General features: G+C 72.5%; 51 protein-coding genes and 2 riboswitches (2 of these 53 cut by a window edge). Of the genes, 18 read left to right on the top strand and 33 right to left on the bottom strand.

Going from position 1 to position 57,057, the window contains the following annotated elements; translation table 11 throughout:
- The 3 genes from ACFO3J_RS02485 to ACFO3J_RS02475 form a co-directional block, all read left to right on the top strand.
- On the top strand, positions 1–159 hold the final stretch of the coding sequence (locus ACFO3J_RS02485; RefSeq protein WP_386425617.1) for a DUF4126 domain-containing protein. 489 nt of this gene lie to the left of the window's left edge; 159 of the gene's 648 nt are visible here — the last part of the coding sequence; its start codon lies beyond the left edge, outside the window; its stop codon occupies positions 157–159.
- Between the two features lie 28 nt (positions 160–187).
- Complete coding sequence (locus ACFO3J_RS02480; protein WP_386425616.1) at positions 188–1,750, top strand: phytoene desaturase family protein; 1,563 nt, start codon at positions 188–190, stop codon at positions 1,748–1,750.
- A 181-nt stretch (positions 1,751–1,931) separates the two neighbouring features.
- On the top strand, positions 1,932–4,208 hold the full coding sequence (locus ACFO3J_RS02475; protein WP_386426020.1) for a terpene synthase family protein: 2,277 nt from the start codon (positions 1,932–1,934) through the stop codon (positions 4,206–4,208).
- Between the two features lie 38 nt (positions 4,209–4,246).
- Here the strand turns inward: ACFO3J_RS02475 and ACFO3J_RS02470 are convergent, their stop codons facing one another.
- The 5 genes from ACFO3J_RS02470 to ACFO3J_RS02450 all read right to left on the bottom strand — a co-directional run bounded on the left by ACFO3J_RS02470 (position 4,247) and on the right by ACFO3J_RS02450 (position 9,284).
- The gene (locus tag ACFO3J_RS02470; RefSeq protein WP_386425613.1) at positions 4,247–5,359 is read right to left on the bottom strand and encodes a hypothetical protein; all 1,113 of its coding nucleotides are present in this window, start codon (positions 5,357–5,359) and stop codon (positions 4,247–4,249) included.
- A 26-nt stretch (positions 5,360–5,385) separates the two neighbouring features.
- Positions 5,386–6,306 (bottom strand): methylenetetrahydrofolate reductase [NAD(P)H], encoded by a 921-nt coding sequence (gene metF, locus ACFO3J_RS02465; RefSeq protein WP_386425610.1) that lies wholly within the window; start codon positions 6,304–6,306, stop codon positions 5,386–5,388.
- A 591-nt stretch (positions 6,307–6,897) separates the two neighbouring features.
- Positions 6,898–7,545 (bottom strand): thiamine phosphate synthase, encoded by a 648-nt coding sequence (gene thiE / locus ACFO3J_RS02460; protein ID WP_386425607.1) that lies wholly within the window; start codon positions 7,543–7,545, stop codon positions 6,898–6,900.
- A 54-nt stretch (positions 7,546–7,599) separates the two neighbouring features.
- Positions 7,600–7,974, bottom strand: coding sequence for an Rv2175c family DNA-binding protein (locus tag ACFO3J_RS02455; RefSeq protein WP_386425604.1), 375 nt, complete (start codon positions 7,972–7,974; stop codon positions 7,600–7,602).
- A 92-nt stretch (positions 7,975–8,066) separates the two neighbouring features.
- Entirely contained in the window at positions 8,067–9,284 is a 1,218-nt protein-coding gene (locus ACFO3J_RS02450) for an NAD(P)/FAD-dependent oxidoreductase (protein WP_386425602.1), read from the bottom strand.
- Between the two features lie 253 nt (positions 9,285–9,537).
- A riboswitch (TPP riboswitch) is annotated at positions 9,538–9,625 on the top strand.
- Positions 9,626–9,632: 7 nt separating this feature from the next.
- Here ACFO3J_RS02450 and thiO point away from each other — a divergent pair.
- From thiO to pknB, 4 genes are all read left to right on the top strand, one after another.
- Positions 9,633–10,838, top strand: a complete 1,206-nt coding sequence (gene thiO / locus ACFO3J_RS02445; protein WP_386425600.1) for a glycine oxidase ThiO — start codon at positions 9,633–9,635, stop codon at positions 10,836–10,838.
- Positions 10,835–11,041, top strand: a complete 207-nt coding sequence (gene thiS, locus ACFO3J_RS02440; protein WP_386425597.1) for a sulfur carrier protein ThiS — start codon at positions 10,835–10,837, stop codon at positions 11,039–11,041. The genes thiO and thiS overlap by 4 nt, the downstream gene beginning before the upstream one ends.
- A 3-nt stretch (positions 11,042–11,044) precedes the next feature.
- Positions 11,045–11,842, top strand: a complete 798-nt coding sequence (locus ACFO3J_RS02435) for a thiazole synthase (protein WP_386425595.1) — start codon at positions 11,045–11,047, stop codon at positions 11,840–11,842.
- Positions 11,843–11,993: 151 nt separating this feature from the next.
- On the top strand, positions 11,994–13,940 hold the full coding sequence (gene pknB / locus ACFO3J_RS02430) for a Stk1 family PASTA domain-containing Ser/Thr kinase (RefSeq protein ID WP_386425592.1): 1,947 nt from the start codon (positions 11,994–11,996) through the stop codon (positions 13,938–13,940).
- Positions 13,941–13,996: 56 nt separating this feature from the next.
- On the opposite strand, the gene ACFO3J_RS02425 is transcribed toward pknB, so the two are convergent.
- Positions 13,997–14,611, bottom strand: a complete 615-nt coding sequence (locus tag ACFO3J_RS02425) for a sulfite oxidase-like oxidoreductase (RefSeq protein WP_386425589.1) — start codon at positions 14,609–14,611, stop codon at positions 13,997–13,999.
- 189 nt (positions 14,612–14,800) lie between these two features.
- On the opposite strand from ACFO3J_RS02425, the gene bfr reads away from it, so the two are divergent.
- Entirely contained in the window at positions 14,801–15,292 is a 492-nt protein-coding gene (bfr, locus tag ACFO3J_RS02420) for a bacterioferritin (protein WP_386425587.1), read from the top strand.
- Positions 15,293–15,320: 28 nt separating this feature from the next.
- Here the strand turns inward: bfr and ACFO3J_RS02415 are convergent, their stop codons facing one another.
- Entirely contained in the window at positions 15,321–15,587 is a 267-nt protein-coding gene (locus tag ACFO3J_RS02415; protein WP_386425585.1) for a (2Fe-2S)-binding protein, read from the bottom strand.
- 151 nt (positions 15,588–15,738) lie between these two features.
- Positions 15,739–17,088 carry a class II 3-deoxy-7-phosphoheptulonate synthase gene (locus tag ACFO3J_RS02410; protein ID WP_386425582.1) on the bottom strand — a complete coding sequence of 450 codons (1,350 nt, stop codon included), beginning with the start codon at positions 17,086–17,088 and terminating at the stop codon, positions 15,739–15,741.
- A 282-nt stretch (positions 17,089–17,370) separates the two neighbouring features.
- Between ACFO3J_RS02410 and ACFO3J_RS02405 the strand changes: the two genes are divergently transcribed.
- Both ACFO3J_RS02405 and ACFO3J_RS02400 read left to right on the top strand, forming a co-directional pair.
- A complete protein-coding gene (locus ACFO3J_RS02405; RefSeq protein WP_386425579.1) occupies positions 17,371–20,181 on the top strand; it encodes an N-acetylmuramoyl-L-alanine amidase in 2,811 nt (936 codons plus the stop codon).
- A 263-nt stretch (positions 20,182–20,444) separates the two neighbouring features.
- A complete protein-coding gene (locus ACFO3J_RS02400; RefSeq protein ID WP_386426018.1) occupies positions 20,445–22,334 on the top strand; it encodes an anthranilate synthase family protein in 1,890 nt (629 codons plus the stop codon).
- 313 nt (positions 22,335–22,647) lie between these two features.
- On the opposite strand, the gene ACFO3J_RS02395 is transcribed toward ACFO3J_RS02400, so the two are convergent.
- The 4 genes from ACFO3J_RS02395 to ACFO3J_RS02380 form a co-directional block, all read right to left on the bottom strand.
- Positions 22,648–23,268 carry a uridine kinase family protein gene (locus tag ACFO3J_RS02395; RefSeq protein ID WP_386425577.1) on the bottom strand — a complete coding sequence of 207 codons (621 nt, stop codon included), beginning with the start codon at positions 23,266–23,268 and terminating at the stop codon, positions 22,648–22,650.
- A 265-nt stretch (positions 23,269–23,533) separates the two neighbouring features.
- Positions 23,534–24,259: a response regulator gene (locus ACFO3J_RS02390; RefSeq protein WP_386425575.1), complete on the bottom strand. Its 726-nt coding sequence runs from the start codon at positions 24,257–24,259 to the stop codon at positions 23,534–23,536.
- The gene (gene macS / locus ACFO3J_RS02385; RefSeq protein WP_386425573.1) at positions 24,256–25,581 is read right to left on the bottom strand and encodes a MacS family sensor histidine kinase; all 1,326 of its coding nucleotides are present in this window, start codon (positions 25,579–25,581) and stop codon (positions 24,256–24,258) included. The genes ACFO3J_RS02390 and macS overlap by 4 nt, the downstream gene beginning before the upstream one ends.
- Positions 25,582–25,606: 25 nt before the next feature.
- The gene (locus tag ACFO3J_RS02380; RefSeq protein ID WP_386425571.1) at positions 25,607–26,518 is read right to left on the bottom strand and encodes a lysophospholipid acyltransferase family protein; all 912 of its coding nucleotides are present in this window, start codon (positions 26,516–26,518) and stop codon (positions 25,607–25,609) included.
- A 219-nt stretch (positions 26,519–26,737) separates the two neighbouring features.
- Between ACFO3J_RS02380 and ACFO3J_RS02375 the strand changes: the two genes are divergently transcribed.
- From ACFO3J_RS02375 to ACFO3J_RS02365, 3 genes are all read left to right on the top strand, one after another.
- Positions 26,738–27,523 carry an alpha/beta hydrolase gene (locus ACFO3J_RS02375; RefSeq protein ID WP_386425568.1) on the top strand — a complete coding sequence of 262 codons (786 nt, stop codon included), beginning with the start codon at positions 26,738–26,740 and terminating at the stop codon, positions 27,521–27,523.
- A complete protein-coding gene (locus ACFO3J_RS02370) occupies positions 27,516–28,049 on the top strand; it encodes a hypothetical protein (protein WP_386425566.1) in 534 nt (177 codons plus the stop codon). Before ACFO3J_RS02375 ends, ACFO3J_RS02370 begins: the two co-directional genes overlap by 8 nt.
- Before the next feature lie 141 nt (positions 28,050–28,190).
- Positions 28,191–28,745 carry a hypothetical protein gene (locus ACFO3J_RS02365; protein WP_386425563.1) on the top strand — a complete coding sequence of 185 codons (555 nt, stop codon included), beginning with the start codon at positions 28,191–28,193 and terminating at the stop codon, positions 28,743–28,745.
- Between the two features lie 42 nt (positions 28,746–28,787).
- Here the strand turns inward: ACFO3J_RS02365 and ACFO3J_RS02360 are convergent, their stop codons facing one another.
- From ACFO3J_RS02360 to ACFO3J_RS02335, 6 genes are all read right to left on the bottom strand, one after another.
- Complete coding sequence (locus tag ACFO3J_RS02360) at positions 28,788–29,534, bottom strand: endonuclease/exonuclease/phosphatase family protein (RefSeq protein WP_386426017.1); 747 nt, start codon at positions 29,532–29,534, stop codon at positions 28,788–28,790.
- 28 nt (positions 29,535–29,562) lie between these two features.
- Positions 29,563–30,504, bottom strand: a complete 942-nt coding sequence (locus ACFO3J_RS02355) for an ROK family glucokinase (protein ID WP_386425560.1) — start codon at positions 30,502–30,504, stop codon at positions 29,563–29,565.
- A gap of 54 nt (positions 30,505–30,558) precedes the next feature.
- Positions 30,559–30,963: a DUF5304 family protein gene (locus ACFO3J_RS02350; RefSeq protein ID WP_386425557.1), complete on the bottom strand. Its 405-nt coding sequence runs from the start codon at positions 30,961–30,963 to the stop codon at positions 30,559–30,561.
- 78 nt (positions 30,964–31,041) lie between these two features.
- Positions 31,042–32,379, bottom strand: coding sequence for an ArsA family ATPase (locus ACFO3J_RS02345; protein WP_386425554.1), 1,338 nt, complete (start codon positions 32,377–32,379; stop codon positions 31,042–31,044).
- A gap of 3 nt (positions 32,380–32,382) precedes the next feature.
- Positions 32,383–32,901 carry an SRPBCC family protein gene (locus tag ACFO3J_RS02340; protein ID WP_386425551.1) on the bottom strand — a complete coding sequence of 173 codons (519 nt, stop codon included), beginning with the start codon at positions 32,899–32,901 and terminating at the stop codon, positions 32,383–32,385.
- A gap of 110 nt (positions 32,902–33,011) precedes the next feature.
- Positions 33,012–33,773 (bottom strand): metallophosphoesterase family protein, encoded by a 762-nt coding sequence (locus tag ACFO3J_RS02335; protein WP_386425548.1) that lies wholly within the window; start codon positions 33,771–33,773, stop codon positions 33,012–33,014.
- A 372-nt stretch (positions 33,774–34,145) separates the two neighbouring features.
- Here ACFO3J_RS02335 and ACFO3J_RS02330 point away from each other — a divergent pair, with 372 nt between their 5' ends.
- Complete coding sequence (locus tag ACFO3J_RS02330; RefSeq protein WP_386425546.1) at positions 34,146–35,945, top strand: AMP-dependent synthetase/ligase; 1,800 nt, start codon at positions 34,146–34,148, stop codon at positions 35,943–35,945.
- Positions 35,946–36,313: 368 nt separating this feature from the next.
- On the opposite strand, the gene ACFO3J_RS02325 is transcribed toward ACFO3J_RS02330, so the two are convergent.
- Positions 36,314–37,444, bottom strand: coding sequence for a glycosyltransferase family 4 protein (locus tag ACFO3J_RS02325; RefSeq protein WP_386425543.1), 1,131 nt, complete (start codon positions 37,442–37,444; stop codon positions 36,314–36,316).
- Positions 37,445–37,552: 108 nt separating this feature from the next.
- On the opposite strand from ACFO3J_RS02325, the gene ACFO3J_RS02320 reads away from it, so the two are divergent.
- Entirely contained in the window at positions 37,553–38,797 is a 1,245-nt protein-coding gene (locus ACFO3J_RS02320; RefSeq protein ID WP_386425540.1) for a glycosyltransferase 87 family protein, read from the top strand.
- A gap of 39 nt (positions 38,798–38,836) precedes the next feature.
- Here ACFO3J_RS02320 and ACFO3J_RS02315 read toward each other — a convergent pair whose 3' ends face one another.
- From ACFO3J_RS02315 to ACFO3J_RS02295, 5 genes are all read right to left on the bottom strand, one after another.
- The gene (locus tag ACFO3J_RS02315; RefSeq protein WP_386425537.1) at positions 38,837–40,036 is read right to left on the bottom strand and encodes a M48 family metalloprotease; all 1,200 of its coding nucleotides are present in this window, start codon (positions 40,034–40,036) and stop codon (positions 38,837–38,839) included.
- The gene (locus ACFO3J_RS02310; RefSeq protein WP_386425534.1) at positions 40,033–41,307 is read right to left on the bottom strand and encodes a hypothetical protein; all 1,275 of its coding nucleotides are present in this window, start codon (positions 41,305–41,307) and stop codon (positions 40,033–40,035) included. Before ACFO3J_RS02310 ends, ACFO3J_RS02315 begins: the two co-directional genes overlap by 4 nt.
- Before the next feature lie 23 nt (positions 41,308–41,330).
- A complete protein-coding gene (locus ACFO3J_RS02305; protein ID WP_386425531.1) occupies positions 41,331–42,392 on the bottom strand; it encodes a C40 family peptidase in 1,062 nt (353 codons plus the stop codon).
- 214 nt (positions 42,393–42,606) lie between these two features.
- Positions 42,607–43,635: a C40 family peptidase gene (locus tag ACFO3J_RS02300; protein WP_386425528.1), complete on the bottom strand. Its 1,029-nt coding sequence runs from the start codon at positions 43,633–43,635 to the stop codon at positions 42,607–42,609.
- 315 nt (positions 43,636–43,950) lie between these two features.
- Entirely contained in the window at positions 43,951–45,327 is a 1,377-nt protein-coding gene (locus ACFO3J_RS02295; RefSeq protein WP_386426016.1) for an NYN domain-containing protein, read from the bottom strand.
- Between the two features lie 253 nt (positions 45,328–45,580).
- On the opposite strand from ACFO3J_RS02295, the gene ACFO3J_RS02290 reads away from it, so the two are divergent.
- Together ACFO3J_RS02290 and ACFO3J_RS02285 are read left to right on the top strand one after the other, a co-directional pair.
- Positions 45,581–46,360, top strand: coding sequence for a rhomboid family intramembrane serine protease (locus ACFO3J_RS02290; protein ID WP_386425526.1), 780 nt, complete (start codon positions 45,581–45,583; stop codon positions 46,358–46,360).
- Positions 46,357–46,638, top strand: a complete 282-nt coding sequence (locus ACFO3J_RS02285) for an Lrp/AsnC family transcriptional regulator (protein ID WP_386425523.1) — start codon at positions 46,357–46,359, stop codon at positions 46,636–46,638. Before ACFO3J_RS02290 ends, ACFO3J_RS02285 begins: the two co-directional genes overlap by 4 nt.
- 89 nt (positions 46,639–46,727) lie before the next feature.
- Here the strand turns inward: ACFO3J_RS02285 and ACFO3J_RS02280 are convergent, their stop codons facing one another.
- The 6 genes from ACFO3J_RS02280 to ctaE form a co-directional block, all read right to left on the bottom strand.
- A complete protein-coding gene (locus ACFO3J_RS02280) occupies positions 46,728–48,107 on the bottom strand; it encodes an aminotransferase class V-fold PLP-dependent enzyme (RefSeq protein ID WP_386425521.1) in 1,380 nt (459 codons plus the stop codon).
- A gap of 13 nt (positions 48,108–48,120) precedes the next feature.
- Positions 48,121–48,238, bottom strand: a riboswitch (SAM riboswitch).
- 105 nt (positions 48,239–48,343) lie between these two features.
- Positions 48,344–49,408 carry an anthranilate phosphoribosyltransferase gene (gene trpD / locus ACFO3J_RS02275; protein ID WP_386425518.1) on the bottom strand — a complete coding sequence of 355 codons (1,065 nt, stop codon included), beginning with the start codon at positions 49,406–49,408 and terminating at the stop codon, positions 48,344–48,346.
- 266 nt (positions 49,409–49,674) lie between these two features.
- The gene (qcrB, locus tag ACFO3J_RS02270; protein WP_386425515.1) at positions 49,675–51,306 is read right to left on the bottom strand and encodes a cytochrome bc1 complex cytochrome b subunit; all 1,632 of its coding nucleotides are present in this window, start codon (positions 51,304–51,306) and stop codon (positions 49,675–49,677) included.
- Positions 51,306–52,364 (bottom strand): cytochrome bc1 complex Rieske iron-sulfur subunit, encoded by a 1,059-nt coding sequence (gene qcrA, locus ACFO3J_RS02265; RefSeq protein WP_386425513.1) that lies wholly within the window; start codon positions 52,362–52,364, stop codon positions 51,306–51,308. Before qcrA ends, qcrB begins: the two co-directional genes overlap by 1 nt.
- Positions 52,361–53,170 carry a cytochrome bc1 complex diheme cytochrome c subunit gene (gene qcrC / locus ACFO3J_RS02260; RefSeq protein WP_386425510.1) on the bottom strand — a complete coding sequence of 270 codons (810 nt, stop codon included), beginning with the start codon at positions 53,168–53,170 and terminating at the stop codon, positions 52,361–52,363. Before qcrC ends, qcrA begins: the two co-directional genes overlap by 4 nt.
- 88 nt (positions 53,171–53,258) lie before the next feature.
- The gene (gene ctaE / locus ACFO3J_RS02255) at positions 53,259–53,879 is read right to left on the bottom strand and encodes an aa3-type cytochrome oxidase subunit III (protein ID WP_386425507.1); all 621 of its coding nucleotides are present in this window, start codon (positions 53,877–53,879) and stop codon (positions 53,259–53,261) included.
- 277 nt (positions 53,880–54,156) lie between these two features.
- Between ctaE and ACFO3J_RS02250 the strand changes: the two genes are divergently transcribed.
- Positions 54,157–54,576, top strand: coding sequence for a hypothetical protein (locus ACFO3J_RS02250; protein WP_386425504.1), 420 nt, complete (start codon positions 54,157–54,159; stop codon positions 54,574–54,576).
- A 47-nt stretch (positions 54,577–54,623) separates the two neighbouring features.
- Here the strand turns inward: ACFO3J_RS02250 and ACFO3J_RS02245 are convergent, their stop codons facing one another.
- From ACFO3J_RS02245 to ctaD, 3 genes are all read right to left on the bottom strand, one after another.
- Entirely contained in the window at positions 54,624–55,907 is a 1,284-nt protein-coding gene (locus ACFO3J_RS02245) for a L,D-transpeptidase (protein ID WP_386425501.1), read from the bottom strand.
- A 157-nt stretch (positions 55,908–56,064) separates the two neighbouring features.
- Positions 56,065–56,463 carry a cytochrome c oxidase subunit 4 gene (locus ACFO3J_RS02240; protein WP_386425498.1) on the bottom strand — a complete coding sequence of 133 codons (399 nt, stop codon included), beginning with the start codon at positions 56,461–56,463 and terminating at the stop codon, positions 56,065–56,067.
- Positions 56,460–57,057: the final stretch of an aa3-type cytochrome oxidase subunit I gene (ctaD, locus tag ACFO3J_RS02235; RefSeq protein WP_386425495.1), read on the bottom strand. The gene runs 1,169 nt beyond the window's last position; 598 of the gene's 1,767 nt are visible here — the last part of the coding sequence; its start codon lies off the right edge, out of view — the gene reads right to left on this strand; it ends in the stop codon at positions 56,460–56,462. The genes ACFO3J_RS02240 and ctaD overlap by 4 nt, the downstream gene beginning before the upstream one ends.

Genomic DNA, 57,057 nt, shown 5'->3' with positions numbered 1-57,057 from the left:
CTGCTGGCCTTCGGCCTGACCCTGGTGACCTTCCTCCTCTCCCGCATCCGCCGCTTCCTGCGCCGCCGCCGGGAGCGGCGGGCCGGCCGGGGTCCCGGCCAGGGGCGGGGCGACGGATGGGGCGACGGGCAGGGCCGGGGCACCCCGGCGGCCACCTGACGGCGGGTCCGCCGCTACAGTCCCTGCCATGGCACGGATTGCGGTGATCGGCGCGGGTATGGCCTCGCTGGCGACGGCGGCCCGACTGGCGACGGGCGGCCACCAGGTGGTGGTCCACGAGCGGGCGGCGACCTACGGCGGCGCGGTCGGCCGGCTGGCCGAGGGCGGCTTCGCCTTCGATACGGGCCCCGGTCTGCTGCTGCTTCCGGCCGTCTACCGCGATCTGTTCGTGAAGACCGGACGGGAGTCCCTGGAGGCGAGCGTCGAGTTGACGCAGGCCGATCCGGCCAGCCGCCACCTCTTCGCCGACGGCACCGATGTGTCGCTGCCGAACGCCTCCCGCTCCGGGGTGATCGAGGCGCTGGACGCGGCCTTCGGGGCCGGCAGCGGCGAGCGCTGGAGCGAGCTGCTCGTGCGGGCCCGCCAGGCGTGGGAGGTCACCCGCCGCCCGCTGCTGGAGGAGGCGCTCACCGACGCCCCCGCGCTGGCCCGCGACCCCTACCCGGCGACCGCGCGGCGCGGCCTGTTCCGGCGCGGCGCCCCCTCGCTCGCCCGGGTCGCCGCCGCCGAGCTGGGCGACCCCCGGCTGGCGGCGCTGCTGGAGAGCCACGCGCTGGCCCACGGCCTCGACCCGCGCTCGGCGCCGGCCTCCGCGGCCGTACTGCCGTATCTGGAGCAGACGTTCGGGGTCTGGTACGTCCGCGGCGGGACGCGGGCGCTGGCCGACGCGGTGTACGAGCGGTGCCTGGCCCGGAAGGTCGAATTCCGCTTCGGGTCGGCGGTGACCGGGCTGCTGGAGAAGGACGGCCGCGCCGCCGGGGTCGAACTGGCCGACGGCAGCCGGTCGGAGGCGGACCTGGTGGTGGCGGGGGCGCCGCTGCCCGCGCTGTACGACGAGCGGGTGCTGCCCCGGGACGGGCAGGACGACCGGCCCGACCGGAGCGGGCCGCGGGGCGAACCGGGCCGCTTCACCGTCCACTTGGCGCTGCGCGGGCCCCGGCCGGCCGGTACCGCCCACCGTACGGTCGTGCACGCGGCGGACCGGGAGGGCGCCCTGGAGTGGGTGTTCGCGGCCCGGGGCGCGGACACTCTCGCGGCGGCCGGCGGCGGGCGCGACGCCGCGCCCGACGGCCGCCTCGCGGTGACCGTCCTGCGGCCGGACGACCCCACGCTGCGGCCGGACGACGGGCACGAGGCCGTGACGCTGATGGCGACCGTGCCCCGGCACGCGCGCGGCGGCGGCCGGGGAGCGGTGGACTGGGACACGCCGGGGGCCGCCGAGGGCTTCGCCGAGCGGCTGGTGGCGGTGGCGGGGGCGGCCGTACCGTCCCTGCGCGAGCGGGAGTCGTGGCGCCGGACGCGCACGCCCGCAGACACCGAGCGGGAGACCGGCGCGCCGGGCGGCTCGGTGCCCGCGCCCGCGCTGGCCGGGGCCGGAGGCGCGCTGCTGCGGCCCGCCAACCGCTCCCCCGTGGCCGGGCTGTACTTCGTCGGGGGCTGGGCCCACCCGGGCGGCGGGCTGCCGCACGCGGGGATGTCCGGCGCGATCGTGGCCGACCTGATCGCGGGCGGCCCGGGCGGCAGCCGCTGAGGCCCGCTCCGGGCGCCGAGGACGCCACCGGGTCCCGAACCCGACTTCAAGATCATTAATCGGCGGACCGCCCGGATTCAACCGATCGGGCGGAATAGCCCGGTGCGCCCTGACACGGCCCCGGTGTCGCCGCCTAGCGTGGGGCCGGCTGATGATCGCCGACCGGAAGGCTCCCACGAACATGCCGCAGCCCTTCGAACTGCCACAGTTCTACGTGCCCTACCCGGCGCGGCTGAACCCCCACCTGGAAGGCGCCCGGGAGCATTCCAAAGCCTGGGCCCGCGACCTGACGATGATCGAGGGATCCGGTATCTGGGAGGAGTCGGACTTCGATTCCCATGACTACGCGCTGCTGTGCGCCTATACCCATCCCGACGCCTCGGGTCCCGAACTCGACCTGGTCACCGACTGGTACGTCTGGGTGTTCTTCTTCGACGACCATTTCCTCGACATCTTCAAACGTACTCAGGACATGTCCGGCGCCAAGCAGTATCTCGACCGGCTGACCGCCTTCATGCCCGTCGACCTGACCCAGCCGGTGCCCGAGCCCACCAACCAGGTGGAGGCCGGCCTCGCCGACCTGTGGGCGCGGACGGTGCCGGCCATGTCGGACGGCTGGCGGCGCCGTTTCCAGGAGAGCACCCACTATCTGCTGGAGGAGTCCCTCTGGGAGCTGGACAACATCAGCGCCGGCCGGATCTCCAACCCCGTCGAGTACATCGAGATGCGCCGCAAGGTGGGCGGCGCCCCCTGGTCCGCCAACCTCATCGAGCACGCGGCCGGCGCCGAGGTGCCGGACGTCATCGCGGCCAGCCGCCCGATGCGGGTACTGCGCGACACCTTCGCCGACGGTGTGCACCTGCGCAACGACCTGTTCTCCTACCAGCGGGAGACCGAGGAGGAGGGCGAGCTGGCCAACGCGGTGCTGGTGCTGGAGCACTTCCTGGGCCTGGACGCCCAGCAGGCCGCCGAGCGGGTCAACGACCTGCTGACCAGCCGGCTCCAGCAGTTCGAGCACACCGCGTTCACCGAGGTCGAGCCGCTCTTCCAGCAGTACGGCCTCGGTCCCCAGGAGCGGGCGGACGTCTTCGCGTACGTCAAGGGCCTCCAGGACTGGCAGTCCGGCGGCCATGAGTGGCACATGCGCTCCAGCCGGTACATGAACGGGGCGAGCGACAGGTCCCGTTCGGCCGGAGTGCTGGCCGGCCCCACCGGGCTCGGTACGTCCGCGGCGCAGATCCTCGGCTCGCTGGCGGCGACGATGCCGCAGCGGGCGCGCTCCTTCACCCATGTCCCGCACCAGCGGGTCGGCTGGGTGGAGAGAGCGGAGATCCACATGCCGTTCCCGACCAGGCTGAGTCCGCATCTGGACACCTCCCGGCAGCACAACAGGGAGTGGTCCCAGCGGATGGGCCTGCTCGGCCCCGAGCCGGGCTTCCCGGTGCCCGGCGGGCTGTGGAACGAGGAGAAGCTCGGTGACTACGACTTCACGCTGTGCGCCGCCGGCATCCATCCGGACGCCACCGTGGACGAGCTCAACCTGACCGCCGACTGGCTGACCTGGGGCACCTACGGCGACGACTACTACCCGATCGTCTTCGGCCGCGCCGGGGACATGTCCGCGGCCCGGATCACCACCGAGCGGTTCAAGCTGTTCATGCCGCTGGACGCGAGCCCGGGATCGGTGCCGCCGCCGCTGACGGCGCTGGAGCGGTCACTGGCCGACCTGTGGCGCCGCACCGCGGGCCCGATGACGCCCGACGCGCGCCGCAAGTTCCGCGCCACCATCGAGGACATGTGCGAGAGCTGGCTGTGGGAGCTGGCCAACCAGAAGCAGAACCGGGTGCCGGACCCGGTGGACTACATCGAGATGCGCCGCAAGACCTTCGGCTCGGATCTGACCATGAGCCTGTCCCGGATCGGCCACGGCGACGCGCTGTCCGAGGAGATCTACCGCTCCCGCCCGGTGCGGAACATGGAGAGCGCGGCGGCCGACTTCGCCTGTCTGATCAACGACGTGTACTCCTACCAGAAGGAGATCGAGTTCGAGGGCGAGATCCACAACGCGGTGCTGGTGGTGCAGAACTTCCTGGACTGCGAACCGCAGGAGGCCATGGATGTGGTCGGGGATCTGATGGCCGCCAGGATGCGCGAGTTCCAGCACATCACCGAAACACAACTGCCCGCGCTCTTCGATGAGTTCGATCTGGACCCGGCCGCGCGCACCGCGCTGGCGGACTACGCCCAGGAACTGCGCGACTGGCTGTCCGGCATCCTCACCTGGCACGACGGCTGCAACCGCTACAAGGAGGAGACGCTGCGACGGCACTTCCCCCATGTCGCGGCGGCGCAGTCCGCCGCCCCCGGTGGGTCCGGCGGGCTGTTGCCGTGGCGCACCCCGAGCGGCATCGGCACCTCGGCGGCGCGGCTGCCCTCGCTGCTGGCGGCCGGAAGGTGAGGGCAGCCCGCTGAGCCGGGCTCAGTAGTCGGTCTCACTCAGTAGCGGTAGGGGTCGTACGGATCCGGGTACTCGGCGGGGTCGGCGGCGTACTGCGACTGGGGCTGGGACTGAGGCAGCGGCGGGGAAGGGGGCTGCGGCTCGAAGGGCGAGTGGTGCTGCTGCTGCGGGATGTACGGCTGCGCCTGCGGGTCGTAGCCGTATCCCGTGGCCGCGTACGGGTCGGCCGGCTGCTGGCCCTGGTACGGGGGCTCCGGATGCTGCGGGTGCGGCTGCGGCGTCCAGTCCCCGGTCCCGGTGGCCTGGGCGCCGTACGCGTCGTAGCCGTCATAGCTGCTGTAGCCGTCGTAAGGGGTGTAGCCGTCGTAGGAGGCCGCGGCGGGCTGCTGCTCCTGGTAGCCGCCGCCCTGGTCGTAGCCGTAACCGGGGCCGCTCTGACCGGCCTGGTCGTCCTGGCTGTGCTGGCTGTGCTGGCCGTCGTGGGCGGCGCCCCAGCCGGAGTGCTGGTCGTAGCCGCCCTGGTAGCCCCCGTCGTAGCCGGCGCCGGCCGCGGCAGGCTGGGGCTGGCCGCTCCAACTCCCGTAGCCCTGGGTGCCGTAGCCCTGGTAGGCATCACCCGCGTACGGGTCCGGCGGGTAGTCGGGGCGGCCGCCGTAGAGCGGGTATTCGCCGCTGTCGTCGTGCATCGGGACGGGCTGGAAGACGGACGGGTCGTCGGCGTCGTCCGCGTCCCCGCCGAACGCGCGCTGGGCGGCGAGCACATCGGCGCCCTCGTCCGGGGCCGCGGCGGCCGGGTGGCCCTCCGGTCCGTCCGGCTCGTCCGCCTCGACCGGGGTGACCTCCAGGACGGGTTCGGCATCGCGCGAACCGCCCCTGCGGCGGCGGCTGGAGCCGGGCCGGCCGCCCAGCGCCCAGCCGGTGGAGAAACCCCGCTTGTAGGACAGAGTGACGAAGGACTGGCCGGCGCCGAAGGCGAGCGCCCCCAGGATGATGACGATCACGTCCCGCAGCGCGACCCCGCCGACCACGCCGAGGAATCCCACGAAGGCGAGCAGCCGCCAGCGCAGCCGGGCCTTGTACTGCAGCAGGACCTCGCCGAGCAGCCACAGCGCGACGATGCCGAACGCGATGTAGAGCACCGAGTAGCCCATGTGCCCACTTCCTCACCTAGGGGGTGTCACGCCGCCCGCTGGTGCAGCCCGAGGTTCTCGTAGATCTCCAGCGAGGCGGTGGAGTGGTTAAGAGTAATGAAGTGGAGCCCGGGAATGTCCTCGGCCAGGAGTCGCCGGCACATCTCGGTGGTGAACTCGATGCCGATCGCCCGGACCGCGGCCGGGTCGTCCGCCACGGCGAGCAGGCGTTCCGCCAGGTCGGGCGGGAAGGGGGCGTTGCCGAGCTGGGCGAAGCGTTCGATCTGCTTGACGTTGGTCACCGGCATCACCTCCGGGATGATCGGGATGGTGCCGCCCGCCGCGTCCACCCGGTCGCGCAGCCGCAGATAGGCGTCGGCGTCGAAGAACATCTGGGTGATGGCGAAGTCGGCGCCGGCCCGGCATTTGTCGATGAAGTGCCGGGTGTCGGTGGCCGGGTCGGTGGACCGCGGGTGCATCTCGGTGAAGGCGGCCACCCCCACGCAGAAGTCGCCCGACTCCTTGATCAGCCGGACCAGATCGGCCGCGTAGCTGAGGCCCTCCGGGTGCGGGATCCAGTCGGCCAGCGGGTCGCCGGGCGGGTCGCCCCGCACGGCGAGGATGTTGCGGATTCCGGCGTCCGCGTACTGGCCGATGATGTTGCGCAGCTCGGCCACGGAGTGGTTCACCGCGGTGAGGTGGGCGCAGGGGGTCAGTGTGGTGTCCGAGACGATCCGGTCGGTCGCGCGGACGGTGCCGTCCCGGGAGGAGCCGCCGGCGCCGTACGTCACCGAGACGAAGGTCGGGCCGACCGCCTCGATCCTGCGGATCGCGTTCCACAGCGTCCGCTCCCCCTTGGGGGTCCGCGGCGCGGCGAACTCGAAGGAGTACGAGCGCTCGCCGCGGGCGAGCAGCTCACGGATGGTGATCGCTCGATCGGTGCGGGTGGAAGAAGTCCCCAGGGCCATGCCCCCAGGCTATCGGGGTCCACCCCCGGCCCGCGCCCTCGCGAACCGACCCGATGGGCCAGCCGCTGTCGTCGCCGCACCTCCGGCCGGTGGCCGGTCGCCCGCGCAGTTCCCCGCGCCCCAACCGGGGCACAAAACCCGAACCATCCAGCACCGGCCGCCCCACAGGGCCGCGAGGAACTGCGCGACCAGCCACAACGAAGCCGCAGACCACCACCGGCCCAAAGGGGCAGCCCCCGCCCCCGCCGGACCACCCGCCGGTGGCCGATCGCCCGCGCAGTTCCCCGCGCCCCAACCGGGGCACAAAACCCGAACCATCCAGCACCGGCCGCCCCACAGGGCCGCGAGGAACTGCGCGACCAGCCACAACGAAGCCGCAGACCACCACCGGCCCAAAGGGGCAGCCCCCGCCGTCGCCGGACCACCCGCCGGTGGCCGGTCGCCCGCGCAGTTCCCCGCGCCCCAACCGGGGCACAAAACCCGAACCATCCAGCACCGGCCGCCCCACAGGGCCGCGAGGAACTGCGCGACCAGGCACGACGAAGCCGCAGACCGCAGCCGGCTCGAAGGGGCAGCCCCCGTCGTAGTGGGTCAGGCCGCCCGGAGGGCCGCGCTCAGGGCGGCTGCTGCTGCCGCCGGGTCCGGGGCGTCGGTGATGGCGCGGACCACGACGATGCGGCGGGCGCCGGCGGCCAGCACCTCGTGGATGTTGTCGAGGTCGATACCGCCGATGGCGAACCAGGGGCGGGCGGGGGCCAGCGCGGCGGCGTAGCGGACCAGGTCGAGGCCGGGGGCCGGGCGGCCCGGCTTCGTGGGGGTGGGCCAGACGGGGCCGGTGCAGAAATAGTCCGCGCCGGGCTGGACGGCGGCGGCCCGGACCTCCGCCTCGCTGTGGCAGGAGCGGCCGATCAGCACCTCGTCGCCGAGCAGAGCGCGCGCCGCCGGCACCGGGAGGTCGCCCTGGCCGAGGTGGAGCACGTCCGCGCCGGCCGCGTGCGCCACGTCCGCCCGGTCGTTGACCGCGAGCAGCCGGCCGTGCCGGCGGCACGCCTCCGCGAGCACGGCCAGCGCCTCCAGCTCCGCGCGGGCCTCGATGCCCTTGTCGCGGAGCTGGATGACGTCCACCCCACCGCCGAGCGCCGTGTCGGCGAAGGCCGCGAGGTCGCCGCGCCCGGTGCGGGCGTCGGTGCACAGATACAGCCGGGCGTCCGCCAGCTGCCGGCGTGCGGCGGTGGTCATCTCATCCCCCAGGGGCCCGCCCCGGCGGGGCGGGCCCCTGGGCGCGGATCGCGGCTACACGGCGAGCGCCTGCGCGCGACGCTTCACCTCGGTCCCGCGATTCTCCCGCAGCGCCTGGGCGGGGGTGCCGGGCAGGGTCGGGTCGGGGGTGAAGAGCCACTCCAGCGCCTCTTCGTCCGAGAACCCGTCGTCCTTCAGGACGGTCAGCGTGCCGGACAGGCCCTTGATGATCTTCCCCTCACCGAGGAAGTCAGCGGGCACCATCAGCACCCTGTTCTCACCGCGGCGGACCGCGAGGAGTTGTCCTTCCTTGATCATCGGCCGGATCCGGGTCACTTCGAGACCGAGACGCTCGGCGACCTCCGGCAGGGTGAGCCACGAGGGGACGAGAGCGTCAATGTGTGCGTCAACAGACGAGAAAACTGTCACGGGACAAGCCTGCCACCTGCCACCGACAAGCGCTGCGGCACGACGCCGACCGGGGTACGGACGGAGGTACGGACCCGCCTCCGCCGACCGGGCTACGCGGCCGGCCGGCGGACCACCGAGGTGAGCGGCAGCGAGGGGTCTGCCGCCAGCAGCGGGTCCAGCGCCGCCGACCGGGTGATCAGCTTGCGGGCCTGGGTCATGTCCCGGGGCCTGCCCACCGCCAGCAGCGCCACCAGCTGCTCGCCGCGCAGCCACAGCACCGACCAGGCGGGACCGGCCGGATCGCCGCGCGTGACCATCGTGTCGCCGTCGGTGTGGTGGCCCGCGTACTGCACGAACCGCCCGAACTGCTCGGACCAGAAGTACGGCACCGGGTCGTAGCGCTCGTCGCCGCCGTTGACGTTGGCGGCGGCGGTGCGCGGGCCCTGCATCGCGTTGTCCCAGTGGTGGACCAGCAGCCGCCGGCCGTAGCGGGCGGAGGGGAAGGAGGCGCAGTCGCCGACCGCGTAGACGCCGTCCGCGGTCGTACGCAGCCGGTCGTCGGCGAGGACCGCGCCGTCCTCGCCGAGCGCGACGTCGGAGCCGGCCAGCCAGCGGCTGGCGGGCCGGGCGCCGATGCCGACCACGACGGCCTCGGCGGGCAGCCGGCCGCCGTCGGCCAGCAGGACGCTGCCCGGTTCCAGCGCGGCGACGGCCGTACCGGTGCGCAGCTCCACGCCGGCCTCCTCGTACCACCCGCGCATGTGGTCGGTGACGGACGCGGGCAGCACACCGGCCAGCGGTCGCGGCGCCGCCTCCACCACGGTCACCTCGCAGCCGGCCTGCCGCGCCGCGGTCGCGAACTCGGCGCCGATCCAGCCGGCGCCCACCACCACGAGCCGCTGCCGCGCCTCCAGCACCGGGCGCAGCGCGAGGGCGTCGTCCAGGGTCCGCAGCGGGTACACCCCGGCCAGCCCCTGGGTCCCGGGCAGTTCGACCGCGTAGGCGCCGGTGGCCAGCACCAGGCGGTCGTACGGCACGGGTCCCTGGTCGGTGACGAGCTCCCGGGCGCCGGCCCGCAGCTCCCCGGCGCGCACACCGAGCCGCAACTCCACGTCCAGGGCGCCGAAGTCGATGTCGAACCGTACGTCCACGGGGCCCGCCCCGCTGTCCCCGAGCAGCACCGCCTTCGACAACGGCGGCCGGTCGTACGGCGGATACGGTTCGTCCCCGAGCAGCGTGATCCCGCCCCGCCACCCCTGCCCGCGCAGCTCCACCGCGGTCTGCACTCCGGCCGTCCCGGCCCCGACGATCACCACGTTCTCGCTCACGCGCTCACCGTATGCCTCCGGGCCCGCCGATTCCGCGGAGTCCGCGGCTTCCCGTGGGGGGTGGGGTGCGCTGCCCCGCCCGTGCTCCCCGGGAGGTCCGATCACGTGCCCCCGCCGATGGTGGCGCGGCGCCGCGAGAAGGTTGTTCGCCGGCAACGGGGTGGCACGGGCGGGCGGGTGGGAAAAACCGGCCCCCGCGCCGCCGGGCGCGGGTACACCCGGCGCACCCGCGGGGATAGGGTGCCGGGAGAAGCGCGGGAGCCCGGACGTACCGGGCTGAGAGGGCGGCTGGTCGGCCGCCGACCGTAAGAACCTGATCCGGGTCATGCCGGCGAAGGGAGACGCACGATGCCCACCCACGCGAACACCCCCGCGAAGGCCCGCGCGAACACGCCCGCCAACGGAGCCCGAGGCCACGACGTGCTGGTGGTCGGCGGCGGCCTCATCGGGCTGGTCACGGCCTGGCGGGCCGCCCAGCGCGGGCTGGCGACCGCCGTCGCCGACCCGCGGCCCGGCGGCGGAGCCGCCCACGTGGCGGCCGGGATGCTGGCCGCCGTCACGGAACTGCAGTACGGCGAGCAGACCCTGCTCGACCTGAATCTCGCCTCGGCCGCCCGCTACCCCGACTTCGTCGCCGAACTCACCGAGCTGACCGGCCTCGGCACCGGTTACCGCCCCTGCGGCACCCTCGCCGTCGCGCTGGACGCCGACGACCGCGCCGATCTCCGCGATCTGCACGCCTTCCACGCCTCGCTGGGCCTGGAGTCGCAGTGGCTCAACGGCCGGGACTGCCGCCGCCTCGAACCGCTGCTCGCGCCGGGCGTGCGCGGTGGTCTGCGGGTGGACGGCGACCACCAGGTCGACCCGCGCCGGCTGGCCGCCGCGCTGCTGCGGGCCGCCGAACTGGCGGGCGTGAGCTTCCTGCGGTCCGCGGTGGCCCGTATCTCGCGGGCCGGCGACCGGGTGACGGGCGCCCTGCTGGCGGACGGCACCGAGGTCGCCGCCGACCGCACGGTGCTGGCCGCCGGCAGCGAGAGCGGGCGGATCGCGGGGCTGCCGGAGGAGGCGCTGCCGCCGGTCCGGCCGGTCAAGGGCCAGATCCTGCGGCTGCGGGTGCCGGCCGCGCACGCGCCGTTCCTGTCCCGCACGGTACGGGCGGTGGTAAGGGGCAGCCATGTCTATCTCGTGCCCCGCGAGAACGGCGAACTCGTCCTCGGCGCGACCAGCGAGGAGTCCGGCTGGGACACCACGGTCACCGCCGGCGGCGTCTACGAACTCCTGCGGGACGCCCACGAGCTGGTGCCCGGCATCACCGAACTCCCGCTCACCGAGACCCAGGCCGGCCTGCGCCCCGGCTCCCCCGACAACGCCCCGCTGCTCGGCGCCACCGCGCTGGACGGCCTGCTGCTGGCCACCGGGCACCACCGCAACGGCGTGCTGCTCACCCCGGTCACCGGCGACGTCATGGCCGAGGTGCTGGCCTCCGGCGAAGTCCCGGACTACGCGCGGCCCTTCACCGCCGCCCGGTTCACCCGTCAGGAGCAGCCGGCATGACGATCACGGTGCTGCTCAACGGCGAGCGGCGTGAGCTGACCGCGCCCTCCTCGCTGGCCGCCCTGGTGGCCACCTTGACCGCCGCGCACTCCGGGGTGGCGGCCGCGCTGAACGAGACGGTGGTGCCGCGCACGGACTGGGCGGCCACCGCGCTGGCCGACGGCGACCGGATCGAGATCCTGACCGCCGTGCAGGGGGGCTGAGCCATGACCGTTCCCGACCCGCTGCGGATCGGCGACGCCGTGTTCGGCTCCCGGCTGATCATGGGCACCGGCGGCGCGCCCAGCCTGGAGGTGCTGGAGCAGGCGCTGCTGGCGTCCGGCACCGAACTGACCACGGTCGCGATGCGGCGCCTCGACCCGGCCACCAAGGGGTCGGTGCTGTCGGTGCTGACCCGGCTCGGCATCCGGGCGCTGCCGAACACCGCGGGCTGCTTCACCGCGGGGGAGGCCGTACTGACCGCGCGGCTGGCCCGCGAGGCGCTCGGCACGGACTGGGTGAAGCTGGAGGTGATCGCCGACGAGCGCACCTTGCTGCCCGACCCGGTGGAACTCCTCGACGCGGCCGAGACGCTGGTGGACGACGGCTTCACGGTGCTCCCCTACACCAGCGACGATCCGGTGCTGGCGCGCAAGCTGGAGGACATCGGCTGCGCCGCGATCATGCCGCTCGGCTCCCCCATCGGCTCCGGGCTCGGCATCCGCAATCCGCACAACTTCCGGCTCATCATCGAGCGGGCCGGTGTCCCCGTCATCCTCGACGCGGGCGCCGGGACGGCCTCGGACGCCGCCCAGGCGATGGAACTCGGCTGCGCCGCCGTCATGCTGGCCTCGGCGGTCACCCGCGCCCAGCGCCCGGAGCTGATGGCCCACGCCATGCGCCACGCGGTGCGGGCGGGCCGCCTGGCCCACCGGGCGGGCCGCATCCCGCTCCGCCACCACGCGCTGGCCTCCACCCCGGCCGACGGCGCCGCCTTCCTCGACCCCGAACGTCCCGCCTTCTGAGAGATCGACCGGATCGACCCGGTAAGGAAGGCTTTGCCGAAGTTGGCCGGGGTTGGCCGGGTTACGAAATGATTCCGGATCGCCACGGACTGGACCCAGTGCCCTTACGGGCCTCAGGGATTCGGCGGGCGGGCTCGTAGAATCGGGCTTCGTGGACACCACCGTGCATGACCCCCTCGTCGGCCGGCTGCTCGACGGGCGCTACCGGGTCGAGGCCCGGATCGCGGTCGGCGGGATGGCCACGGTCTACCGGGCCGTGGACACCCGCCTGGACAGGGTGCTCGCGCTGAAGGTGATGCACCCCGGGCTCGCGGCGGACACCGGCTTCGTGGAGCGGTTCATCCGGGAGGCGAAGGCGGTCGCACGGCTGGACCACGCGAATGTGGTCGGGGTCTACGACCAGGGCACGGACGGCACCTACGTCTATCTGGCCATGGAGTACGTGGCCGGCTGCACCCTGCGCGACGTGCTGCGCGAGCGCGGCGCGCTCCAGCCCCGCGCGGCCCTGGACATCCTGGAACCGGTGCTGGCCGCGCTCGGCGCCGCGCACCGGGCGCAGCTGATCCACCGGGACATGAAGCCCGAGAACGTGCTGATAGGCGATGACGGACGGGTGAAGGTCGCCGACTTCGGCCTGGTCCGCGCGGTGGACACCCAGACCAGCTCGACCGGGGCCGGCTCGCTGCTGGGCACCGTCTCGTATCTGGCGCCGGAGCAGATCGAGTACGGCGTCGTCGACCAGCGCACCGATGTGTACGCGTGCGGGGTGGTGCTCTACGAGACGCTGACCGGGCGCAAGCCGCGCAGCGGCGGCACGCCGGCCCAGGTGATCTTCCAGCAGCTGAGCGAGGCGATGCCGGCGCCGTCCGCCGTCGTGCCCGGGCTGGCGCCGGCCCTGGACCGGCTGGTGGCCCGGGCGACCGCCCGCGATCCGCTGGACCGGCCCGTCGACGCGGTGGAACTGCTCGCCGAGGTGCGGGCGGCCCGCGCCGCGCTGACCGCGGAGCAGCTGGACGACCGGCCGGCCGGCGTCGTGCCCGCCGCGGTGGCCGCGACCGGTTCCGAGGAGCCGACCAGCGTCGTACCGCTGCCGCCCGTCACCGACCGGGCGGCGGACCACGCGGGCGACCGGCTGAACCGTACGAGCCGGCTGGTCATGCCCCCGCTGCCGCCGCTGGAGCCGGCGGACCCGCCCGGAGCCGGCCGCGGGCCGGGCAGGCGGCGGGGCGGCCGCCGGGGGCCGATCGCGGTGGTGCTGGTGCTGCTCGCGCTGCTCGGGGCGGGCGCGGGCGTGTGGTACATCGTCGACGGCCAGTTCACCACCGTCCCCGCGGTGCTCTCGCTGCCCCAGGGCCAGGCCCGCCAGAAGCTGTCGTCGGCGGGGCTGGACAGCAGGGTGGAGCAGGACTTCTCGCTGACCGTGCCGCGCGGCAGTGTGATCGGCACCGACCCGGCTCCGGGCGGGCGCGTCCGGGACCACGCCACGGTGACGCTGACCGTCTCCAAGGGCCCGCAGCAGGTGCGGGTGCCGGCGCTCAAGGGCCGGACGCTGGCCGCCGCCCGGCAGGAACTCACCCGTGCCGGGCTGGCCCCCGGCACCGTGACCAGGGCGTTCAGCGATGCGGTGCCGCAGGGCCAGGTGATCTCCACCGATCCGGCCGGCGGCGGCGACCGCGCCCCCGGCACCCCGGTGGCGATCACCGTCTCGCGCGGCGCGGCCATCGAGGTGCCGGACGTGATCGGGGACTCGGTGTCCGACGCCCAGCAGGAGCTGGAGCAGGCCGGCGTGAAGGTGGCGCTCGCCCAGGACGAGGTGTTCTCCGACGAGGCGGACGCGGGCTCGGTGGCGCGGGTGTCCCCGTCGGGCGAGGTCGGCGCGGGCGACACGGTGACGATCACGGTCTCCAAGGGCCAGCAGACCTTCGAGGTGCCCGAGGTGACCGGCAAGAGCCAGGATGACGCCGAGCGGATCCTCAAGGCGGCCGGATTCGACACGCGGGTGATCAACCTCTTCTTCGGCGACACCGTCTTCAGCCAGTCCCCGGACGGCGGCGGCCAGGCACCGAAGGGCGCCACCATCACGCTCTGGGTGCGCTGAGCGCCGGGCCCCGCCCGGTGCCGGGCCGGGCGTGGCCGGCGACCGGGCGCGGACCGCTACAGCTCCGGGCCGTCCCCGGGCTGCTCCTGGTAGGAGTACCGCTGCTCGCGCCATGCCTCGCCGACGTTGTGGTAGCCGCGCTCCTCCCAGAAGCCGCGGCGGTCGGCCGTCATGTACTCGACGCCGCGGACCCATTTGGGGCCCTTCCAGGCGTAGAGCCGGGGGACGATCAGCCGGACCGGGAAGCCGTGTTCGGCGGTGAGCGGCTCGCCGCCCTTGTGGGTGGCGAAGACGGACTTGTCGTCGAGGAAGTCCTCGATCCGCAGATTGGCGGAGAAGCCGTACTCCGCCCACACCATCACATGCGTGACGTCGTCGGCGGGCGGGGCGAGTTTGGCCAGTGTCGAGGCGGCCACGCCGCCCCATTCCACGCCGAGCATGGAGAACTTGGTGACGCAGTGGAAGTCGGCGATCACCGTGGCGTAGGGCAGCCCGGAGAATCCCTCGTGGTTCCAGCAGGTCTTGTCCCCGTCGGCGGTCGCACCGAAGACCCGGAACTCCCAGCGTTCGGGCCTGAAGCGCGGCACCGGCCCGTAGTGGGTCACCGGCCAGCCCCGCTGGAGGCGCTGCCCCGGAGGGAGTCCTCCCTCACGGCGCGGCGGTGAACCCATGCGCCCCATGGTGACAGACGAACCGGGTGCTTCTGACCGGGCCCGTCCCATTCGGCACGACTTGCGGACGGCGCCGGTCCGTGCGGTGCGCCCGCGCTTACTGGATCGCGCCGACCCGTGATGCGAGGATGCGGGGGCGAACCCACGGATCCGTGAGGTCCGAGAGATCCGAACGAAGGACGGCGTGGCATGCGGGGCGACCCCGAGGTCCTGGAGTTCCTCAACGAACAGCTGACCGCCGAGCTGACCGCGATCAACCAGTACTTCCTGCACGCGAAGATGCAGGAGAACTTCGGCTGGCTGAAGCTGGCCCGCTACACCCGGTCGGAGTCCTTCGACGAGATGCGGCACGCCGAACTCATCACCGACCGGATCCTGCTGCTGGAGGGCCTGCCGAACTACCAGCGGCTGTTCCATGTCCGGGTGGGCCAGACGGTCACCGAGATGTTCCAGGCCGACAAGCAGGTGGAGGTCGAGGCGATCGACCGGCTGCGGCGCGGGGTGGAGCTGATGCGCGCCAAGAGCGACATCACCTCCGCCAACATCTTCGAGGCGATCCTGGCGGACGAGGAGCACCACATCGACTACCTGGACACCCAGCTCGACCTGATCGAGAAGCTGGGCGAGCCGCTGTACATCGCGCAGCAGATCGAGCAGCCGAGCGACGCCGGCCAGGACTGATCCCGGAGACCGGCCGGCGGGCCGGGACTCAGGCGGCCCGCACCCCGGACCCTTCGGAGACCTCGGACACCGGGGACACCCGGGACAGCTCGGACAGCTGGACCTGCGGCCCGGCGGCGACCCGGACCGCGCCCCGGCCCAGCAGCGCCTGGATGCGCTTGACGCAGGACCCGCAGTCGGTGCCGGCCTTGCAGGCGGAGGCGATCTGCCGGGGGGTGCAGCGGCCGTCGTCGGCGTGCTGCCGGACCTGCTGCTCGGTGATGCCGAAGCAGGAGCAGATGTACACGCGGTTCACCGCCGTTCAGGGCCGGAGCAACTGAGGTCAGCCTTACCTTACCTGCGACCGGGGTGGAGCAAAAGCGGCGAGGGGCCCGGATCGGTGTGATCCGCGCCCCTCGTTCAACTGTCCGCTCATGCCGGGCCGGCCCGGCATGCCGTCCGCCGGGTCACTGGCCCCGGTACATCTCCGCCACCAGGAAGGCCAGGTCCAGCGACTGGCTGCGGTTCAGCCGGGGGTCGCAGGCCGTCTCGTAGCGCTGGTGCAGGTCGTCCACGAAGATCTCGTCGCCGCCGCCCACGCACTCGGTCACATCGTCGCCGGTCAGCTCGACATGGATGCCGCCCGGGTGGGTGCCGAGGCTGTGATGGACCTCGAAGAAGCCCTTCACCTCGTCGAGGACGTCGTCGAAGCGGCGGGTCTTGTGGCCGGAGGCCGCCTCGAAGGTGTTGCCGTGCATGGGGTCGGACACCCAGGCCACCCGGGCGCCGGACGCGGTGACCTTCTCCACCAGCGTCGGCAGCTTGTCGCGCACCTTGTCCGCGCCCATCCGCACCACGAAGGTCAGCCGGCCGGGCTCGCGGTCCGGGTCGAGGCGGTCGATGTAGCTGAGCGCCTCCTCCGGGGTGGTGGCGGGGCCGAGCTTCACCCCGATCGGATTGCTGATCCGCGAGGCGAACTCGATGTGCGCCCCGTCCAGCTGCCGGGTCCGCTCACCGATCCACACCATGTGCCCGGAGACGTCGTAGAGCTTGCCGGTGCGCGAGTCGGTACGGGTCAGCGCCGTCTCGTAGTCCAGCAGCAGCGCCTCGTGGGATGCGTAGAACTCCACCGTCTTGAACTCGGCCGGGTCGGTGCCGCAGGCCGCCATGAAGTTCAGCGCGTTGTCGATCTCCCGGGCCAGCGCTTCGTAACGCTGGCCCGACGGCGAGGACTTGACGAAGTCCTGGTTCCAGGCGTGCACCTGGCGCAAATCGGCGTAGCCGCCGGTGGTGAAGGCCCGCACCAGATTGAGGGTGGAGGCGGACGCGTGGTACATCCGCTTGAGCCGCTCGGGGTCGGGGATGCGGGCCTGCGGGGTGAACTCGAAGCCGTTGACCGAGTCGCCGCGGTAGGTCGGCAGGGTCACGCCGTCGCGGGTCTCGGTGGGCTTGGAGCGCGGCTTGCTGTACTGGCCCGCGATCCGCCCGACCTTGACCACCGGCACCGAGGCGGCGTACGTGAGCACCGCCCCCATCTGCAGCAGCGTTTTCAGCTTGTTGCGGATCTGGTCGGCCCCGACGGCGTCGAACGCCTCGGCGCAGTCGCCGCCTTGGAGCAGGAACGCCTTGCCCTCGGCGACATCCGCCAGCCGGGAGCGCAACTGGTCGCACTCACCGGCGAACACCAGCGGCGGATACGAGACGAGGTCGGCGATCACATCGCGCAGAGCCTCGGGGTCGGGCCACTCGGGCTGCTGCGCCGCGGGAAGAGACTGCCAGGTGTTGCCACCGGTGGGGAGTTCTGCGTTCACGGTCACACGCCAAGATTACGGCTTCGCGCCCCCGCGTCCGCCGCTCGACCAGAAGATGAGACGTAGCGTCCGGCCGGACGACCGGCGTGGGGCGGCGGTGATGGCGGTGGCGTGCGGGGCGGCCGGGGTGACAGGGGTGCCCCCGAGAACCACAGCGACGGCTGCTAGCGTCTGCGCTTCGGGGCGGGCTCCACAGGAGACGACCGCCCAGGTGGAGGGCGCGCGCACGCGCCCGTTGAGCCGGGGGGCTTTGCGTTGCCACGCAGTAGACACCGTAGAAAAACCTCATTGATCGCGTACGGGGCCGCCGCCGCGGTACTGGCCGGGGCGGCCACCTACGGAACGATCGCCATCGCCTCACCTTCGGGGGGATCCGACCGGGCGAGCGGCACCGACACCCACGCGCTGCAGAACGACTTCACGGACGCCGCGAAGGAATTCAAGGTCCCGCGGAGCATCCTGATGGCCGTGTCCTACCGGCAGACCCTGTGGGACTCCCACGACGGGAAGCCGAGCACCACCGGTAACTTCAACGTGATGGGCCTCACCCAGGTCAATCCCGGTGATGTCGCCGCGCAGAGCGGCGCCGAGGTCACCGACGAGCTGAACCAGAGCGGCGACCCGGCCAGGACCAAGAGCTTCCACCCGGACGCGAAGCTGCTGAAGGACGTCGGCGCGGTCGACACCGCCGACCCCCGGCTGCACACCGTGGACGCGGCGGCCAAGCTGATCGGCCGGTCCACCGCCGAGGTGCGCGGCGACAGCAAGCAGAGCGTCCGGGCCGCCGCGGCGCTGCTCGCCCAGTACGAGAAGACCGCCGTCGGCTCGCTGCCCGCCGACGCGGGCCACTGGTACGCCGCGGTCGCCCGCTACAGCCAGTCCCCCGACGCCCAGGGCGCCCAGCTCTTCGCGGACCGGGTGTTCGACACGGTCAGGAGCGGCCAGAGCGCCACCACCGAGGACGGCCAGCAGGTCTCGCTGCCCGCCTCGCCCGACGTGGTCCCGGTCAAGCTCGGCAAGGCCCCGCTGGCCGCCGCCGTCGGCACCGCCCCGGCGGCCACGACGAACGCCGCCGCGACGCCGACCCCCGAGTGCCCGGCCTCGCTGCACTGCGCCTTCGTACCGGCCGCGTTCCAGCAGAACGGCACGGACAAGACCAACTACGGCAACTACGACGTCACCAACCGGCCCGCGGACGGCGAAACGATCAACCAGATCGTCATCCACGACACGGAGAGCAGCTACGCCAGCGCCATCTCCAGCTTCCAGGACCCGACGGCGTTCGCCAGCTCGCACTACATCATCCGCGCCTCCGACGGCCTGGTCACCCAGCTGGTCCCGACCAAGGACACCGCCTGGCACGCCGGCAACAAGACCGTCAACATGCACTCGATCGGCGTGGAGCACGAGGGCTACGCGATCAAGTCCGGCAGCTGGTACACCGAGCCGCAGTACGAGTCCTCGGCGCAGCTGGTCCGCTATCTGAGCGCGCTCTACAACATCCCGCGCGACCGCGAGCACATCATCGGCCACGACGACGTGCCCGGCCCGCTGGACGACTACGTCGGCGGGATGCACTGGGACCCGGGACCGTACTGGGACTGGAACCACTACATGTCCCTGCTGCTGGCGCCGGACGGAGCCGGCGGCGCGGGCGCGCCGCTGCGCACCGGCCAGGTGATCCGGGTGGTCCCGCCCTACACCACCGCCAACCAGCCGGTGGTCACCTACGGCGGCGTGACCCAGGCCGCGCACCCGACGAACTTCGTCTACCTCTACACCTCGCCGTCCACCACCTCCCCGCGCCTGGGCGACCCGTATCTGCACGCCGGCGCCGCGGGCACCACCAACGGCGAGGACTGGAGCGACAAGGCGGTCGCGGGCGAACGCTTCGTGATCGCCCAGATGTCCGGTGACTGGACCGCGATCTGGTACGGCGGCCAGAAGGGCTGGTTCTACAACCCGGGCGGGCAGTACTCATCGGTGGTCGGCACCACCGCCACCCCGGTGGTCACCCCGGCCGCCGGGCAGGCCGGTGCGCCGGTCTACGGTCGCGCCTACCCGGAGAGCGCCGCGTACACCGGCACCCAGGTGCCGGTGCAGACCGACAACGACAAGGCGCTGACCAAGTACACGATCGCGGCCGGGCAGTCCTACGTCCCGGCCGGACCGGCGGTGACCGGCGACTTCTTCTACGCCGAGAACTTCGACAACAGCGCGCCGGGCGACCACACCCGGGTGACCGGAAGCAACCAGTTCTACCCGATCCGCTTCGACCACCGGATCGTCTACGTCAAGACCACCGACGTCACCGAGGTCAACTCGACGCCGCCGCTGGCCCCCACCGCCCGCTACGACGTACTGGCCCGCGACTCGGCCGGCACGCTGTGGCAGTACCAGGGCTCCAGCAACGCCGCCAAGCCGCTCCAGACCCGCTACAAGATCGGTACGGGCTGGAACATCTACAACGCGGCCACCGCGCTGTCCCCGCTGCGCGCGGACGGCACCGGTGACGTGGTGGCCCGGGACACCTCGGGCACCCTCTGGTACTACCAGGGCAGCGGCGACATCGACGCGCCGCTGAAGGCGCGTACCAGGATCAGTACCGGCTGGAGCGCCTACTCGCAGATCACCGGGGTGGGCGACATCACCGGTGACGGCAGGGCCGACCTGATCGCCCGTGACAGCAAGGGCAATCTGTGGCTGTTCAAGGGCACCGGCACCGCCGCGGTGTTCGCCGCCCGGGCCTCGATCGGCAGCGGCTGGAACACCTACAACCTGATCTCCGGCCTCGCCGACGTCACCGCCGACGGCAAGCCCGACCTGATCGCCCGCGACACCTCGGGCATCCTGTGGCTCTTCAAGGGCACCGGCAGCGCCACCGCCCCCTTCTCGGCGCGGGCCAAGCTCGGCACCGGCTCGGCGTACAACGCGGTGCTCGGCACCGGCGACCTGAGCAGCGACGGCAAGCCGGACATGCTCACCCGTGACACCACCGGCAAGCTCTGGCTCTTCAAGGGGACGGGCGGCGCTTCGTCGCCCTTCGCCGCCAAGGTCCAGGTCGGCACCGGCTGGAGCATGTACGGGATGGTGATCTGACGATCGGTGCCGCCCGGTACCGCTCGGCACGTTTCTCCGTACGGTAAGGTCGGCCGCATGACCGCGCCGATGAACCAGACGCTCAACCAGGACTGGTGGTGGACCGCTTCCCGGGCGGCCCACTGAACATCGCGCGAACGACCACTTCGCGAAGGCCGCCCCCGCAGGGGCGGCCTTCGGCGTTTCCCGGCCCGGCCGCCCCAGGGAGCCCCTCGCACCACCCCTGGAAGGAACCCGCCGTGCGCCCGACCCCCGCTCAGCTCATGGAACGCCTGCTCGCCCCGGATTGCGGGCCGTTCGCCCTGCTGCACCGCGGCACTCCCGGCCACCCGGAGGGCACCGTCGAGGTGCTGCTCGGCCCGGTCGAGGAGGCCGGCCGGCTCACCGATATCGCGCTGCCCACCGGGTCGCCGGGCGCGGCGGTGACCGACGCGCTCGCGCTGGTGCCGTTCCGGCAGATCCGCGAGCGCGGCTTCGACGTCCGCGACGACGGGACCCCGCTGACCGTGCTGCGGCCCGAGGAGACGTACGAACTGCCGCTGGCCGAGCTGCTGCCGGCGCTGCCCGACCGGGAGGTACGCGTCGAGGGCGGTGCCTTCGACGTGGACGACGACACCTACGCGGCGATCGTGGAGCGGGTGATCGAGGACGAGATCGGCCGCGGCGAGGGCGCCAACTTCGTGATCCGCCGCACCTTCCGCGGCTCGGTGCCGGACTACGGGCCCGAGGCGGCGCTGGCGCTGTTCGGCCGGCTGCTGCGCGGCGAACGCGGCGCGTACTGGACGTATGTCGTGCACACCCCGGAGCGCACCCTGGTCGGCGCCAGTCCGGAGGCGCATGTGCGGATGTCGGGCGGGACGGTGGTGATGAACCCGATCAGCGGCACCTACCGCTATCCGGCGCAGGGGCCGTCCGCCGAGGGGCTGCTGGACTTCCTGCACGACCCGAAGGAGGTCGAGGAGCTGACCATGGTGGTGGACGAGGAGCTGAAGATGATGGCCGGGGTGTGCGATCTCGGCGGGGTGGTGATCGGGCCCCGGCTGAAGGAGATGGCCCATCTGGCGCACACCGAGTACGAGTTGCGCGGCCGGTCCACCAGGGACGTGCGGGAGGTGCTGCGGGAGACGATGTTCGCCGCGACCGTCACCGGCTCCCCGGTGCAGAACGCCTGCCGGGTCATCGAGCGCTACGAGCCCGGGGGCCGCGGCTACTACGCGGGCGCGCTGGCGCTGATCGGCCGGGACGCGGGCGGCGGGCAGACGCTGGACTCGCCGATCCTGATCCGTACCGCGGAGATCTCCGCGCGCGGCGAACTGAATGTGCCGGTGGGGGCGACGCTGGTCCGCCGCTCGGACCCGCGCTCGGAGGTCGCGGAGACCCACGCCAAGGCGGCGGGGGTGCTGACCGCCCTCGGGGTGCTCGCGGCGCCGGCGAACGTGGCGTCGGCGGCGCGGCCCCGGCTGGCCGACGACCCGCGGGTCCGCGCCGCGCTGGACGCCCGGCGGGCCGGCCTGGCGCCCTTCTGGCTGCGGATGCAGACCGCTCCGGCGCGGGGCCCGCTGTCCGGGCACGCCCTGGTGGTGGACGCCGAGGACACCTTCACCGCGATGCTCGCGCATGTGCTGCGGTCCGGCGGACTCACGGTGACCGTACGCCGCTACGACGAGCCAGGTCTGCGGGAGGCCGCGCTGAGCCACCCGGGCCCGGTGGTGCTCGGGCCCGGCCCCGGCGACCCGGCGGACACCGCCGACCCCAAGATGCGGTTCCTGCGGGGGCTGGCGGCCGAGCTGGTGGCCGGGCACCGCCACGGCCTGCTCGGTGTCTGCCTCGGCCACGAACTCCTCGCCGCCGAGCTCGGGCTCGACCTGGTCCGCAAGTCCCGCCCTGCCCAGGGCGCCCAGGAACGCGTCGATTTCTTCGGCCGCCCCGAGACGGTCGGCTTCTACAACACCTTCACCGCCCGCTGCGACCCCGCCACCGCGGAGGAACTGTCCCTCCACGGCGTCCAGCTGAGCCGCGACCCGCTGTCCGGCGACATCCACGCGATGCGCTGCGCGCGCTTCGCCGGGGTCCAGTTCCACCCGGAGTCCGTCCTGACCCTCAACGGCCCCGCCCTCCTCGCCGAACTCCTCTCAGCGGTCACGGTCCCCTGAGCGTCCGCCCCCACGGGCTGGTGACCCGGCACTGACCTCAACTGCCCCTCCAGCTTGGTGACGACGCGCGGCTCCATCGTGGTTGCGCGCGCAGTTCCCCGCGCCCCTACGGGGCACGACCCCGCCACCCAGCGATCAACGGTGCCCACCAGGGGCGCGGGGAACCGCGCGCGCAACCGCAACGGGCCGCCAGACGGGCAACGACCCCGACAGCCGACACGGGCCCCGAAGGGGCGCGGGGAACTGCGCGACAAGCCACGGCGGAGCCGCGCGTCGTCACTGCCCCGGAGGGGCCGTCGGGATCGGGGGCCGGTCAGGCCATCTCGTCGGTGCGGGCCGGGTGGGGGTCCGGGAGGGTCGGGCCGATCAGGACACGGACCGCCGCGATCATCGCGTACTCATCGGCCGTGCCGTCGACGACGAGATCCGCGCGGGAGCGGGAGGGGGCGACATGGGCCGCGTGGCGCTCGCGGCCGTTCAGCAGGTAGTTGCGGAGCGACAGCGCCGGGTCCTGCCGCTGGACCTCGATCTTCCGCAGGATCTTGCGGGCCAGCCGGATGTCGTCCGGGGTGTCCACATAGATTCGCCAGGTCGCGCGGGCGGTGACCACCGGGAGGGTGAGGGCGAACAGGCCCTCCACCACGACCAGCCGGTGACGCCCGCCGCAGGCCATCGCGTCGACCGCCGCGGCCACCGCCGCCTCGTCGATGGAACCGGGATGGTTCCAGTCCAGCGTCTCGGCCCCGGTGGCGCTCAACGTCCGCACCCCGCGCACCGGATCATGCGCGGGGACGTAGAAGTCGTCCAGGTGGATCAGACCGACGCTCTCGGGGTGGTGCAGCGCCAACGCGTCGGCAAGCGTGGACTTGCCGGATGCGGTGCCGCCTGCGACCGCCAGTACGGGCACCGAATGCCCGCTCGCCACACCCGTCATACCGGGCGCTCCTTCAACGTGCTCAAGGGGTAAACGAAGCGGCCGGCCAAGCCGGGTGCAGGGAGGATAGGTCCCGGAGATCGTCCACGGCAAGACAGATCGGTCAAGGTACCGCCAAGGGAATGGCGGGCGGGCCCGCGCACCGGTGCACCGCCCTCCTACGTCAGCGGATCGGTGCGCGGGGAGCCGGGGACGGTGCAGCCGCGTGGCGGGATGCCGCGCACGGCGGAGATGCGCGACTTCCGACCAGTCGGCGTGACTTGGGTCACATGGCGCCGTCGGTGCGGGCGTCCGTACGGTCGTCGAGGCCGCGTTCGATCGCGTAGCGGACCAGCTCGACGCGGTTGTGCAACTGGAGCTTGCCGAGGGTGTTCTGCACGTGGTTCTGCACCGTCCGGTGCGAGATGACCAGCCGCTGGGCGATCTGCTTGTAGCTCAGGCCCTTGGCGACCAGCCGCAGCACCTCGGTCTCCCGGTCGGTCAGCCGGGGCGCGCCCGGCTGGTCGGAAGCGGCCGGCGACGCCGGTACGGCGGCCAGCCTGCGGTATTCGCCGAGCACCAGTCCGGCCAGGCCCGGGGTGAACACCGGGTCACCGACGGCGGTCCTGCGCACCGCGGCCACCAGCTCCTCCCGGCTGGCCGACTTCAGCAGATAGCCGGTGGCGCCGGATTTCACCGCTTCGAGCACGTCGGCGTGCTCGCCGCTGGCGGACAGCACCAGGACGCGTACGGCGGAGTCGTGGGCGACCACCTCCTTGCAGACCTGCACGCCTGAGGCGCCGGGCAGATTGAGGTCGAGCACCAGTACCTGGGGGCGGGCGGCGCGGGCCCGGCGGATCGCCTCGGGGCCGTCTCCGGCGGTGGCCACCACATGGAGCCCCGCCGCGGTCAGGTCACCGGCGACCGCGTCGCGCCACATCGGGTGGTCGTCGACCACCATCACGGTCACCGGGTGCTCGTCGTGGGCGTCTCCGGCGGTGCCGACGGTCATCGTGTGCTGCCGCCCTTCGCTTCGGTGGTGGCGTCCGGGAGGGCCTGCGCGCCCGTCGCGGCGCGTGCCGCGAGGTGCTCACGGCCGGGAGGAGCGGCGGACACGCGTTCCGGGGCCGATTCTGCCGTACCGGCCGGGGACGCGCCGGATGCGGCGGCGGACGCGGAGTGCCGCCGGGCGGAGCTGGGGAGCCGCAGCTCCACCTCGGTGCCCTGACCGGGTAAGGAGAAAAGCTCGGCGGTGCCACCCAGGTCGCGCAGCCGGCCGCGGATGGACTGGGCGACGCCGAGCCGGCCCTCCCGCTCGGCGGCGGCGAGCCGGCCGGCCGGGATACCGGGGCCGTCGTCCCGCACGGTGACCAGCACCGCGTCGGGTTCGTCCTCGACCAGGATCCAGGCCCGCGCCTCCTCCCCGGCATGGGTACGGACGTTGTCCAGCGCGGCGGCGACCGCGGCGGTCATCTCGGCCGCGGCGTCCGGGTCGAGCAGGACGGGCGTACCGGGCGCGGAGAGGGTGTCGCGGGCGGTGAGGTGCGCGGTGAGCAGGGCGCGCAGGTCCTGCGGGCCCTGGCCGAGCGGGTCGGCGGTGTCGTCGTCCGGCGCGGTGGCGGCCGGCGCCGAGCTGATCAGCGTGCGCAGCGCGGCTTCCTGCTCGCCGGCCAGCCGGCCCAGCTCGGCCGCCTCTCCCCCGGCCTGCTTGCCGCGGCGCTGGACCATGGCCAGCACCTGGAGCACCCCGTCGTGGATGTCGCGGGCCAGCCGCTCGCGCTCCCTGGTGGCCGCCTCGATCCGCAGGGCGCGGGCCAGGGTCCGCTCACTGGCCCGGGCGACCTCCACCACGTAGCCGATGGCGATGCTGGCGATCCAGACCAGCACCAGATTGTGCAGCGTGTCGCGGCTGGGGGTGCCGCGTTCGACCAGGTCGGCGGCGGCGACCAGCGAGGAGGCCAGTGCGGCCCAGCGCCAGCCGCCCTTGACGGCGAAGGCCAGCACCGAACCGGCGGTCCAGATCGACGGCAGGGTGAAGGCGCCCGACGCGATCCGGCCGGGGGCGTCGACCAGGCCGGTGAGCAGGATGCCGGAGATCGCCAGCCCGAGGTCGAGGGCGAGAAAGCCCGGGGTGCAGCGCTCGGCGTTCCTGACCCGGCCGAGGGTGGCGAGGGTCCACACCGCGAGCACGGCCATATAGATGCCGCCGGGCAGCGGGTGGCGCAGCCGGTCGTAGGAGTGGACGTAGATGGCGATGGCGTAACCGCAGGTCAGGACGCGGTAGGCGAGCAGGGCACGCCACAGCGGCTGCTCCACGGACATCCGTACGGCCATGGCGGCCCCTCCCCCGTGTCCTCGGTCAGCCCCCGGACGACTCCGGCGCCGAGGGGGCCGAACCGGCGGCCTTGCGGTCGTCGCGGCGCCGATCGCCCGACCGGTCGTCCTCCGCCCGGTGATCTGTCCGGTGATCTCCCGGGTGATCGTCGCCCCGCCGGTCCTCCGCCGGGCCCTCGCCGGCCGGACGGCCGACGGCTTCCGCCTCGGCCTCGGCGGCGGCTTCGGCCGCCGCCCGTGCCGCCGCCTCCGCCTCCGCTTTCGCCGCCTCGGCGATCTGGCGTTTGGCCGCGGTGGCGTAGATGTCGACGTATTCCTGGCCGGAGAGCTTCATGATCTCGTACATCACCTCGTCGGTGACCGAGCGGAGGATGAAGCGGTCGCTCTCCATGCCCTGATAACGGCTGAAATCCAGTGGTTTGCCGATCCGGATGCCCGGCCTGATGGAGAACTTCGGCATCACCTGGCCGACCGGCTGGACCTTCTCGGTGTCGATCATCGCCACCGGGATCACCGGGGCGCCGCTGGCCAGCGCCACCCGGGCCAGGCCGCCGGGCTTGCCCCGGTAGAGCCGGCCGTCCGGCGAGCGGGTGCCCTCGGGATAGATGCCGAACAGCTCGCCGCGCTCCAGCACCGCGATCCCGCTCTTCACCGCCGCCTCGCCGGCGCCGCGGGCGCCCGAGCGGTCCACCGGCAATTGACCGACGCCCCGGAAGAAGGCGGCGGTGAGCTTGCCCTTCAGCCCCGGCGAGTAGAAGTACTCCGCCTTGGCGATGAAGGTGACCTTGCGGTCCAGCACCGCGGGCAGGAAGAAGGAGTCCGAGAACGACAGGTGATTGCTGGCCAGAATGGCCGGGCCGTCGCTCGGGATGTTCTCCAGGCCCTCCACCCATGGCCGGAACGCGGCCTTGATGGGGTGGCCGATAACGATCTTCATCGCACCGTAGAACAACCGATCCTCCTGTGAGCCGACACGCTGACCTTAACGCCACCGACCGGCGGGCGGTCCGCGGCGGCCCGGTCCGCCGGGCGCGACGGGCGGACGGCCGCGGCCCGGCACGTTCGATAGGGCTTACCGCTTGGTATCGGGGCCGCGTACGCTGAACTCCCGACCTTGCGTGTACCCGCGTACGCGCGTGCGAACAGGAGACGAACGGTGCCGCTCATGCCCGGAGCCGAACCGTACCGCCATGACGGCGGCGATACCGGCGTCCTGCTCTGCCATGGTTTCACCGGCTCTCCGCAGTCCATGCGCCCCTGGGGCGAGTACCTGGCCGACCGCGGACTGACCGTCTCGGTGCCGCTGCTGCCCGGCCACGGCACCCGCTGGCAGGACATGCAGCTCACCGGCTGGCAGGACTGGTACGCCGAGGTGGACCGGGAGTTGGTGGCGCTGTCCGCGCGGTGCTCACGGGTCTTCGTGGGCGGGCTGTCGATGGGCGGCGCGCTGGCGCTGCGGCTGGCGCAGAAGCACCAGGCCGCGGTGAGCGGGATCATCCTGGTCAATCCGTCGGTCAAGGCGGACAGCGCGCAGCTCAAGGCGGTGCCGCTGATCCGGCACTTCGTGCCGTCGGTGGCGGGCATCGCCAGCGACATCGCACTGAAGGCCGGCGGCGAACTCGGCTACGACCGGACGCCGCTGCACGCCGTCCACTCGCTGAGCAAGTTCTGGGGCATCGTGCGGGGCGGACTGCCGCAGGTGACCCAGCCGTTGCTGCTGCTGCACAGCAGGGTGGACCATGTGGTGCACCCGTCCAACTCGGCGGTGGTGCTCGGCAAGGTGTCGTCCACGGACGTCACCGAGCACGTGCTGGAGCGCAGTTACCACGTCGCCACCCTCGACCACGACGCCGAGCAGATCTTCGCGCGGTCCTACGAGTTCGTAAGCCGACTGTCCGCTCCGGCGGGCGACACGGTCAAGGAGAGTGCGGCCGGTGGCTGACCGTGAGGACGAGGGGACCGACGAGGGCACGGCGCCGCAGGAGGAGCCGTCCCGTCCGCCGCTGGACGAGGACGCCGCATGGGCCGCGCTGATCGCCGGTTTCAACGCGGAGCCGGAGCCCGGCGTGGAGCCGTCCTGGCCGGAGGCGGAGAACGTCCGGGACAAGGACCCCGGCCCGGAGCCGATCAACAAGGTGCTGCCGCCGCCCGACCGCAGCATCGTCATCCACCCGGTCATCTCCGGCCCGCGCAACTACGAACTGGTCGAGGACGACGAGGACGCCCATTTCGTCCCGCCGGAGCCGCCGCCGCTGCCCGACGCCGATGTGACCACCAAGTTCGCCTGGATCGCGGTCATCGGCGGCCCGCTGCTGCTGCTCGCCTTCATCCTCTTCCAGATCGAACTCACCTGGTGGGCCGTCCTGGTGGGCCTCGGCGGCTTCCTCGGCGGCTTCGCCACGCTGGTGGCGCGGATGCGCACCGGCGAGGACGACGACGATCTGCCGGGCGGCGGCGCGGTGGTCTGAGACCTCCGGGCACCTTCACGGCTCTCTCCCCGCGCCCTCGCGGTGTTCCGGCGGTTCGCCCCGCATCTCCCTGTCCGATATGGCGGGGTACGATGGGATTTCGGGCTGTTTCGACGCGAGGAAACGTGGAGGAGAAGCACCATGAGCACTGGCACCGCGGTCATGTCCGACCGGATCCTCTCGCAGTCGGTGGAGACCGCGCCGGTCCACGCGCCGCTGGCCGCGATCAACATCGCCGACTGGCTGTTCACCCTTCCCGACAAGGAGTATCAGCGCTGTGCGCCGCCCGACCACAAGGCGGCGGGCTACACCAGCACCGACGACGGCCGGCCGATGTCCATCAACGTCGAGATGATCGGCACCGGCCTGGTCGTCCAGCACTACGTGGCCGAGGTGGCCGAGAAGCAGCACTGCCACATGGTCTCGCTGTCCGACGTGCTCACCCCGAACGGCTGGACCAGCGTCCAGGTCGTCTGGGACCTGAGCGTGAAGGACAACGGCGACGGCACCCTGACGTACACCAACAGCGTCACCAGCCGCCCCACCGAGGAGTTCATGGAGTTCTGCGACAAGAACGGCCTCTCCTTCGAGGAGGCCGCCAGGGCCCGCCAGGCGGCCTCGGGCGACCACTGCCGCCGCGAGACCCCGCTGTTCGCCGCCAGCATCGAGCGGCACGCGATGTCCAGGACCCGCTGACCCCCTGGCCCGAGCCCGCCGGGGCGCGGCCCACCGGCAGGATCAAACCGCCGGAATCCGCAGTGACGCGAGCAGCGGCAGATGGTCGCTCGCCGCGGCCAGGTCCTCGCGGGTGATGCCGCGCAGCGCGTGCGGCACCCCGCAGCCGAGGACTTCGACTCCCGGGGTGACGAACAGCGCGTCGATCCGCTGATACGGCCGCTCGGCGGTGGAGGTGAACTCCCCGCCCCACGGCTTGGCGGCCCAGGCGTCCTGCAGCCGCCCCGCCAGACGGGTGAAGGACCGCCCGTCGGGCCGGTCGTTCAGATCCCCGCCGGCGACGGCGTAGGGCTCACCGAGGCCGGTGACCCGGTCCAGCAGCAGCCCCGACTGCTCGTAGCGCTCGGCGGCGTTGAGACTGAGATGCGCGCTGAGGACGGACAGCCGCGCTCCGCCGATCCGGACCACCGCGGTGGCGAAACCGCGCTGGTGCAGTCCGGGGGTGTGCGGCAGCAGTACGTCCTCGGTGCGTTCGACATGGGCTCGCAGCGACGACAGGATCATCGGCCCGGCGGTGGTGGCACCGCCGGTCACATGAACCAGGTCCGTCGCCCCGGCGAGCCTTGCCGCGGCCTTGCGCCAGCGGAAGAACCGCGGCGCCTCCTGGATGAGGACGAGGTCGGGGGCGCAGGCTCGGATCACCCGGGCCAGCGCCGCCGTGTCGTCCCGCATGGAGCGGATGTTGTAACTGAGCACGCGGACCACTGCCGAGCCGTCCTGCTCCGTCGCCGAACTCGGCAGATCCTCCACTGTCACCCCGTCCGCTCCATCCGCTCCGTCAGCCCTGCCGCGCCAGGTCGGCCGCCCCGACCAGCCCGGCCTTGCCGCCGAGCTGCGCGGCCAGTACCTGGGCGTGCGGACGCCACTCCCCGCCGATCAGCCAGCGCCGGAACGACTTGCGGATCGGGTCGAGGACCAGTTCGCCCTCGTCCGACACACCGCCGCCCACGATGAACGCCGACGGATCGAAGAGCGAGGCCAGGTCGGCCAGTCCGGCACCGGCCCAACGGGCCAGTTCCCGGAAGGAGTCGACAGCCACCGGGTCGCCCTGCCGGGCGGCCGCGCTGATGTGCCGGCCTTCGATACCCTCCGCGGTGCCGTCGCCGAGGGCCAGCAGCACCTTGGCGTTCTCCGGGGTGGCGTTGGCCCGCTGCCGCGCGTAGCGGACCAGGGCACGACCGGAAGCGTATTGCTCCCAGCAGCCCTGGCTGCCGCAGCCGCACAGCAGTCCGTCCGGCACCACCCGGATGTGACCGAACTCGGCGGCGACGCCGAACCGGCCGCGGCGCAGCTTGTTGCCGATGATGATGCCGCCGCCCAGCCCGGTGCCGAGCGTGATGCAGATCACATCGGAATGACCCTGCCCGGCGCCGAAGCGATACTCGCCCCAGGCCGCCGCGTTGGCGTCGTTCTCGACGACGACCGGGAGATCCACGCGCTGTTCGACCTTGTCCTTGAGCGCTTCGTGCCGCCAGTTGATATTGGGGGCGAAGAGGACGGTGGCGCGCTTGTCATCGACATAGCCGGCGGCGCCGATACCGACGGCTTCGATCTGGTGACCGGTGCTGACCTGGCGTACCGCCTCCACGATCGCGTCCACGACGCCTTCGGGAGTCGACGGAGTAGGCACCTTGACAGTCTCGAGAATCGAGCCTTCCTCGTCGACCACTCCGGCCGCGATCTTGGTGCCGCCGATGTCGACGCCGATGGTGAGTCCCATGTGTCCCTCAGTTTTCGGTCGATCCCCGCTAAGAGAACCGTACCGGAGGAGGGGTCAGTCGAGGTCGATGTGTTCAGCGGTTGAACGCGAGGACGTGTCACCCGAGGTCCAGCGACCCTCCGCGCGGGTCACCGCGGACCGGTACGCGGCCAGCAGTTCGGCCCCGGCGGCGCTCAGATGATCGAAGACGTCCGGATTGCGGTCGACGATGGGTTCGACAACAGAACGCACCTGGGAGATGACGCCCTGCGCGGCGAGCTGCACCGCCGGGTTGCCCAGGGCGCCCAGCTTGTCCGTGACGGCCTCGCTGACGGCCTCCGCGAGCCGCCGCAGCTCGTCCCCGGCGCTGCCGGGGCCGTGACCCGCCTCGGCGCGCCTGCGCGCGTGCTCACCGGCGATGTCCTCCGCGCTGGCCTTGGCCCAGGCGTCGGCGTCGGGACGGTCCGTGGCTTCACTCATGATCGGCTCCAAACGGGACGCTCCGGGGTTTCTCCGTCCCTCCTTGACGGTACCCGAACGGCCGCGGCGAGGCGGCGGTCAGCGGGGCCAGAGATCGGGGTCGGGGGTGAAGCGCACCCGCAGGCTCCCGTCGCGCAGCGCGGCCCCGGCCACCGTGCAGCGGCGCAGCGCGGAGGGCAGCGGCACGATCCGCCGGAATCCACCAGCGTCCACGACAAGTTCATCACCGCGGCGGACGAGGTCCAGGGTGTCGCGGTCGGCGCCGGGCAGCGGCAGCGTCCACAGGAAGTGCCCCTCCTCGGCCAGCCGCTCGTCGACGCTCCACGGCTCGGCGTCGCGCCGGGCGGCGGCGGGCACCGGGACGGCCAGCTCGGCCGGGTGCCGCGGTTCGCGTCCCAGGTGCGGCAGCTCCAGCAGCGGTACGCCGTCGGCGGCGCACTGCTCGGCGAGCGCCTTGAGGTGCTCCTGCTGCCGGCCGGACAGCCCGGTCAGGAACGGGTCGGTGCCGGTCGTCGGCAGCAGCCGGTTGACGGTCACGGCGGCCAGCCGGTGGCCGTACAGCCCCAGCCCGGTCCTGGCGGCGCGCAGACCCCGTTCGGCGGGGGCGCCGGGCTCCAGGACCACCATCACCGCGGTGTCCGGGTCGTCCACGACCGCCTGTACGGAGGCGAGTTCGCGATCCGCGCGGGCGGCGGCCTCGTACGCCCACTCGGCGGGCATCGGCACCCCGGCCAGCTGCGCCAGCACCGGGCGCAGCGCGCGGGCCGCCTGCCGGTCGGCGGGCAGCAGCCGCCGCAGATAGCGGCGCAGCTGCTCGGGCAGGGCGAGCAGCGCGATCGCCTCGCGCACCGGGGGCAGGTCCACCACGACCAGATCCCAGGGCGAGGCGTCCCCGGTGACCTCCTCGCGGCGCAGCGCGCGCAGCAGCGCGAGCGCGTCGGCGCCCGGCAGCGGGGTGAGCTCCTCGGGGTCCAGCGGGGCCGCCCCGAGCAGCCCCAGCAGGCTGCCGACGCGGCCTTGGAGGTCCAGCACGCCGTTCCGGAAGGAGGCGGCGGGATCGATCACCGCCAGATGGAGCCCCTCGACCCCGCTGACGGCGCGGGCGGCGGCCAGCGCGGTCGGATCACCGGGCGGGTGGGCGCGAGGCGCGGCGGGGGCGCTGCGGCCGGAGCCGACGCGGGCGGCTCGCGGAGCCGCCCGCCCATCCGCTCGCGGGTCTCCGGGCCCGTCCGGCGGCTCGGGGTCGGCGGTGGCCCGGAGCAGCGCCTCCGCGGCCTCCCGGTCACCGGTCAGCAGCAGGACGTGACCGCCCCCGCGGGCCACCGAAGCGGCAGCGGCGGCAGCGGTCGCGGCGGCGACCGTCGTACGGCCGGCACCGGGAGTGCCGGTGACCAGCAGTGTGCGTACCGGAGCCACCCGTCAGGCCGACTCGCCGGCCGGGCCGGCCGCGTCCGCCGCGGTGCCCGCCGCTGCCTGCGGCGGCGCGGCGGAGTCCGCCGGGGCGGACTCGACGCGCTTCTTCAGGCCGGCCAGCGCCCGGTCGATGATGACCTTCTCGGCCTTGCGCTTGATCATGCCCAGCATGGGGATCTTGACGTCCACCGTGAGCTGGTAGGTGACCTCGGTGCTCGCGCCGCCGTCGAGCGGGGCCAGCGCGTAGGAGCCGTCGAGGGTGCGCAGCATCTGGGACTTGACCAGCGACCACCGCACCTCGCTGTCGCCGACCCAGCGGTAGGCCAGTGTGTGGTCGTCCTTGATCGCGCCGGCGTCCAGCAGCAGGCGGACCTGCTCGGCGCGGCCGGCCGCGTCGCGGCCCAGCACCTCCGCCTCCTTGACCTCGCCGGTCCATTCCGGGTAGCGGTCGAAGTCGGCGATCACGCCCATGACGGCGGCCGGCGCCGCTTCGATCGTGATGCTCGATCTGGTGTGTTCCGCCATGGCCGTGGCCCTCCTGAACGGTGCTGCTGGCTCCGGGTGAAGGCTATCGCGACGGGCCGCCCGGCCGGCCATCGCGCCACCCGGCGCCGCGGGCGGCGGACCGGCGCGCCTCACCACTCGAGCACCCAGGGGGTGCGGGTGCGGTTGAAGTGGCCGACGTTGACGCATTCGGTACGGCCGATCCGGGTCCTGGGCAGCAGCGGCTGGTGGACATGGCCGAACAGCGCGTACTTCGGCTGGGTGACCCGGATCGCCTCCAGCAGCGCCTCGCTGCCGCGCTCGAAGCGGCGGGCGACGGTGTCGTAGCACAGCTCCGGGACGGCGGGCGGGATGTGCGAGCAGAGCACGTCGACCTCGCCCAGGGCGGCGACCTTGGCGGCGAACGCGGACTCCTCGACCTCGTACGGCGTGCGCATCGGGGTGCGCAGCCCGCCGCCGACGAAGCCGAAGACCCGGTCGCCGATCAGCGCGGTGGCGCCGTCCAGCACAGTGGTGCCGGGCCGCGCGTACTGCTCCCACAGGGTCGGGACGTCGACATTGCCGTAGGTGGCGTAGGTCGGGGTGGGGAAGGCGGCGAAGAGCTCCCCGTACTGCTTGCGGACCGCGGCCTCGATGACGGCCCGGCGGTCGAGCCCCGCCCACAGCTCCTGGTCCAGGGCGCGGGCCTCGTCGAAGCGTCGGGCGGTGCGCAACTCCACCATGCGGTCGGCGTTGTCGACGCCGAACAGGTCGGGGAAGATGCCGCGGGCGTGGTCGGCGTAGTCCAGGAAGAGCAGCAGGTCGCCGAGGCAGACCAGGGCGTCGGCGCCCTCACCGGCCCGGGCCAGCGCCTCGCTCGCCCCATGGACGTCGCTCACTACATGCACCCGCATAATGCCCACTTTATAGCGGCGGCGCGGGCGGGTGACCGTGGCCGGCGGCGGGCTTCGCACCGCGGTGGGGCAAGCGCCCGACAAGCCCCCTGACGAGTGCCCGGCGGACGCCCGGCGAACACGGTTCGCGACACCGCCGTCCCGCGTTCTCCCGGCCGTTCATGGTGCCTTACGCTGCGCGGCAGGTGGTATGCACACTCCGGAAGATCCCGCCCGGTGTTCCCGGAACCGGTTCCGTCGCTTCCGCCCGGTGTGTGATGCTTAAAACAATGCTGTGGCCCCCTATCGCCGGAGCCTTACCGATGGGTAACATCCAGGCCGTCCATCACCTTCCCTCCGGGTGCGCCGTGGCACCGATGAGGAGCAGCCGCCTTGCGTGAGTTCAGCCTTCCGGCCCTTTACGAGGTCCCCGCGGACGGCAATCTGACGGATCTGATCCGCCGTAACGCCACGCATCATCCGGACCTCCCCGTCATCGGCCGCAAGAACTCGGCGGGAGGCTGGGACGACGTCACCGCGGCCGGCTTCCTGGCCGAAGTCGGGTCGGCGGCGCGCGGTCTGATCGCCTCCGGGGTGCAGCCCGGCGACCGGGTGGCCCTGATGTCCCGGACCCGCTACGAGTGGACGCTGCTCGACTTCGCGATCTGGAGCGCGGGCGCGGTGACCGTACCGGTCTACGAGACGTCCTCCGCCTCCCAGGTGGAGTGGATGCTGGGCGACTCGGGCGCGGTCGCGGTGGTGGTCGAGTCCGAGGCCCACGAGCAGCTGGTGGAGTCGGTACGGGTGCGGCTGCCGCAGCTCAAGCACGTCTGGCGGATCGACGCCGGCGCGGTGGAGGCACTGCGGGCGGCCGGTACGGACATCTCGGACGCGGTGCTGGACGAGCGGTCCGGGTACGCCGCCGCCGACTCCCCCGCCACCATCGTCTACACCTCCGGCACCACGGGCCGCCCCAAGGGCTGCGTGCTCAGCCACCGCGCCTTCTTCGCGGAGTGCGGCAACGCGGTGGAGCGGCTCGGCCCGCTCTTCACCACCGGCGAGAACTCGGTGCTGCTCTTCCTGCCGCTGGCCCATGTGTTCGGGCGGCTGGTGGAGGTGGCGGCGGTGATGGCGCCGATCCGGCTCGGCCACGTGGCCGACATCAAGAACCTGACAGAAGACCTCCAGTCGTTCCGGCCGACGATGATCCTCGGGGTGCCGCGGGTCTTCGAGAAGGTCTTCAACGCGGCGCGGGCCACCGCCCAGGACACCGGCAAGGGCCGCGTCTTCGACCGGGCGGCGTCGGTCGCCATCGCCTACAGCAGGGCGCTGGACACCCGCTCGGGTCCTTCGGCGCGGCTGCGGTTCGAGCACCGGCTCTTCGACCGGCTGGTCTACGGCAAGCTGCGCGCGGTCCTCGGCGGCCGGGCCACCCACGCGATCTGCGGCGGCGCCCCGCTGGGCGAGCGGCTCGGCCACTTCTACCGCGGCATCGGCTTCACCGTCCTGGAGGGCTACGGCCTCACCGAGTCCTGCGCGGCGACCTCCTTCAACCCGTGGGACCGTACGAAGATCGGCACGGTCGGCCAGCCGCTGCCCGGCTCCACGGTGCGGATCGCCGACGACGGCGAGGTGCTGCTCTACGGCGAGCACCTGTTCTCCGGCTACTGGAACAACGAGGCGGCCACGCTGGAGGCCAAGTCCCACGGCTGGTTCCACACCGGCGACCTGGGCGCGCTGGACGAGGACGGGTATCTGACGATCACCGGCCGCAAGAAGGAGATCATCATCACCGCGGGCGGCAAGAACGTCGCCCCCGCGGTGATCGAGGACCGCATCCGCGCGGAGCCCCTCATCGCCGAGTGCATGGTCGTCGGCGACGGCCGCCCCTTCGTGGCCGCGCTGATCACCCTGGACGAGGAATTCCTCCCCAAGTGGGCCCGGCGGCACGGCAAATCCGGCACGTCCACGGCCGAACTGGCCACCGACCCCGACCTCGTCGCCGCCGTCCAGCGCGCGGTCGACCTGGGCAACGCGGCCGTCTCCCGCCCGGAGTCCATCCGCCGCTTCCGCATCCTCCCCACCCAGTTCACCGAGTCCTCCGGGCACCTCACCCCTTCCCTGAAGCTCAAGCGCAACGTCGTCCTGAAGGATTTCGCGGCCGACATCGAGACGATCTACACCACGCACTGAGGCCCGCCGGCGCGCACCGCGGGGACGGGGGCCCGGCGGCCGTCGCTGGACGCGGGCGCGCCGACTGCTCGCTGACGTGCCGTCATATTCGCCGCTCGCGTTGACGCAAGCCGGTCGGCGGGGCCCGACGCCCGCCTCGGTCGGCCGAACCGACGGGCGTCGCCCCGCTGCCCGGCCCACCGGGCGCAGGGGTGCCCGGGGTGCGGGCGAGGCGCCGACCCGCCGGGGCCGGAGCCCGGTGCCTGTGGACGACCGGGTGAAGGCGGTCGCGACGGGAATGCCCCGGATCGGCTGGGCCGAGGCCGTCCCGGGGCGCGGGCAAGGTGCCGTCCCGGCATGCCGGATGGGGCGCCCGCCCGCAAGGGCCCTCAGAGGAGGTCGCGGAGGCGGGAGGCCAGGAGGTCCCAGGTCCAGGCGGATTCGACCCAGTGGCGGCCCCGGGTGGCCATGCGGGTGCGGAGGGCGGGGTCGTGGAGGAGGGTGAGGATGCGGTCGGCGGACTGGGCCGGGGAGCCGCCAGGGACGACCCAGCCGGTCTCGCCGTCGAGGACCGCGTCGGGGGCGCCGCCGGAGTCGCCGGCCACCACGGGCAGGCCGGTCGCCGAGGCCTCCAGGTAGACGATGCCGAGGCCCTCGACGTCCAGGCCGCCGCGCCGCGTCCGGCAGGGCATCGCGAAGACGTCGCCGGCGCCGTAGTGGGCGGGGAGTTCGGACCAGGGCACCGGGCCGGTGAAACGCACCGCCTGCGACACGCCGGTGCGCTCCGCGAGCTTCTCCAGCGCCGGGCGGTAGGGCCCGTCGCCGACGATCAGCAGCATCGCGTCCGGCACCTCGCGCAGGATGCGCGGCATCGCCAGGATCAGCGTGTCCTGCCCCTTGCGCGGCACCAGCCGCGACACGCACACCACCACCGGCCGGTCGGCGAGGCCGAGCCGGGCCCGCAGCACCGGGCCGTCCGGACCCGGGTGGAAGACCTTCTCGTCGACGCCGGGCGGCAGATGGACCATCCGGGCGGTCGCGGCGGGCGTCAGCGCGGCGGCGATCCGGGACCGGGTGTACTCACCGAGATAGGTCACCGTGTCGGTGCCCTCCCCGATCCTGCGCAGCAGTTGGCGGCTCGCGGGCAGTTGCGCCCAGCCCGCCTCGTGGCCGTGCGTGGTGGCGACCAGCCGCCGCGCGCCGGCCGCGCGCAGCGCCGGCGCCATCAGGGCGAGCGGCGCCGCCGCGCCGAACCACACCGAGGAGCAGCCGTGCTCGCGCAGCAGCGCCGCGGCCCGGCGGGTCACCCGCGGTGTGGGCAGCAGCATCTTCGTGCGGTCCCGGACGACCGGGAACGGCTGCTCCGCGTCGAAGCGGGCGACCTCGGCGCCGTCCTGCCAGCTGGAGGTGTAGACGACGACCTGCCCCGGGTCGAGGCGCAGCGCCATGTTGTGCACGAACGACTGGATGCCGCCGGGGCGGGGCGGGAAGTCGTTGGTGACGATCAGCGTCTTGTCCATCGCCGCCGACAGTACCGGGCGGCGCCGGGGCGCTCGCGTTCACCCGGCTGGCGGCGCGGGTCGCGTCCGTGCGGTGGTCCGGCGCCGGCGGCGGACATGATGCGTGATGTGACAAGTACGCATATCGGTCATCAGGGCCGGGCCCTGCTCGCCTGGGCCGCCACTCGTACGCTGCTGATGCTCTTCGTCTTCCGGGTGGTGGGTTTCCCGGGGCAGGTGATCCTGCACGACGTGTCGGGCGTGTACAAGACCTGGTATCCGATCCTGCGCGGCGGCTCGTTCCCCTCGCACGACGTGACCTGGCAGTATCCGCCGGGCGCGGCGGCGGTGATGGTAGCTCCGGGGGCGGTGCCGTTCCTCGACTACGCGTCGGCCTTCTTCTGCCTGGCGCTGCTCGCCGACGCCGTGGTGCTGGCCGGGCTGCTGGCGGCGGCGCGGCGGTCGGGCCGGTTCGCGGGGGCGTGGGTGTGGATCGGCGGGGTCACGGTGGGCGGCCCGATCGTCTATGCGCGCTACGACGTGATGGTGACGGCGGTCGGCGTGCTCGCCCTGCTGCTGCTCCGGCGCCGGCCGGCCGTGGCGGGCGTGCTGGCGGGGCTGGGCGCGCTGCTGAAGGTGTGGCCGGTGCTGCTGCTGATCGGCGTGCCGCGCGGCCGGGACACCCGGCGGGCCTGGATCTCGGCGGCGGCCACCGGGATCGCGGGATCTGCGGTGTTCGCGCTGGCGATGCCGGGGGCGTTCTCGTTCCTGACCTTCCAGCGCGACCGGGGCACCGAGGTGGAGTCGCTGGGCGCCACCGTCTTCCACGTCTGGCGCCACTTCGGCTGGCAGGGCCGCTCGACGATGCACTACGGCTCGGTGGAGTTCCTCGGCCCGCATGTCCACCTGGTGAGCGCGGTCGCGCTGGGCCTGAGCCTGCTGGCCTTCTGCTGGCTGCTGTGGTGGCGGGTGCGGGCGCGTACGTTCGTCGCGTCCACGCCCTACGACGCCGCCTTCGCCGCCCTGCTGGTCTTCACCACGACCTCCCGGGTGATCAGCCCGCAGTACATGGTGTGGCTGATCGGCGCGGGCGCGGTGTGCGCGACGCTGGCCGGGACGGTCCAGCTGCTGCCGATCGCGCTGACGCTGCTGGCGACGGCGTTCACCACGCTGGAGTTCCCGGTCTTCTTCACCCATGTGAGCCACAGCGACATCTGGGGCGTCCTGCTGCTCACCACCCGCAACGGTCTGCTGGTCGCCGCGTCCGTCATCGCCTGCCGCCGCCTGTGGACCGCCACCGTGCCGTCGCGCCGCGAGCGGGCCGCCCGGCGCCTGGGCGAGTCCCCCGACGCCGCCTCCGTGTTCACGACATGAAGCCACCGGGTCACGCGGGCCGACCGGGCCGACCGGCCGCTACGTATCCGCCGGCCGCCAGGTGCGCGCCGTCCGGATCCGGGCGGACGGTGTCGGGTGGGTGGACAGCAGCAAGTGGAGCAGGCGCGGCGGGGTCGGGTCGCCGTTGTTGGTGACGGTCAGGCGGCGCTGCATCGCGATGAAGGCGGCCGGGGACCGGGTGAGTTCGAGGGCGTGCAGGTCGGCGCGGTGTTCGATCCGGCGGGACAGCGCGCGGCCGAAGGGGCCCGCCAGGGTGCCGCCGACCGAGGCGACCGCCGCCAGCAGCCAGGCGGAGCGGGGGTCGGCGAAGCGGGCGACGCCGGCGAGGTCCAGCAGCGGGGACCAGCTGACGACCGCCGCCAGCAGGCAGACCCCGGCCGCCGCGCCGAGCGCGCCGACCGCGGTGCCGCGCGGGACGTCGCGGTGCACGACATGGCCCAGTTCATGGGCGACGACCAGCTCCACTTCGAGCGGGTCGGCGGTGGCCAGCAGCGTGTCGTAGGCGACGATCCGGCGGGTGCGGCCGAAACCGGAGACATACGCGTTCAGCGCGGTCGTACGGCGGGAGGCGTCGGCGACGAGCACGTCACGGACCCGGACGCCGTCCCGTTCGGCGAGCGCCAGCAGGCCGGTGCGCTGCGGTCCCGGCTCCATCGGCGTGAAGCGGTTGAACAGCGGCTCGAAGACGAGCGGGGCCAGGAAGGACAGCGCGAAGACCGTCACCGCCGCGCCGAGTGCCGCCCAGGCCCACCACCAGCGGGTGACGCCGGCCAGCGCGTAGAGCGCGAAGAGCGCGCCGAGGATCAGCGGCAGCGAGACGAGCAGCCCGCGCACCTGGTCCAGCGCCCAGCCGGCCCACCCCTGGGTGACCAGCCCGAAGCGGGCCCTGACCACCCGGCCGCGGGCCGCGAAGGGCAGCGTGAGCAGCTGCGGCAGCAGCACGAGGGTCAGCCCGGCGCCCAGCACCCGCAGCGCCCAGGCGTCCCCGAAGGCGCCGGTCAGCCGGGCGCCGCCCGAGGTCAGGCCGAGCCCGAGCAGCAGGGCCGTCGACACCGCCCAGGACCCGGCGGCGGCCGGCAGCACACCGCGCCGCAGGGCCTTGCCCCGGGCGATCTGCTCCGGTGTGAAATCGGCGGCCGCCGCGCCCCCGGCGCCGTCACCCGCCTCTTCCGCACCGGTGACGTCCCCGCGGCCGGCCCTCTCGCCCGCTCCGCTCATCCCAGCTCCTCGTCCACATAGGTCCGCCAGCGGGCGGTGAACTGCGGCAGACTCAGCCCGGTCGCGGCCCGCAGCCGGGCGTCCAGCGTGCCGCCCCCGGCCACCGCGCGGTAGAAGGCGGTCAAGGTGGCGGGCGACCACTGGTCGGCGATCATCCGGCAGGCGAGCCAGCCGCCTTCGTAGGCCTGCGGCAGGCCCTTCGCCGTCGCCGCGAAGTCGGCGGCGGTGGGCAGCGCGGTGGGCGGGTGCCCGGCGCGGACGTCCGCGGCCAGTTCGGGCGCGATCTCGGGCGCGGTCCGGCCGGAGTCGCGGTAGGCGACCCAGTCGGCGATGCCCTCGGACAGCCACAGCGGGGTGTGCGCGGTGGTGGACAGCCGGGTGGCGACATGGGTGGTCTCATGGGTGAGCACGACCTGGCGGCCGAAGTCGGAGAGCTGGGCGAACGCCTGGGGGTTGATGATCACCCGGTCGGCCGGGGCGGCGCCGGAGCCGTGGCCCGGGGCGGCGGCGGCCGGCTCGCCGGTGGTGACGGCCGCTATGTCCCGGAAGCCCGCGGCGCTCCCGCCGAGCAGCGCGGCCAGCTGGTCCAGGGTCGCCGGCACCTCGATCACGACCTTCCCCGGCCAGCCGCTCCCCCAGGCGTGGGTGACCTCGGGGACCGCCCGGTCCGCGTCGGCCGCGTAACCGCTCAGCACGGCGGGGGCGGCCAGCCCGAGCACGATGCTGTGCGCGCCGCGCACCACCCGTACCGGCCCCTGGTCCCACAGCTGGGGGTCGGTGCGGTGCCCGCTCGCCGCGCCGTCGTCGTCCCCGGCGACGTACCACCGCCCGGCCCGCCGGGAGAGGGTCAGATAGGCGGTGGAGACCACCGGCTCGGTGTCGTAGCCGCTGAGCCGGTAGCTGAGCCGGACCTCGGTCGCGATCCGCGCGGTGCCGTCGGCGGCGGCCGGCAGGGTGAAGGCGCCGGTACGCACCAGGGTGTACGACCAGCTGGCGAGCGGTACGGCGGCGAGGTCGGCGAACATCGCGGTCTGCCGGGCCCGGAAGCGCTGGGCCCGGGGGTCCACACCGGCCAGGAAGGCGGCCCTGTCGTGGTGGAGCAGGGCGGTGGCCCGCTGGTCGAGCAGCTGCCGGGCGGCGTTGTCGTCGGCCGAGGGGGGCGTGCTGTGCCGGTCCGGGGCGCAGCCGCCGGCCAGCACCGCCAGCACGGCGAGGGCCGCCGTCAGGAGCCGGACGGCGGCCTTGGGGTGACGTCCGGTCTCCGCTGGCACACGCCCGATCGTACGGCCCCCGGTCAGCCCGCCGGGCGGGTGACCGCGGTGATCGGCATCATGCCCACCGGGTCGTAGCGGACCCGGGCGCCCGGGTAGGGCGCGTGGACGACTTGGCCGCCGCCCACGTACATACCGACATGGCTCGCGTCGCCGCGGTAGAGCACCAGATCGCCGGGGCGGGCCCGGTCCAGCGGTACGTGCGTGCCGGAGTTCAGCTGCTCCTGGGAGGTGCGCGGCAGGGCGACGCCGGCCTGGCGGTAGGCGTAGACCATCAGGCCCGAGCAGTCGAAGGCGTGCGGGCCGGTGCCGCCCCAGACGTAGGGCGCGCCGACCACCGAGCGGGCGGCGGCCACCGCGAGGGCCGCGCGGCCGGAGGAGGCCGGGAAGTCGGCGAAGGCGGGCAGCGGCCGGTCGCGGGAGGCGCGCAGGCCCGCGCCGGGAAGATACTCCGCGCGCTGGGCGCGGGACAGTGTGTTGAGGATGCGCTGGGCGGAGGCGAGCGAACGCTGGACGGCCTTCTTGCGGTCCTGCAACAAAATCCCGGCCTGGCGCAGTTCGGCGAGCTTGGCCGCCGCCTGGTGGCGCTGCCGCTCCAGCGCCCTTTCGGCTTCCTGGAGTTGCCGGAGCCGCCCGGCCTGCTGGTCGCCGATCCGGTTGACGGTGGAGACGTGGTCGAGGTAGTCGGCGGGGCTTTCGGAGAGCAGCAGCACCAGGGACGGGTCGAGGACGCCGTCGCGGTACTGGGAGGCGGCCAGCGCGCCGAGTTCGTCCCGGAGCCGGTTGACCTGGTGCTGGCCCTTGGCGGCCCGGTCCTGGAGCGCGCTCAGTTCGGTGCGCAGCCGGGTGGCGCGCTCCTGGGCGGCGTCGTATCGCTGGGTCGCCTGCTCGGCCTGCTGGTAGAGGTGGTCGAGCCGGTCCAGCTGGGAGGCGTGGTCCGGGGCGGGGCCCGCCGGGTCCGCGGCGGCGATCTGCGCGGCGCCGCCGGACAGCGCCGCGGTGGCCGCCGCCGCCGCGGAGAGCACGGTGACGCGAGTGGTGCGGGCGGCCAGGCCCGGCTGCGGAAAGCGTCGATGGGAAGCCACAGCAGCAGACAGTAACCACGCGCTGGCGGAGAGTACAAAGGACCGCCGGGCGGTGCGTACCACCACCTGCGGCTGCGCCGCAGGTCACACGGCCCGGGCCGGACCGGCGCCGGGGAGGTGATCACCCGAACGCCGTACGGAGCGGTGTTGTCGCCCCGCCCGCCGCGCCCGCCGGACTCCCGGCGAACCGCGGATCGCCAGGGCCCCCGGGTGGTCAGATACGGACGCCGAACTCGAAGGGCATGTCGCCGATCGACTCGTACCGCACCACGGCTCCGGGCTTCGGCGCGTGCAGCACCACGCCGTTGCCCGCGTACAGGCCGACGTGGTGGTAGTCGCCGTAGAAGATCACCAGGTCGCCGACGCCGAGCTGCGACTCCGAGTAGATCCGGGTGCCGGCGTTGGCCTGCTCCTGCGAGGTCCGCGGTATGCCGACGCCGGCCTGGGCGTAGGCCCAGGAGGTCAGGCCCGAGCAGTCGAACGAGCTGGGGCCGGTGGCGCCGTAGACGTACGGCATGCCGATCCTGCTCACGGCGGCCTGGAAGGCGGCGGAGGCCCGCGCGGTGGCGGCCTTGGCGTCGCCGAGGTTGACCCGGGTGCTGGCGCGGTTGGCGGAGACGACGTCCTGCGCCTGAATCGCGGCGCGCTGCTGCGCGGTGAGCGAGCTGAGCACGTGCTGGGCCTGGCTCAGCTTCGTCTTGGCCTCGCTCTTGCGCTGGGCCAGCTCATTGCGGGTGCTCTGGAGTTCGGCCAGCTTGGCGGTGGCCTCGGCGCGGGACTGGTCCAGGCTCCGCTTGGCGTCCTGGAGCTGCTGGAGCGCGCCGGCCTGCAGCGAGCCGAGCTGGTTCAGGGTGGACGCCTGCTGGAGGTAGGTGTCCGGGTTGCCCGAGAGGAAGAGCTGGATCGTCGGGTCTATGCCACCGCTGCGGTACTGGGAGGCGGCGAGGGTGCCGATGCCGTCCCGGAGCTGGTTCAGGTGCTGCTGCTGGCGTGCCACCTGGTCCTGAAGGCTTGAGGCGTCCTTCTGGAGGGTATGCAGTTGCTCGTTGGCGGCGTCGTACTTCTCGGTGGCCTGCTCCGCCTGCGTGTACAGAGCGTCCACCTTGGTCTTCGCGTCCTTGATGCTGGACTGCGGGGCGGCGTTCGCGGCCTGCGAGGAAAGGGCGACCGCGGCAGCGGCGGTGGCGGTCAGCACGGTCACGCGAGTGCGGGTTGCCGGCTTGGGACGACGGTGGGACGCCACGAAGGCGAGCTCCTTCTTCCTCAGCCGCCTACCGGTTCTGCTGGCGGGCGGCCCCCGAGCGTCATCCGGGTTGGATGATCGACTGCGCGGAGGTACGAGGCCTGACCTTAGTGACCTTCCTGTGATCGGTTCAAATCTTTGTAGGCAAAATCTCGACCGCTTCGCACATTCTTTACGTGCGTCGTACGCGCGGTAAGGGCCGCACAACGCTCAGTTGGTGTCGGCGCGCGATCGACGCCGCCGTGTCACGGCAGTGGACGACCCGGTGAACGGCCCTGTGCCGCGGGCGTGTTCGGACCGGGGCGGGCGGGGCGGTCAGACCCGCGCGAGCCGCTTCAGCAACAGCAGGGAGGCCACCGGACGGGCTCCCGCCTTGGCCACCCCGTCGGCGACCTCGCGGTCCGCGGAGACCACCACGATCTGCCGGCCCGGCGGTTCGGCCCGCACCAGCCGGCGGATCAACTCGTCAGCGGTCTCACCGGCCTTGCTGAACAGCACCCGCACCCCGCGCGGCGGCGCCAGCAGCACCGGCATGTCCAGATCGGCGCCGTCGAAGACACAGGTGACCTCGGCGCCGCTCTGCGCGGCCAGCGCCGCCAGACCGCCGAGCAGCCGCAGCCGCTGCTTCTCCAACGGCAGTGACGGATAACCCGTCTTGGTGACGTTGTAGCCGTCCACCACCAGATGCGCCTGCGGCAGCGCGAGGAGTTGGTCGAGCAGTTGCGGATCGGTCGCGGACAGCGCGCGGGTGGCGATGTCGCGGGCGCTGAACTGCCCCGGCGCCACCGCGTCCACGGTGTCGGCGGGCCGGACGCCGATGGTGTCCCGCGGCGGCAGGGCGAGTTCGCGCCGCAGACCGGCCGCGGCGTCCAGCACGGTGTCCAGCAGCAGCCGCAGCCGTACGTCCTCCACGCTGCGGCCCTCGCGGACCGCGCGGCGCCCCGCCTCGACCACCGCCTCGGCCTCGGTGATCCGGGCGCGCAGGCGTCTGGCCTCGCCGTCGGCGGCGGCCCGCTCCCGGTCGGCGGCGGCGCGCGAGTCGTCCAGCTCGGCCTGGAGCCGGCGCTGGGCGGCCTCGGCGCGCTTGACGTCGCTGTGCGCGGCGCGCAGCTTGCGGTGCAGCGCGTCGCTCTCCTTGCGGACCGTGTCGAGTTCCGCGCGGGCCCTGGCCGCTTCGGTACGGGCCTGGTCCTGGAGCGCCTCGACCTCCTCGCGCAGCCGGGCCAGCTCACGCAGCGTCTCCTCGTCGGCGCGCTCGGCGTCGGCCCGCTGGGCCTCCTCGCCGGCGGTGGCGACCAGCTTGGCCCACCCGGGGGGCCGCAGCAGATAGGCGGCGGCGGCCACGTCCAGCGGGTCGGCGGCGGGCGGCGGGGTGGAGCCGTCCAGCGCCTCGGTCAGCTCGGGCTGGGACTCGCGCAGCTTGCCGGCCACCTTGCGCCGGAAACCGGCGTCCGACTCCAGCGCGGCGGCCAGCGCGGTGGCCGCGTACCGCACCCGCCGCGAGGGGGTGAAACGGGCATAAGGCCGCAGCGACACCGGCAGATCCGCGAAGGTGAAGCCGCCGAAGGCGTCCGCGGCGATGGCGACGACCCGGTGCCGTACGCCTTCGGGCAGCGGTCGGTCCAGCGCGGGCTCGCCCGCGCCACCGTCGCTCGCCTCGGCGTCGGGAACGCCACCGCTACCGTCCACCAGTCACTCCCGTCCGGTTCCTCGGCGTCCTCCCGGCCCCCTTCGATCCCTCCGGCCGCCGTCTGCTGTTTCCATTGTCCCCGTTGCGGGGGTCAATCCGCTCAGTACCTCGTGAATGGCTCGGCGGGCGGTTCGCCGTGGGTCCTTCCGGTACGGACCACGGGTGTGTGTCCCGGTCACCCTACGGCCTCGGCGGTCCGCCGCGCTGCGGCGAGGCGACCTCGGCCCGATACGACCGTTCCGTCATCATCGGTCCATGGTCATCCCGGTGTACGACAAGAACCCGGTCCGCCGCACACCGGTGGTGACGTACACGCTGATCGGCCTGTGCACCGCGGTGTTCCTGCTCGGCCCGCTGTCCGGGTTCACCTCGCTGTACGGCGGCGCCGGGCGGCTGCCGTGCGCGCAGGCGGTGTATTTCGACCACTGGGGGGTCATCCCCACCGAGCTGTTCCACGGCAAGCTGCCGCCCGGCCGGCTGGTACTGCCCGCCGGCTGCCCCGCCGCGCACGGCTACCGGAAATCGCCGCCGCTCTCGGTCCTCACGGCGCTGTTCCTGCACGGCGGCTGGGTGCACCTGATCGGCAACATGCTGTTCCTGTGGGTCTTCGGCGACAACGTGGAGAACCGCATGGGCCGGATCCGCTTCGCCCTCTTCTACGTGGCCGCCGGCTACCTCGCCACCTACGGCTTCGCCCTCGGCCACTCCGGCAGCACGCAGAGCCTGGTCGGGGCCTCGGGGGCGATCTCGGGGGCGCTGGGCGCGTACCTCTACCTCTATCCCCGCTCGCGGGTGACGAGCCTGTTCCCCTTCCTCTTCTTCATCCCGCTGCGCTTCCCGGCCTGGATGGTGCTCGGCTTCTGGTTCGTCCTGCAGTGGCTGGCGGCCCAGACCGCCCGGGGCGGCCCGGGCGTCGCCTATCTGGCCCATGTGGTGGGCTTCGCCTTCGGGTTCCTGTGCGCGTGGGTGTGCTATCGGCCACGGCGTAAGGTGAGCCTCGTCATCAGGCCGACCCAAGGAGACATCCCGTCGTGATCACCGCGATCGTGCTCATCAAGACGTCTGTCGACCGGATCCCGGAGATCGCGGAGTCCATCGCCGCGCTCGACAACGTCAGCGAGGTCTACTCGGTGACCGGCAACTACGATCTCGTCGCGCTGGTCCGGGTGGGCCGGCACGACGATCTGGCGGACATCATCCCGGGGCGCATCAGCAAGATCCCGGGGGTGCAGGTCACCGATACGCACGTCGCTTTCCGGACGTATTCGCAGCACGACCTGGAGGCGGCGTTCGCCATCGGGCTGGACGCGTAACGCCGGACGGGCCGAAGCCCGGTCGACCTCGACTTGTCGAGCCCGTCCGGCGATTGAGGACGGGACGTCAGCGCGCCCCCGGACACCTGTCAGTCGCGGGCCGGGACGCAGCGGCCGTTCTCAGTGCGGTAGTTCCAGCGGGCGCCGTCCTGGACGAGCGTGGTGACGGCCGCGAGGAAGCGGGCGATGTGCTCGTCGGGGGTGCCGGCGCCGAAGCTGACCCGGATCGCGTTGAGGGACCGCTCGCCCGGGGCCGCGTCGGGGGCGCCGCATTCGCCGGGCTCGTCGGGCTCGCTGTCCAGCAGCGTACGGACCAGCGGGTGGGCGCAGAAGAGGCCGTCGCGGACGCCGATGCCGTACTCGGCGGAGAGCGCCGCCGCGAAGTGGGAGCTGTTCCAGCCCTGGACGACGAAGGACAGGACGCCGACCCGGGCCGAGTCGGCGCCGAAGAGGGACAGCACCCGGACCTCGGGCAGCGCCGCCAGCCCCTCGCGCAGCTCGGCCAGCAACTGCCGCTCGCGGGCGACGAGTCGGTCGAAGCCGGCCTCGGACAGGGCGCGGCAGGCCGAGGCGATGGCGTAGGCGCCGATGACGTTGGGCGATCCCGCCTCGTGCCGGGCGGCGACCGCTTCGTGCCACACCACGTCGAGGCCGCCGTCGGCCGTGCGGGTCACCTTGCGGGTGGCGCCGCCGCCGGCCAGATACGGTTCGGCCTCGCGCAGCCAGTCCGGGCGGCCGGCCAGCACTCCGGCGCCGAAGGGCGCGTAGAGCTTGTGGCCGGAGAAGGCCACCCAGTCGACGTCGAGCGCGGCGATGTCCACCGCGTGGTGCGGGACGAGTTGGGCCGCGTCCAGCACGATCCGGGCGCCGTGCCGGTGGGCGGCGGCGGCCAGCTTGCGCACCGGCCAGATCTCCCCGGTGACATTGGACGCCCCGGTGACGCACACCAGCTTCGGGCCCTTGGGCGCGCCGTGCAGGGCCACGTCGAGCTGGGCGACGGCCTGCTCGGGGGTGCGGGGGGCGGGCAGCCAGGTGACCCGGGCGTCCTCACCGCGGGCCCAGGGCAGCAGGGAGGCGTGGTGCTCGGTCTCGAAGACGAAGATCTGGGTGCCGGCCGGCAGCGCGGCGGCCAGCAGATTGAGCGAATCGGTGGTGGAGCGGGTGAAGATGACTTCGTCGTCGGGTCGACAGCCGAGGAATTCGGCGACGGTCGCCCGGCTCTGCTCGAACAGGTCGGTGGACAGCTGCGACAGATAGCCGGCGCCGCGGTGCACGCTGCCGTAGTACGGGGCGTAGGCGGCCACGTCGTCCCACACCCGCTGGAGGGCGGGCGCGCTGGCGGCGTAGTCCAGGGCCGCGTATGTCACCTCGCCGCCGGTGACCAGCGGGACGCTCACGTCCCGTCCCAGTACCGGCAGCGGCGTACGGACCTCGCGGTCGGCGGCGGTGGCAGGGCTGAACACGGTCATGACAGAGCTCCCCAAGTCCGGCTTGCTGCGAGCCTTGCTTGCTCACAGCCTGGTCCTCACCCGGGGCACCCCACCTCGGACGGAGGGTTGCCGGACAGCGAGCCGGGGCCTTAACGCTGTCACTCGTGACCTGAAAGGGATTCTGCCATATGCCGCTGAACGCGCAAGGCGCCGTCCAGCAATCGGACGGCGCCTGCCTTTCGGCCTGGTGACGGGGAGCGCGGGGGTGGCGGCGGTCAGGCGTGGCTGGCCCTGGCCCAGCGGTCCAGGACGGCGGCGGCGGCGCCCGAGTCGATGGACCGCGCGGCCTCCAGCAGACCGGCGGAGATCCGCTCTTCGAGCGTCCCCTCGCCGGGGGACAGCGCCACCAGCGCGGCGGCCGAGTTGAGCAGCACCGCGTCCCGTACCGGACCCTGCTCACCGGCCAGCAGCCGCCGGGCCACATCGGCGTTGTGGGCGGCGTCACCGCCGCGCAGCGCCGCCACCGGCACCAGGTCGAGGCCCACATCGCGCGGGTCGAAGGACGTCGGCTCGACCTTGCCGTCGCGCACCACCCATACGTGGGAGGTGGCGGTGGTGGTCAGCTCGTCCAGGCCGTCGTCGCCGCGGAACACCAGCGCGGAGGAGCCGCGTTCGGCGAGCACGCCGGCCATGATCGGTGCCATCCGCAGGTCGGCCACTCCGGTGGCCTGGGCGCGGACCCGGGCCGGGTTGGTCAGCGGGCCGAGGAAGTTGAAGGTGGTGGCCACTCCCAACTCGGCGCGGGCGGTGGCCACATGGCGCAGCGCCGGGTGGAACTTCACCGCGAAGCAGAAGGTGATGCCGGCCTCGGCGGCCACTTCCACGACGCGCTGCGGGGTCAGTTCCAGATTGACGCCGAGCTTCTCCAGTACGTCGGAGGCGCCGCTGGCCGAGGAGGCGGCCCGGTTGCCGTGCTTGACGACCTTGGCACCGGTTCCGGCCACCACTATCGCGGCCATGGTGGAGATGTTGACGGTCCTGGCGAGGTCGCCGCCGGTGCCGACGATGTCGACGGTGCGGCCGGGCACCTCGATGAGGTTGGCGTGCTCGTACATCGTCCGGACCATGCCGGCGACCTCTTCGACGGTCTCGCCCTTGGCCCGCAGCGCGATCGCGAACCCGGCGATCTGCACGTCGGAGGCTTCGCCGCGCATGATCCGGTCCATCGCCCAGGCGGTGTCGTCCCCGCTCAGGTCGCGGCCGGCCAGCAGCGAGGTCAGTACGTCGGGCCAGGACCGCGGACTCATGCTGGTGCCTCCGGCGGGGTTCACGTCGCTCATGGTCACGCTCCTGGAAAGGGGTCGCCCTCTGGCAGGATCCAGCCTATCGGCGTCCCGCCTGCGCTCGCGGCCCCTGTCGCGCGGTTCCCCGCGCCCCTGTTGGATGCCGCCGACGGCACGATCGAGCCCCAAAGGGGCGCGGGGAACCGCGCGCGCAACCACGACGGCCGCGGCGGACGGAGAAACGCCCCGGGCCGGGACCGGCACCCCGTGGAGGGGGTGCCGGTCCCGGCCCGGGAGGGTGGGTGGCGCCGAGCGCGAGCGGCTCAGTGACCGCCGTGCCCCGAAGTGATCTCCTCGTACTCCTCCGCCGTCGGCTTCGGAATCTGGCTGTGCTCCCCGTAGAAGTCCTGGGACAGCCGTGCCTGGACCTTCGCGATCGGGCTGAGCTTGCGCTCCACACCGTTCTCGTCGACCTCGGGTCCGGGGTCGATCGGCCGGGGCTGGTCGTGCGCGGTGAGCACGTGCAGCTGCTGCTGGGACAGCGGCTCGTGCACCTCGATGAACTCACCGTGCGGCAGCCGCTTGATGATGCCGGTCTCGCGACCGTGCAGCACCTTGTCGCGGTCGCGCCGCTGGAGCCCCATGCAGATCCGCTTGGTCACCCAGAAGGCGAAGACCGGCAGCACGAAGATGCCGATACGGACGAACCAGGTGATCGAGTTGATCGACAGATGGAAGTGCGTGGCGACGATGTCGTTGCCGCCGCCGATCAGCAGGACGAAGTACACCGTCAGCCAGGCCACACCGAAGCCGGTGCGCACCGGACGGTTGCGCGGCCGGTCCAGCAGGTGGTGCTCCCGCTTGTCGCCGGTCACCCAGGACTCGATGAACGGGTAGACCGCGATGGCCACCAGCACCAGCGGGAAGATCATCAGCGGGATGAACACACCGAGGACCAGGGTGTGGCCGAAGCCTCTGATCTCCCAGCCGGGCATCACCCGGATCAGGCCTTCGGAGAAGCCCATGTACCAGTCGGGCTGCGCGCCGGTGGACACCTGGTCCGGCCGGTAGGGGCCCACCGCCCAGATCGGGTTGATGGTGGCGATGGCCGCGACGGCGGCGATGACGCCGAAGACCAGGAAGAAGAAGCCGCCCGCCTTGGCGGTGTAGATCGGCATGAGCGGCGCGCCGACGACGTTCTTCTCGGTCTTGCCCGCACCCGGGAACTGGGTGTGCTTGTGGAAGAACACCAGGATCAGGTGCGCGACCAGCAGGCCGGCCATCAGACCGGGCAGCAGCAGGATGTGGATCGAGTAGAACCGCGACACGAAGTCGTGGCCGGGGAACTCGCCGCCGAACAGGAACATCGACAGATACGTGCCGACGATGGGCGTGGACAGGACCGCGCCCTCCATGAAGCGGACACCGGTGCCGGACAGCAGGTCGTCGGGGAGCGAGTAGCCGGTGAAGCCGGTGAACATGCCCAGGAAGAGCAGCATCCAGCCGAACAGCCAGTTGATCTCGCGCGGCCTGCGGAACGCGCCGGTGAAGAACACCCGCATCATGTGCACGATCATGGCGGCGATGAAGATCAGCGCGGCCCAGTGGTGGATCTGCCTTATCAGCAGACCGCCCCGGACGTCGAAGCTGATGTGCAGCGTCGAGGAGTACGCGTCGGACATCCGGATGCCCTGCAGCGGTGCGTACGACCCGTGGTAGACGACTTCGCTCATGCTCGGGTGGAAGAACAGCGTCAGATAGACACCCGTGAGGATGAGGATCGTGAAGCTGTAGAGGCAGACCTCGCCCAGCATGAAGGACCAGTGGTCCGGGAAGACCTTGCGGATGTTGGACTTGGCCAGCTTGTACAGGCCGAGCCGGCCGTCGGTCCATTCCGCGACGCGCTCACCGGGGTTGGTGGGCCGGGGCCGGGTGGAGGTGTCAGTGGTACTCATCAGCGCTCCCAGAAAGCGGGGCCGACGGGCTCCTCGAAGTCGCCAAGCGCGATGAGGTTCCCCTCACCGTTGACGCTGATCCGAAGCTGCGGCAGCGGGTGTCCCGCGGGGCCGAAGAGCACCCGGGCACCGTCGGACAGGTCGAAGGTCGACTGGTGGCACGGGCACAGCACGTGGTGTGTCTGCTGCTCGTACAGGCTGATCGGGCAGCCGACGTGGGTGCAGATCTTGGAGAACGCGACGATGCCCTCGTGGCCCCAGCTCGCTTCCCGCTTGTCCTTGATGTCCTGCGGCTTGAGCCGGACGATCATCAGCGCGGCCTTGGCGATCTGGGTCTGGAAGTCGTCGGCGGACTCCTCCAGGCCCTGCGGCTGCGCGAAGGTCAGCGAACCGACCATGACGTCCTCGGGCTTGAGGGGCTCCATGGTGTTGGTGTTGATCAGCACCTTGCCCTTGGCCCACAGCGTGTGGTCGAGCTTGCCTTCCGGCAGCGGGCCCAGGTCGCGCAGCACCAGCAGGGCGGACAGCGGTACGAGGGACAGCGCGCCGAACATCGTGGTGCGGATCAGCTTGCGGCGGCCGAAGCCGCTCTCCTTGGCGCCGGTGATCCACTGCTGCCGGACGTTCTCCCGCAGTTCGTCGTCGGCGTCCACCCGGTGCCGCTCGTCGGTGATCTCCTCGTCCGACATCAGGGTGCGGGCCCAGTGGACCGCGCCCGCGCCGATGCCGAGCATCGCCACCGCGAGGGTGAGGCCGAGCGAGAAGTTCAGCGCGCTGACGTGACCGAAGGGGAAGATGAAGACGATCTTGTCGACCGGGAAGATCACGAAGCTGGCGATGAACCCGAGGGTGCCGAGCATCGACAGGGTGAACAGGCCGGCGACCACGCGCTCGGAGTGCTTGGCTGCCCGGTCGTCGATGTCCTGACGGCGGTGCTCGTGGGGCGGCAGCCCGGGGTTGGCGAACGGGTCGGTCTTGACCGCTACGCCGCCCTCGTGGGCGCCGTGTTCGCTCGGCAGATTCTCAGACACGTCGTTGTGAGGTCCAGTCTCGCTCATGACTTCTTGGCCTTGGTCGTCCGGGTGGCGACCCAGATGGCGAGCGCGATCATCGCGCCGAGACCGAAGACCCAGGCGAACAGGCCTTCCGACACCGGACCGATGTTGCCCATCGTGAAGCCGCCCGGGTTGGGGCTGTCAGAACTGTCGACCGCCTTGAGGTAGGCGATGATGTCCGCCTTGGTGTCCTGCGGCATCGTGGTGTCGGGGAACGACGGCATGTTCTGCGGGCCGGTCTGCATCGCCTCGTAGATGTGCTTCGCGGAGACGCCCTTGAGGGCCGGGGCGAACTTGCCCTCCGTCAGCGCTCCGCCCTTGCCCACGAAGTTGTGGCACTGCGAACAGTTGGTGCGGAACAGTTCGCCGCCCTTGGCCTCGTCCGCGCCGGCCGGGCTGTACTGGTCCTTGGTCGGGATGGACGGGCCCGGGCCGAGCGAGGCGACATAGGCGGCCAGCTGGTCGATCTCCGCCTGGCTGTAGATGACGGGGTGCGATTCGACCTGCTCGCCGGGCGCCTGCGCGGGCATCCGGCCGGTGCCGACCTGGAAGTCGACCGCGGCGCTGCCCACACCCACCAGGCTGGGGCCGTCGGTGCTGCCCTGGCCGGACATGCCGTGGCAGGTGGCACAGCCGACCGAGTACAGCTTCTTGCCCTGCTGGATGGCCAGCGACTGGGCGGAGTCGGCGGCTTGCGCCTGCGGCGCCGGGGCGAGCGCGGCGTACAGCCCCCCGGTGGCCGCGAGCGCGAAGAATAGGACGACAAGCGCCGCCAGCGGGTGGCGTCGTCGTGCGGAGAGCTTTTTCACGGATTACCCCGAGTGTCAGGATCTCTTGTGTCGATGCTTTGGCGGAATCCGGCGAGGCCTACCCGGTCTGTCCGGAGCCCGGGACCGGCTACTTGATCAGGTAGATCGTGGCGAAGAGGCCGATCCAGACCACATCGACGAAGTGCCAGTAGTAGGACACGACGATGGCAGCGGTGGCCTGCTGATGGGTGAACCGCTTGGCCGCGTACGTTCGTCCGAGCACCAGCAGGAACGCGATCAGACCGCCCGTCACATGCAGACCGTGGAAGCCGGTGGTCAGATAGAACGCCGAGCCGTACGCGTCCGAGCTGAGCGAGATCCCGTCCTTCCTGACCAGGTTGGTGTACTCGAAGATCTGCCCGCCGATGAAGATCGCGCCCATGATGAAGGTCACGATGAACCAGGAGCGGAGCTTCTTCACGTCGCCGCGCTCGGCGGCGAAGACACCCATCTGGCAGGTGAACGAGGAGAGCACCAGGATCGTGGTGTTCGTCGCGGAGAACGGCACGTTCAGAGCGTGCGCGTGCTCCTTCCAGAAGACGTCACCCGTCACCGACCGGAGCGTGAAGTACATCGCGAAGAGGGCCGCGAAGAACATCAGCTCGGAACTCAGCCAGATGATGGTTCCGACGCTGGTGAGGTTCGGCCGGTTGACCGACGGGTGCGCGTGCCCGGTTTCTACTGCTGTTGCTGTCGCCACGTCCGACATTATGTCGGTCGCTTATCCGGCGCTCACTCCGGGGGTCCCCTTCGGTGTGTCCATGCCCCCGCCCACCCCGCCCGGCGTCCTGGAACCGTCCCTCGAACGGGTGATGGGAGTACCCGGTCGGCGAATGACGGTCCGAATGACGCCCGGTCGGAACGGCCGCGCCGGATCTTCGCGGGGTACGAACACTCCTCCCGAAGGCACTGGCGGGAGTAGCATCCCAGTCACTTGAGAACGCGTTCACGATGTACGCCGAGTATGCCGACCAGGAGGATCCAGGATGCAGGCGATCGCCACCGTGCTGGTCTACAGCGACGACGCGAACACCCGGGAGCAGGTCCGGCTCGCCGTCGGCCGCAGGCCCGCCGCGGATCTGCCGCCGGTGGAGTACGTGGAGTGCGCGACACTCCCCGCGGTCCTGGAGCAGTTGGAGCGCGGCGGCATCGACATCTGCGTGCTGGACGGCGAGGCCAACCCGGCCGGCGGGATGGGCGTGGGCCGCCAGATCAAGGACGAGATCTTCCGCTGCCCGCCGGTGCTGGTGCTGATCGGCCGCCCGCAGGACGCGTGGCTGGCCACCTGGAGCCGCGCGGACGCGGCGGTCACCCACCCGGTGGACCCGGTGGCCCTGACCGAGACCCTGGCGACGCTGCTGCGCCACCGGATCACGCCGGTCGTCACGACCGTCGCGACCCGGTAGGCGCTGCGGCAGCGCACTCGGCTCGGGCGCCGCTGTCCAGGCGCTGTCTAGGCGGCTTCCGGGCGCAGCCGGGCCGGGGCCTCGTCAGGGGTCTTGGCGCTGGCCTGGGTGCCCTTGGACGGGGCGACCAGCGCGCTGCCCTGCTGCCACTGGTCCCAGTCGAGGTTCCAGTCGCCGAAGCCGTTGTCGAAGGGCGTCATCTTGGCGCCCTTGCCGTTGATGACGTCGACGATGTCGCCCTGGCGCACATGGTCGTAGAACCAGTGGGCGTTCTCGGTGCTCATGCCGGTGCAGCCGTGGCTGACGTTGGCGGAGCCCTGCGAGCCCTCCGACCAGGGCGCGGCGTGCAGGTACTCACCGCTCCAGGTCACCCGGGTCGCCCAGTAGACCGGCAGGTCGTACGAGTCGGAGCTGCCGGCCGCGATGCCGATGCTCTGGCTCTTCATCTGGACGAACGACTCCTTGGCCAGCACCACCTTGAGGCCGTTGCGGGTGTCGAAGCCCGGCTTGCCGGTGGTGACGGGGAGTGTCTTGACGACCTTGCCGTTGTCCTTGAAGGTCAGATGGTCGGTGGCGACATCGGTGATCGCCTCGATCCGGTCGCCGGTGTGCAGCACCAGCGGCTTGTCGGCGGTGCCGGTGACCCCGCCCTGGGTGTGCCCGCCGCCGAGGGTGCTGCGGACCGTGATCCTGGCGTGGGCCGGCCAGTAGGTCTTGGGGCGGTAGTGCAGGGTGCGGTCGTCCACCCAGTACCAGGAGCCGGTCGCGGCCTGGGGACTGGAGCTGACCACCAGGGTGGATTCGACCGAGGCGCGGGCCGCGCGGTCCTTGACCGGGTGGTTCAGCGCGGCGGTGATCGGCTGTCCCACGCCGTACGTCCCGGCGTTGGGGCCGAAGGTGACATGCAGTCCGGCCTGCGCGGAGCTGGTGTCGAAGACGACCACTTTGCGGCCGGGGTGACCGTCGGAGTCCTCGGTGCTCACCCGGACGGTGTAATGGGCTCCTGCCGCCAGCGTCCCGGTGGAGTGCCAGCGCAGTCCGTCGGAGCTGAGTTCACCGCGTACGAAGCGCCCTGCGCCGTCGGTTGCGGTGACGTCGGTTATCCGGCTGCCGTCCTTCTTGACGGAGACTTCCAGCGGCTTGGCGGGGTCGGCCTTGCCGCCGCTCGCCGTGGCGAACGCGACCTTGGCCGCTGCTTCGTAGGGGGGCGCGGCGAGCGGGTTGCCGTCGCCCTGGCAGGCGGCGAGGCCCACCGCGAGGGGGGCTATGAGAAGCGCGCTGCGCACTGCTATGTGGCGCCGGGGAATGAGGCGCGAGCGAAGGTGGGTCATGCCGTTCACGCTAGGAACGCCCGGCCGGGGCCGCCCGGCGAGCGCGTGCAAAAGGGTGTCGTCCTCCGCGTGTCGCTTGCGTGATGCCAGCAGATGAGCCCGGACACCGTACGGTGTCCGGGCTCATCGGGCGGTGACCCGCCGTGACGACGACGCTCTACTGCGTACGGTCCTCGCCCCGGTAGTACTCGAAGGCCCAGCCGTAGACGCCCACCAGGATGACCGGCAGCGAGAAGAACAGCAGCCACCAGCCGAAGACGATGCCCAGGAAGCCCAGCGCGCCGCCGACGCCCAGGGCGAGCGGCTGCCAGCTGTGCGGGCTGAAGAAGCCCAGCTCCCCGGCGTCGTCCGCGACGTCGGCGTCCTCGCGGTCCTGCGCGCCGGCGTCCGCCCGGCGGGCGGTGTACGCCAGGTAGAAGCCGATCATCAGCGTCAGCGCGAAGGCCAGGAACAGCGCGGTGGTGCCGGCCGGCTCCTTGGACCAGAAGCCGTACACGAAGGCCACGGCCAGGATGAAGACGGCCAGGCCGAGGAACATCTTGCCCTGGATCCTCACTTGTCCGCCTCCTTGCCCTCGGCGTCAGCCGGGCTGCTGGTGCGCTGCGCGCCGATCAGTGCCCGCTGCGGGGTGTTCGCCAGCAGTTCGGCCGCCGCGATCTCCGGGTGGTGCAGGTCGAACGCCGGGGATTCGGAGCGGATGCGCGGCAGCGTCAGGAAGTTGTGCCGCGGCGGCGGGCAGGAGGTCGCCCACTCCAGCGAACGGCCGTAGCCCCACGGGTCGTCGACCTCGACCTTCTTGCCGTACTTGGCGGTCTTCCAGACGTTGTAGAGGAACGGCAGGATCGACAGGCCCAGCAGGAAGGAGCTGATGGTCGAGATGGTGTTCAGCGTGGTGAAGCCGTCCGAGGCCAGGTAGTCGGCGTAGCGGCGGGGCATGCCTTCCGCGCCCAGCCAGTGCTGGACCAGGAAGGTGCCGTGGAAGCCGAGGAACAGCGTCCAGAAGGTGATCTTGCCGAGCCGCTCGTCCAGCATCTTGCCGGTCATCTTCGGCCACCAGAAGTGGAATCCGGCGAACATCGCGAACACCACGGTGCCGAAGACGACGTAGTGGAAGTGCGCCACCACGAAGTACGAGTCGGAGACGTGGAAG

The sequence above is a fragment of the Streptomyces polygonati genome (genome assembly GCF_042650325.1).
GTDB classification, from domain to species: Bacteria; Actinomycetota; Actinomycetes; order Streptomycetales; family Streptomycetaceae; genus Actinacidiphila; species Actinacidiphila polygonati.
This window is presented reverse-complemented; position numbering and strand designations above follow the sequence as displayed.

Coding starts and splice junctions, on each gene's coding strand:
- ACFO3J_RS02470 (WP_386425613.1), bottom strand. CDS start 5,359: ATGGGCTACTCGGTGCTCTACATCGCGTTCGGCATCGTCGCGCTGTGG.
- ACFO3J_RS02290 (WP_386425526.1), top strand. CDS start 45,581: ATGGTCATCCCGGTGTACGACAAGAACCCGGTCCGCCGCACACCGGTG.
- bfr (WP_386425587.1), top strand. CDS start 14,801: ATGCGGGGCGACCCCGAGGTCCTGGAGTTCCTCAACGAACAGCTGACC.
- ACFO3J_RS02400 (WP_386426018.1), top strand. CDS start 20,445: ATGGAACGCCTGCTCGCCCCGGATTGCGGGCCGTTCGCCCTGCTGCAC.
- ACFO3J_RS02475 (WP_386426020.1), top strand. CDS start 1,932: ATGCCGCAGCCCTTCGAACTGCCACAGTTCTACGTGCCCTACCCGGCG.
- ACFO3J_RS02335 (WP_386425548.1), bottom strand. CDS start 33,773: ATGCGGGTGCATGTAGTGAGCGACGTCCATGGGGCGAGCGAGGCGCTG.
- ACFO3J_RS02315 (WP_386425537.1), bottom strand. CDS start 40,036: ATGAGCGGAGCGGGCGAGAGGGCCGGCCGCGGGGACGTCACCGGTGCG.
- ACFO3J_RS02380 (WP_386425571.1), bottom strand. CDS start 26,518: ATGAAGATCGTTATCGGCCACCCCATCAAGGCCGCGTTCCGGCCATGG.
- ACFO3J_RS02435 (WP_386425595.1), top strand. CDS start 11,045: ATGACCGTTCCCGACCCGCTGCGGATCGGCGACGCCGTGTTCGGCTCC.
- ACFO3J_RS02425 (WP_386425589.1), bottom strand. CDS start 14,611: ATGGGTTCACCGCCGCGCCGTGAGGGAGGACTCCCTCCGGGGCAGCGC.
- ACFO3J_RS02390 (WP_386425575.1), bottom strand. CDS start 24,259: ATGACCGTCGGCACCGCCGGAGACGCCCACGACGAGCACCCGGTGACC.
- qcrA (WP_386425513.1), bottom strand. CDS start 52,364: ATGAGCGAGACTGGACCTCACAACGACGTGTCTGAGAATCTGCCGAGC.
- ACFO3J_RS02365 (WP_386425563.1), top strand. CDS start 28,191: ATGAGCACTGGCACCGCGGTCATGTCCGACCGGATCCTCTCGCAGTCG.
- trpD (WP_386425518.1), bottom strand. CDS start 49,408: ATGAGCGACGTGAACCCCGCCGGAGGCACCAGCATGAGTCCGCGGTCC.
- ACFO3J_RS02355 (WP_386425560.1), bottom strand. CDS start 30,504: ATGGGACTCACCATCGGCGTCGACATCGGCGGCACCAAGATCGCGGCC.
- ACFO3J_RS02350 (WP_386425557.1), bottom strand. CDS start 30,963: ATGAGTGAAGCCACGGACCGTCCCGACGCCGACGCCTGGGCCAAGGCC.
- ACFO3J_RS02480 (WP_386425616.1), top strand. CDS start 188: ATGGCACGGATTGCGGTGATCGGCGCGGGTATGGCCTCGCTGGCGACG.
- ACFO3J_RS02245 (WP_386425501.1), bottom strand. CDS start 55,907: ATGACCCACCTTCGCTCGCGCCTCATTCCCCGGCGCCACATAGCAGTG.
- qcrB (WP_386425515.1), bottom strand. CDS start 51,306: ATGAGTACCACTGACACCTCCACCCGGCCCCGGCCCACCAACCCCGGT.
- ACFO3J_RS02395 (WP_386425577.1), bottom strand. CDS start 23,268: ATGACGGGTGTGGCGAGCGGGCATTCGGTGCCCGTACTGGCGGTCGCA.
- thiO (WP_386425600.1), top strand. CDS start 9,633: ATGCCCACCCACGCGAACACCCCCGCGAAGGCCCGCGCGAACACGCCC.
- macS (WP_386425573.1), bottom strand. CDS start 25,581: ATGGCCGTACGGATGTCCGTGGAGCAGCCGCTGTGGCGTGCCCTGCTC.
- ACFO3J_RS02325 (WP_386425543.1), bottom strand. CDS start 37,444: ATGGACAAGACGCTGATCGTCACCAACGACTTCCCGCCCCGCCCCGGC.
- thiS (WP_386425597.1), top strand. CDS start 10,835: ATGACGATCACGGTGCTGCTCAACGGCGAGCGGCGTGAGCTGACCGCG.
- ctaE (WP_386425507.1), bottom strand. CDS start 53,879: ATGTCGGACGTGGCGACAGCAACAGCAGTAGAAACCGGGCACGCGCAC.
- thiE (WP_386425607.1), bottom strand. CDS start 7,545: ATGACCACCGCCGCACGCCGGCAGCTGGCGGACGCCCGGCTGTATCTG.
- ACFO3J_RS02250 (WP_386425504.1), top strand. CDS start 54,157: ATGCAGGCGATCGCCACCGTGCTGGTCTACAGCGACGACGCGAACACC.
- ACFO3J_RS02340 (WP_386425551.1), bottom strand. CDS start 32,901: ATGGCGGAACACACCAGATCGAGCATCACGATCGAAGCGGCGCCGGCC.
- ACFO3J_RS02280 (WP_386425521.1), bottom strand. CDS start 48,107: ATGACCGTGTTCAGCCCTGCCACCGCCGCCGACCGCGAGGTCCGTACG.
- metF (WP_386425610.1), bottom strand. CDS start 6,306: ATGGCCCTGGGGACTTCTTCCACCCGCACCGATCGAGCGATCACCATC.